Origin of the sequence: Xanthomonas bonasiae (assembly GCF_017163705.1) — a bacterium.
GTDB classification, from domain to species: Bacteria; Pseudomonadota; Gammaproteobacteria; order Xanthomonadales; family Xanthomonadaceae; genus Xanthomonas_A; species Xanthomonas_A bonasiae.
Window position 1 is genome coordinate 229506 of record NZ_JAFIWB010000001.1, and the last position, 57302, is coordinate 286807.

Genomic DNA, 57302 nt, shown 5'->3' on the forward strand with positions numbered 1-57302 from the left:
GGACTGGGATCCGCGCCTGACCACCGAACTGATCCTGCTGTTCCTGTACATCGGGGTGATGGGCCTGTACCTGGCGATCGAGGACCGCCGCAACGCCGCGCGCGCGGCCGGGCTGCTGGCCATCGTCGGCGTGGTGCTGCTGCCGGTGATCCGCTATTCGGTGGTGTGGTGGAACTCGCTGCACCAGGGCCAAACCATCAGCCTGTTCGGCCAGTCGAGCATGGACCCGAGCATGCTGCCGCCGCTGTGGCTGATGGTGGCGGCGACCAAGTTCTGGTTCGCCGGCTCGCTGCTGGCGCGCGCGCGCGCCGACAACCTGCGCCGCGAGGCCGGCAAGGACTGGGTGGCGAAACTGGCGGAGGCGCGCGGATGAATTACCTGCCCTACGTGATCGGCGCCTATGCGGTGTTCGTCGGCGTGCTGCTGGCCGACTTCGTGCTGGCGCGGCTGCAGCTGCGCGGCGCCCTGCGCGCGGCGCGACTGCGCGCGCAACGCAAGCAGCAGCCCAAGCCCGACCCGGCCACGCTGGACCTGAGCCGATGACCCCGCAACGCAAGCGCCGCCTGCTGCTGTTGATGGTGCTGGTGCTGGCCGCCGGCCTGACCACCACGCTGGTGGCGATGGCCCTGCAGCGCAATACCGCCTACCTGTACACCCCGGCCGAAGTGCTGGCCGGCAAGACCGCCGAGCACGCGCGTTTCCGCCTCGGCGGCATGGTCGAGAAAGGCTCGTTCCAGCGCGCGCCCGGCTCGTTGCTGGCGCGGTTCCGGGTCACCGACGGCGATGCGCAGCTGACCGTCAGCTACGACCGGATCCTGCCCGACCTGTTCCGCGAAGGCCAGGCGGTGGTGGCCACCGGCCGCATGCACGGCGGCGTGTTCGTGGCCGAGGACGTGCTGGCCAAGCACGACGAGACCTACATGCCCAAGGAACTGGAAGACAAGATGGGCAGCGCGCATCGCAAGCACGATGTGGCGGAGGCGGCGCGGTGACTGGAGTTTTCTGCGGGACTCGGGACTCGGGACCCGGGACTCGTAACAGCGAGACCGCGCGCGGCCTGAGCGTTCGCTTTTCCGTGTCCCGGGTCCCGGGTCCCGCGTCCCGGCGCACGCCTCATGCTCCCTGAACTCGGCCAAGTCCTGCTGATCCTGGCGCTGCTCGCCGCGCTGCTGCAGGCGGCGGTGCCGCTGGCCGGCGCGCAGCGCGGCGACGCACGCTGGATGGCGGTGGCGCGGCCGGCCGCGTTCGCGCAGCTGGCGCTGGTCGCCGGCGCCTTCGCGGTGCTGACCCACGCGTTCCTGGTGCAGGATTTCTCGGTGGCCTACGTGGCCGAGAATTCCAACTCGCTGCTGCCGCTGATCTACCGCTATTCGGCGGTATGGGGCGCGCACGAAGGCTCGCTGCTGCTGTGGACGCTGATCCTGGCGCTGTGGACCGGCGCGGTGGCGCTGTTCTCGCGCAGCCTGCCGGCGCCGGTGGTGGCGCGGGTGATCGGCACGCTGGCGCTGGTCAGCCTGGGGTTTCTGGCGTTCCTGCTATTCACCTCCAACCCCTTCGCGCGGCTGCTGCCCGCGCCGCTGGAAGGCCGCGACCTCAATCCGCTGCTGCAGGATCCGGGCCTGGTGATCCACCCGCCGCTGCTGTACGCGGGCTACGTCGGCTTCGCGGTGCCGTTCGCGTTCGCGATCGCCGCGCTGCTCGACGGCCATGTCGATGCGCGCTGGCTGCGCTGGACGCGGCCATGGACCAATGTGGCCTGGGGTTTCCTGACCATCGGCATCGCGCTGGGCAGCTGGTGGGCGTACTACGAGCTGGGCTGGGGCGGCTGGTGGTTCTGGGACCCGGTGGAGAACGCCAGCTTCATGCCGTGGCTGGCCGGCGCGGCGCTGCTGCATTCGCAGGCGGTGACCGAAAAGCGCGGCAGCTTCACCGCGTGGACGCTGCTGCTGGCGATCGCCGCGTTCTCGCTGTCGCTGCTGGGCACGTTCCTGGTGCGTTCGGGCGTGTTGACCAGCGTGCATTCGTTCGCCGCCGATCCCGGCCGCGGGTTGTTCATCCTGGTGTTCCTGAGCCTGGTGTGCGGCGGCGCGCTGCTGCTGTACGCGCTGCGCGGCGGGCGCATCGGCGCCAGCGCCGGCGACGAACGCCAGCGCTTCGCCGCGTCCTCGCGCGAGACCCTGCTGCTGGCCAACAACCTGCTGCTGACCTGCGCCTGCGCGATGGTGCTGCTGGGCACGCTGTATCCGCTGCTGGCCGACGCGCTGGGGCTGGGCAAGCTGTCGGTCGGCCCGCCCTACTTCGGCACCCTGTTCGTGGTGCTGATGGCGCCGCTGGTGGCGCTGCTGCCGTTCGGTCCGCTGACCCGCTGGCAGCGCGAACAGCCGTCGCGGCCGCTGGCGCTGCTGGCGCCGTGGGCCGGGCTGGCGCTGCTGGCCGGCGTGCTCGGCTTCTTCCTGGCGCCGCAGGGACCGTGGAAGACCGCCGCCGGCGTGGCCGGCGCGGCCTGGGTGCTGCTCGGCACCGCGCGTTTCGTGTGGAGCCGCTTCCAGCTCAAGGGCAGCCGCTTCACCGCCGAGATGCTGGGCATGACCCTGGCCCACGCCGGCATCGCCGTGTTCCTGACCGGCGCGCTGCTGGTGGAAGCGCTGGACCAGCAACGCGAGGTGGCGCTGGCGCCGGGGCAGAGCCTGCAGATGGGCCGCTACCGCTTCGAATTCCAGAGCCTGGACCAGATCCGCGGCCCCAACTACCTGTCCGAACGCGCGCACGTGCAGGTGCTGCGCGACGACCGCCCGCTGGCGCTGCTGCATCCGGAAAAACGCGTCTACGCCAGCGGCGGGCAGAGCCTGAGCGAGGCCGGCATCCATCCCGGCCTGTTCGGCGACGTCTATATCGCCCTGGGCGAACCGCTGGGCGGCAACGCCTGGGCGATGCGCCTGCATGTCAAACCGTTCGTTCGCTGGATCTGGCTCGGCGCGGCGCTGATGGCGCTGGGTGGCTTCGTCACCGCCGGCGACCGGCGCTTCCGTCGTTCCCCGGAGAAATCCTGATGTCCGCTCCCGCTCCACGCCGCCTGCCGCTCGCCGCCATCGTGCTCGGCGCCCTGTTCTTCCTCGGCCTGCTGGCGCTGATGTTCTACGCGGTGCAACGTTCCGGGGTGGCCGATCGCGATGCGCTGCCGTCGGCGCTGATCGGCAAGCCGGCGCCGGCGTTCGACCTGCCGGTACTGCACGATGGGTCGATCCGCGTGCGCAGCGCCGAACTGCGCGGCGCGCCGTATGTGCTCAACGTGTGGGGCAGCTGGTGCGCCACCTGCCGCGAGGAACACCCGGTGCTGACCCGCTTCGCGCTGACCAAGCGCGTGCGGGTGATCGGCTACGACTGGAAGGACACCCGCGAAGACGCGCTGCACTGGCTGGAGCAGTTGGGCAATCCGTTCTTCGTGGTGCTGTTCGATCCGGACGGGCGCACCGCGATCGACTGGGGCGTGGCCGCGGCGCCGGAGACTTTCCTGGTCGATGCGCGCGGCGTGGTGCGCTGGAAGCATTCCGGCGCATTGACCGACCAGATCGTGCAGGACGAACTGCTGCCGGCGCTGTTGCAGGCCGAACGCGACGCGCCGACCGCCAAGCAGGGCCGGGCCGCACCGTGACGCGTCGTTGGCTCGCGCTGCTGCTGGTGCTGCTGGCTTGCGCCGGGCATGCCGGCGCGCAGCCGGTGGCCGACCCGACACCGCTGGCGTACCGCTCGGCGGCCGAGGAAGCGCGCTTCCATGCGCTGACCGCCGAACTGCGCTGCGTGCAGTGCCAGAACCAGTCGCTGGCCGACTCGCATGCGCAGATCGCGCTGGACCTGCGCCGCGAAGTGCTGCAACTGATGCAGCAGGGACGTTCGGACGCGGAGATCAAGCGCTTCCTGGTCGATCGCTACGGCGAATTCGTGCTGTACCGGCCGCAGGTGGAAGCGCGCACCTGGCTGCTGTGGTTCGGGCCGTTGCTGCTGCTCGGCGCCGGTGCCCTGCTCGTGGTCTGGGTGGTGCGCCGCCGCGCGCCGGCCGGCGCTGCGCCGCCGGCGCAGGAGGAACAGGAATGGTGAGGCGATGCTGAGCTGGGGCATGCATGCCGCCGCCGCGGTGCTGGCCGCGCTCGTGTTCGGCGCGGTGCTGTGGCCGTTGCGGCGCAGCCGCGGCGGCGCGCCGCTGCTCGCCGTTGCGGCGCTGGCGCTGGGCGTGGCCGCCGCCGCGCTGTATGCGCTGGTCGGCACGCCGCGCGCGCTGCAGGCGCAGAACCGCGAAGCGCCGCGCAATCTGGAAGACGGCGTGGCGCAGTTGCAGGCGGCGCTGGCCAAGGATCCAGGTCGCGCCGAAGGCTGGGCGCTGCTGGCGCGCTCGCAGATGTCGCTGGGCCGCCCCAACGAGGCCGCCGCCGCGTTCGCACGCGCGGTGCAGCTGGCGCCGGACGAAGCGCAATGGCTGGTGCAGGCGGCCGAAGCGCGCGCGCTGGCCACGCCGCAGCGCCAGTTCGATGCGCAAGGCGTCGCCTGGCTGCGGCATGCCTTGCAGGTCGAACCGAACAACGAACGCGCGGCCTGGTTCCTGGGCATCGCGCAGCGCCAGCGCGGCCAGCATGCCGAGGCCGCCGCGACCTGGGAAGCACTGCTGCCACGCGTGGATGCCGCTACCGCCGCCGCGCTGCGCCCGCAGATCGACGCGGCGCGTGCCGATGCCGGGTTGCCGGCGCTGCCGGCCGCTGCGCCAACCGCAACGGCGACGGCCGCGGCAAGCGCAACGGCTGCGCCGAACCCCGCCGCCTCGTCTGCATCCGCCGCTGCCGGCACGCTCACCGTTGCGGTGTCGCTGGATCCGGACTTCGCCGCACGCGTGCGCCTGCGCGGCGACGCCAGCGTGTTCGTCATCGCGCGCGTGCCCGGCGGCCCGCCGATGCCGGTCGCGGTGCAGAAGCATGCGCTGCAGTCGCTGCCGCTGCGCGTGACCCTGAGCGACAGCGACAGCCCGATGCCGACGCAGAAGCTGTCGCAGCTCAAGCAAGTGCAGGTGCTGGCGCGGCTCTCGAACAGCGGCAACGCGATGCGCCAGGAAGGCGACCTGGAATCGGCGCCGGTGACGGTGACGCTGCCGACGGCGACACCGGTGGAGTTGGTGATCGGGACGCCATGATGCGGCGCGCCCGGGTTCTCCTGTAGGAGCGGCTTCAGCCGCGACACCGGCGCGAGGGACATGTCGGTTGCGGAAAATGCCTGTCGCGGCTGAAGCCGCTCCTACAGGAGCGCCGCTCGTTGCTGGCTTCGTCTACGCGTCTCCTTCGCCGGGCACGCGCACGCACGCCGCGTCCGCCGCGGCACGGCTAGAATCGGCGCATGACCGAATTCATTCCTCCCGGCAGCCGCTTCCTCGCCCTGCCCTCGCCGTTCCCGATGAAGCGCGGCGGCCAGCTGCGCGATGCGCGCGTCGCCTACGAAACCTGGGGCACGCTGGCGGCGGACCGCAGCAATGCGATCCTGATCGTCACCGGCCTGTCGCCCGACGCGCATGCCGCCGCGCATGCCGACGATCCCAGCCCCGGCTGGTGGGAAGCGATGCTCGGCGCCGGCAAGCCGATCGATACGCAGCGCTGGTTCGTGATCTGCGTGAATTCGCTGGGCAGCTGCAAGGGCTCGACCGGCCCGGCCTCGCCGGATCCGGACGACGCGCGACCGTATCGCCTGCGCTTCCCGGAACTGTCGATCGAGGACGTCGCCGATGCCGCCGCGCACGTGGTGCGCGCGCTGGGCATCGACCGGCTGGCGTGCCTGATCGGCAACTCGATGGGCGGCATGACCGCGCTGGCGCTGCTGCGCCGCCATCCCGGGCTGGCGCGCAGCCACATCAACATCTCCGGCAGCGCGCAGGCCTTGCCGTTCTCGATCGCGATCCGCTCGCTGCAGCGCGAGGCGATCCGCCTGGACCCGAACTGGAACGGCGGCGACTACGACGAGGCCACCTATCCCGAATCGGGCATGCGCATGGCGCGCAAGCTGGGCGTCATCACCTACCGTTCGGCGCTGGAATGGGATGGCCGCTTCGGCCGCGTGCGGCTGGATTCGGACCAGGCCGACGACGATCCGTTCGGCCTGGAATTCCAGGTCGAAAGCTACCTGGAAGGCCATGCGCGGCGCTTCGTGCGCCGCTTCGATCCGAACTGCTACCTGTACCTGAGCCGCTCGATGGACTGGTTCGACCTGGCCGAGTACGCCGGCGGCGACGTGCTGGCCGGACTGGCGACGATCCGCGTCGAACGCGCGCTGGCGATCGGCGCCAACACCGACATCCTGTTCCCGGTGCAGCAACAGCAGCAGATCGCCGACGGCCTGCGCGCCGGCGGCGCCGACGCGCAGTTCCTGGGCCTGGACTCGCCGCAGGGACACGACGCGTTCCTGGTCGATTTCGCGCGTTTCGGGCCTGCGGTGCGCGCGTTCCTGGCGCAATGCTGAGCCGCGACACGCGCGATGCCCGTGCGATGCGCTATCAAGGACGCCTGAGCGATTGGAACGACGCCAGCGGTTTCGGCTTTGTCGTTCCCAACGGCGGCGGCACGCGCGCCTTCGTGCATATCCAGGCGTTCGAGCGGCGCGGGGGTCGGCGGCCGCGCGACGGCGATGCGATCACCTACGAAACCGCGACCGATGCGCGTGGGCGCGTGTCCGCCGTGCGTATCCACGCGGTTCGCGCCACAGTGCCGGGCGCACGCCGCGGGGCGGCGCATACCGCGCCCTGGCTGCCGCGACGCTGGCTCGGTGCCGGCGCCTTGCTGGCCATCGTCGGCGCCGCAGCGAGCGGGCGAGTGCCGGGGTGGCTGGCGGCCTGCTACCTGGGCTGCAGCGCCGCCGCGCTGCTGTTGTATGGCATCGACAAATCGGCGGCACAGCGCGGCCATTGGCGGACCCCGGAGGCGACGCTGCAATTGCTGGCGCTGGCCGGCGGCTGGCCAGGCGCGCTGTTCGCGCAGGGCCAGTTTCGGCACAAATCGCGCAAGATCAGCTTTCAGTTCGTGTTCTGGGCCGCGGTGCTGCTCAACCTGTTCGCGCTGGCCTGGCTGCTGCTGGCTGCGGACGCGCAGGCGTTGCGCAATTCGCTGAGCGCGTGATCCGCGCCGCGGCGCGGCCCGTATGCGCCTGGCGCGGCGCATCCCTGTGCGCTGCGTTCGCCGCAGACGGCACCAATGGCTGACCCGGCACGCTACCGGTGCGGCTCAGTTCAGCGGCACGAGCCGCCCCTGCTGTAACCGATAGCGCGCGTGCGCTACGCCGTCGGGCAGCGCATCGTGACTGATCAGCAGCAGGCTGCGCTGGCCGAGCGCGGTGGTCAGGTCGCGCAGCAAGGCCTGCGCGGTGTCCACGTCCAGGCCTTCGGTGGGTTCGTCCAGCACCAGCAGCGGCGCGTTGCGCAGCAGCGCGCGGGCCAGGGCCAGGCGCCGCGCCTGGCCGGCGGACATGGTCGCGCCGTTTTCGCCCAGCCAGGCGTCCAGGCCGCCGACTTCGTGCAGCCACGCGTCCAGGCGCACGTCGGCGAGCGCGCGCTGCAAGGTGGCGTCGTCGGCATCGATCGCGCCCAGGCGCAGGTTGTCGCGCACGCTGCCGGCGAACACCGGCGCGCCCTGCGGCAGCCAGGCGATGCGCTGGTGCCATTGCGCCTGGGCCAGGTCGCGCAGGTCCGTGCCGGCATAACGGACGCGGCCCTGCTGCGGGTCCCACAGCCGCAGCAGCAGCGCCGACAAGGTGGTCTTGCCGCTGCCGCTGTCGCCGCAGATGGCGACGCGCTCGCCCGGCGCGATGCGCAGGTCGATACCGTCGAGCACGTGCCGGGTCTCGCCGGGCCAGGCGAAGACCACGGCGTCGAACTGCACGTCGCCGGCATCGGGCAGCGGTTGCGGCTGTGTGGCGTCGGCCACCGGCGCGCTCTGGCCGGCGATGGCCTGCAGCCGCTGCGCGGCGACGCGTCCGGACTGCAGCGCCTGCCAGGCCAGGCCGGCGCCGGCCCAGACCTCGAGCAGGGCCACGGTCAGGAAGATCAGCCCGGCCGCCTGCTCGGCGCCGATCAGCGCGGCACGCGCCGCGCCCAGCGCCAGCCACAGCATCGCCAGCAAGCCCAGCGCGGCGCACAGCGCGTGCAGCGCATTGCCGCCGATCAGGCGCTGCCGCTGCCGGCGGTCCTGCGCGCGCAGCTCGTGCGCGCTGGCGTCCACGCGCGCGATCCAGTCGGCCTGCGCGTCCAGCGCGGCCAGGTCGGCGGCGCCTTCCAGGCCTTCGTAGGCCAGCGTGCGCAGCGTCTCGCGCTGCTGCGCGCGGCGCTGCTCGCGGATGCGGCCGCCGCGCGCGACCACCCACGGCACGCCGGCGCCGATCGCCAGCGCCAGCACTGCCAGCACCAACGCCGCCGGCCAGTGGATCGCGGCTGCCGCGGCCACGCCGGCCACGCCGATGCCGAGCAAGGCGACCAGCGGCCCCAAGGCGCGTACCACCAGCCCGTCGACCTCGCCGATATCGGACATCAGGCGCGCCAGCAGTTCGCCGGTGCGGCTGGCGCCGAGCCTGGCCGGCGCCAGCGGCAACGCACGGCGGAAGAACCACACGCGCAGGTCGCGGGCGATGCGCAAGGTGGCGTCGTGGCCGACCAGCTTTTCGCCGTAGCGCGAGGCGATGCGGGCGAAGGTCAGCGCGCGGATGCCGGCCGAGGGCGAGAAGAAGTTGAAGCCGCTGCCCATGCCGGCCACGCCGGCCAGTGCCGCAGCGGTCAGGAAGCCGCCGGACAGGCCGAGCAGGCCGACCCCGGCCAGCATCGTGCACAGCAGCAGCAGCGCGGTCAGCAGCAGGCGGCCGAGATGGCGGCCGAACACGCTGCGCAGGTCGTCGTCGCGCGCGGGGCCGCTCATGGCGCGGCTCCGATCGCGTCGTCCACCGCCACCCGCGCCGGCAGCCGCAGCACGCTGTCGGCCCAGCGCATCGCCGCCTCGCTGTGGGTGGCGACGATCATGCTGCGGCCGTGGCTGAAGGCGGCCAGGCTGCGCAGCAGTTCGGCCTCGGTGTCCGGATCGAGGAAGGCGGTGGGTTCGTCGAGCAGCCACAGTTCCGGATCGCGCAGCAGCAACCGCGCCAGGCCGATGCGCCGCGCCTCGCCGCCGGACAGGCCGAAGCCGCGTTCGCCGATCACGGTCTCCAGGCCCAGCGGCAGGCGTGCGGCGAAACGCATGACCTGCGCCGCCTCGGCCGCCGACTGCAGTTGCGCGGCGCTGGCCTGCGGAGCGGCCAGGCGCAGGTTGTCGGCGATGCTGCCGTGGAACAGGTACGGGCGCTGCCCGGCGTAGCCGACGCGCAATCCGGGCCGCAGTTGCAGGCTGCCGGCGCGCGGCGGCAGCCAGCCGGCCAGCGCTTCGAGCAGCGTGCTCTTGCCGCTGCCGCTGGGTCCGACCAGGGCCAGGCGCTGGCCGGGCTGCAGGCTGAAGGACAGATCGCGCAGCGCATCGCAGCGTGCCCCCTGCGGGCGCAGCGTCAGGCGCTCGGCGTGCAGCAGAGGCTGTGCGGGAGCCGCCGGCGTCGCCACTGCTGTGGGAACGGCGGATAATGAGGGCCCTTCAGGCACTGTGCGCGTTGCAGGCACCGCGGGCGCCACAGGCGTCGCAGGTGCTGACGGTGCCGCAGGTGCTCCCGATGCTGCATGTACTACGGGCACTACCGGCGCTGCGGGCGACGCGGGCACTGCGACTCCACCAGGCGCCGCTGGCATCGTGGGAGCGGACAGCGCAGACGACGGCGGCGCCACCGATGCGAGCGCCGGCGCGGCAACCGCCGGCGACGACACAGACGGCGCCAGCGCTACCGGCGCATCCGGCAATTCACCAAGCAGGCGCTCCACCTCGGCCGCCGCGGCCAGCGCGTTGGCGCGGTCGTGATAGTGCGCGGCCAGGCGCCGCAGCGGCGCGTAGAACTCCGGCGCCAGCAGCAGGCAGAACACGCCCACGCCCAGGGTCGGCGCCGCCGCGTGCAGCGCGATCATGCCCAGGTAGCTCAGGCCCAGGTACATCGCCACCATCGCCACGCTGACCGAGGCGAAGAACTCGAGCACGGTCGAGGACAGGAAGGCGATGCGCAGCACTTTCAAGGTGCGCTCGCGCACGCCCTCGGCGGCGGCGGCGATGCCGCGCAGTTCGTCCTCGCCGCGGCCGTACAGGCGCAGCAGGCCCAGGCCCTTGAGCCGGTCGGCGAAATGCCCGCCCATCCGCGCCAGCTCGCGCAGCTGGCGGCGCCCGGCCGCTTCGGCGCCCCAGCCGACCAGCATCATGAAGATCGGCACCAGCGGCGCGGTGAACAGCAGCAGCAGGCCCACCACCCAGTCGCTCCAGCCGACCGCGAGCAGGATCAGCAGCGGCACCACGCTCACTTCCAGCCGCGCCGGCTGGTAGCCGGCGTAGTAGCCGTCCAGCGCGTCGCCGTGCGCCAGCAGCAATTCGCCCAGCTCGCCGTTACGCTGGCCGCGCAGCCACAGCGGGCCGCGCTGCAGCAGGCGCCGGTACACGCGCCGGCGCAGTTCGAACTTCGCCGCATCGGCGACCTCGCCGGCGGCGCGCTGCGCGCAGGCGCCGAGCAGCGCACGCACGGCCAGCACCAGCGCCAGGACGGCGAACGCGGGCAGCGCCTGCTGCAGCGCGCGATGCTCCACCAGCAAGGCCTGCAGCAACCAGGCGATGGCGCCGGCCTGCACGATCAGCAGCGCCCCGGACAGGCTGATCGCGGTCGCGGCCAGCCGTTGCCGCCCACGCGCCGCGCTGGCCAGCGACGCCAGCCAGCGCACGCGTTGCCGCCGCAGGTGCGGCGACTCGGCAGGCGGTGCGGCGGGCGACTCGGCGGGATCGGTCAAAACGGACTCGGCGCGGCGAACAGGCCGCCATTGTAAGGCGGCATCCCGGTCGGGACCGCCGCGTGCCGCCACGATGCCGATCGCGGCCGGCGAGGACATTGATCTGGATCAAGGCTTCGCGCGCGGCGGAAGCGGAACATCGCTCTCAACCTACCGCCACTCGGCCACCCAGATGCACATTTCCCACGAGGTAGCACAGCCATGATCGACACCACTGTCGTAGAGCTGTCGCGGCTGCAATTCGCCATGACCGCCATGTACCACTTCCTGTTCGTTCCGCTCACCCTCGGCCTGTCCTTCATGATCGCGATCATGGAGAGCGTGTTCGTCATGACCCGCAAGGAGGTCTGGCGGCGCATGGCGCTGTTCTGGGGCGTCCTGTTCGGCATCAACTTCGCGATGGGCGTGGCCACCGGCATCGTCATGGAGTTCCAGTTCGGCATGAACTGGTCCTACTACAGCCACTACGTCGGCGACATCTTCGGCGCGCCGCTGGCGATCGAAGGGCTGATGGCGTTCTTCCTGGAAGCCACCTTCATCGGCCTGTTCTTCTTCGGCTGGAACAAGCTGTCGCCGGTCAAGCACCTGATGGTGACCTGGCTGATGGCGCTGGGCACCAACCTGTCGGCGGTGTGGATCCTGATCGCCAACGGCTGGATGCAGAACCCGACCGGTGCGGTGTTCAACCCGGACACGATGCGCATGGAAGTGGTCGATTTCATGGCGGTGGTGTTCAACCCGGTGGCGCAGGCCAAGTTCGTGCACACGGTCAGCGCCGGCTACGTGACCGGCGCGGTGTTCGTGATGTCGATCAGCGCGCTGTTCCTGCTGCGCGGCACGCACCGCGACATCGCGCGGCGCTCGTTCGCGGTGGCCGCCGCGTTCGGTCTGGCGTCCTCGCTGTCGGTGGTGGTGCTCGGCGACGAGAGCGGCTACGCCGCCAACGAACACCAGAAGATGAAGCTGGCCGCGATCGAAGCGATGTGGGAGACCGAACAGGCCCCGGCCGACTTCACCGCCTTCGGCATCCCCAACCAGGCCACCGGCAAGAACGACTACGCGATCAAGGTGCCGTACCTGATGGGCCTGATCGCCACGCGCTCGCTGAACACGCCGGTCCCCGGCATCCTGGAACTGGTCAAGCGCGCCGAGCACCGCATCCGCGGCGGCCAGATCGCCTACGGCGCGCTGGAACGGCTCAAGGCCGACCGCAACGACGTGCAGGCGCGCGAAGTGTTCGATCGCCACTGGCAGGACCTGGGCCACGGCCTGCTGCTCAAGCGTTACCGCGACGACATCCTCAATGCCACGCCGGAAGAAATCTCCAAGGCCGCGCTCGACACCGTGCCGCGCGTACTGCCGCTGTTCTGGACGTTCCGGGTCATGGCCGGCCTGGGCTTCTACCTGATCGCCTTCTTCATCGCCGCGATGTGGTTCTCGTGCAAGCACAACTTCGAGGACAAGCGCTGGTTCCTGAAGCTGGCGCTGTGGACCCTGCCGGCGCCGTGGATCGCGATCGAATGCGGCTGGTTCGTCGCCGAATACGGCCGCCAGCCGTGGGCGGTGGAAGGCGTGCTGCCGACCTTCTATGCCGCCTCCGGCCTGGCCCTGCACGAGATCCTGATCACCCTGGCCGGCTTCGTGGCGATCTACACCGTGCTGCTGGTCATCGAGATCAAGCTGATGCTCAAGGCGATCCGCAAGGGCCCGGACAATCTGCCCGCGCTGCTGCAACCGACCCCGCGCCCCGCCGCGCCCCTTGCCGCCCCTGCGGCCGCCGGTCAACTCTGATCCCGGCAGGAGAATGACGATGGACTTCATTGCATTGGACTACACCACGCTGCGCGTGATCTGGTGGCTGCTGCTCGGCATCCTGCTGATCGGTTTCGCGGTGATGGACGGTTTCGACCTGGGCGTCGGCGCGCTGCTGCCGTTCGTGGCCAGGAACGACGCCGAACGCCGGCTGGTGGTCAACACCATCGGCCCGGTCTGGGAAGGCAACCAGGTCTGGCTGGTGCTCGGCGGCGGCGCGATCTTCGCCGCCTGGCCGCCGCTGTACGCGGTCAGCTTCTCCGGCTTCTACCTGGCCATGTTCGTGATCCTGTTCGCGCTGATCCTGCGCCCGGTCGGGTTCAAGTTCCGCGGCAAGCTGCCCAGCCAGCGCTGGCGCAACGGCTGGGACTGGGCGCTGTTCATCGGCGGCTTCATCCCGGCGCTGATCATGGGCGTGGCGGTGGGCAACGTGGTGCTGGGCGTGCCGTTCCACTTCGACGACACGTTGCGGGTGTTCTACACCGGCAGCTTCTTCGGCCTGCTGATGCCGTTCGCGCTGCTCGCCGGCCTGCTCAGCGTGAGCATGCTGGTGGCGCACGGCGCAGCGATGCTGGTGCTGAAGACCGATGGCCCGGTGGCCGATCGCGCGGCCCGCTACGGCAGCGTGGCGGCACTGGTCGCCTGCGCGCTGTTCGCCGCTGGCGGCGCCTGGGTCGCAATGGGCCTGCCCGGCTATGCGGTGACCTCGCAGGTGGTCACCGACGGCGCCACCAATCCGCTGCTGAAGACCGCGGTGCTCGGCGAGGTCGGCGGCTGGATGCACAACTACCAGTCGATGCCGCTGACCGCACTGGCGCCGGTGGCCGGCCTGCTCGGCCTGCTGCTGAGCGCAGTGCTGCTGCGCAAGCGGCGCGGCGGCCTGGCCTTCATCGCCTCCGGCGCGGCCATCGCCGGCATCATCCTCACCGTCGGCTTTGCGATCTTCCCGTTCCTGCTGCCCTCCTCCAGCCAGCCCGGCTCCAGCCTGACCGTGTGGGACGCCTCGAGCAGCCACCTGACCCTGTGGATCATGCTGCTGGCCACGGTGGTGTTCCTGCCGATCGTGCTCGGCTACACCACCTGGGTGTACCGGGTGCTGAAGGGCAAGGTCACCGCCGAATCGCTGGACGACAACCCCAACGCGTACTGAGCGCGTTCACCCCGATCGCATAGGAGTTTGCACCATGTGGTATTTCGCCTGGATTCTCGGTGTAGGCCTGGCCTCCACCGCCGCCATTCTCAACGGCATGTGGTTCGAGGCACGCGAGGGCGCCGCCCCCGACGCGGCCGACTGAAATTTTTTCGCAAAGGATCTTGCCGAATGCGGGTGACCCCCGTATCATGTGCGGCTCCTTCGGGGTGTAGCTCAGTCTGGTAGAGCGCTACGTTCGGGACGTAGAGGTCGCAGGTTCGAATCCTGTCTCCCCGACCAGTTTCAAGGTCACAAGAAGCCTGGAAAACCAACGTTTTCCGGGTTTTTTTGTGGCTGCGGCTTCGCCTCCCCGCGGCACGCGACCGGCTTGGCTCCGCGCACAAGCACCCTGCAGTTGCAGCGGACCCGACCGCGGCTCAGGCGCATCGCCGATGCCGGCGCCCGCTCAGGCGGCCCGGGGTGGGCCGCGCGATGCGCGGCGGCGCCAAGCTTCGGCAAGCGCGCCGCGACATCGCACGAGGAGCCGCCGTGCGCCTCCTGCGCGACGAGACCACATCCGATGCCTGGCAAGACCACGCATGCGCTGATCCCGGGTTCCCGACGCCAGCAACCACGTCACGCGCGCCCCTAGCCTGCAGGCATTCCAGCCTGTCGCCATGCCGCTGCGGCCGAGCCGTTTCCTGATGCTCCTACAGGAAAAATGCCTGCAGCATGTCGGCGCGAGCAGAACCCATGCATTGGCTAAACTCGCAAGCAAGAGCGACTGGCATAGGAGCCGGCATGGCCACTGGAAAAACATCAGGTAAGAAAGTCACGCGCGTTGCCACAGGCCTGATCGGCCACATGCTGGGTTTGGCATTCGCGGTCACGTCGGGGTCCGCAGACGCCGCCGACACCAAGCCTGCGCCGGATGCCGCGCAACGCAGGCTGCAGGACACTGCGTGGGTCCTGTACCAGGTCAATGATGTACACGGCAAGGCCATCGCGCCTTTCGCGGAGAGCGCAGATGGCAGCAGGTCTATCCTGCCGGTGCTGTTCCGCACCGACTATCTGGAATTTGCGACGGCCTGCGGCAGGCGGATGGCGCCATATCGCGAAGAGAGCGGACAGGTCATCATTGCGCAGGCGTATGCATCGCACGACGCATGCAAGGCAGACGCGGCACTTGCACCGTCGATTGCGCGTCTGCGCGGTGAATTTGCCATCTCGTTCGTTGCCATTGCCGGAACCGACAGACCAGCCCTTCGTCTCAAGGCGCCGTCAGGCGATGAGTTCTTGCTCTACGACAATGGGCAACTGCGCTTCACCGATCCGTCCGACGTTCTTCCGCAGCCGCGCGTTCTCTACCTTCAAGTCGGTCCAGACACGATGGGCTGTGGATACAACGGGCCCGATATTCCTGGCCGGCCGGAAAATGTCTGCGTCGTGGCGCGTGCGGTAAAACAGGGCGCCGACGGGGCATGGCACGCTGATTCGATGCCTTATCCAGTCATGCCAGCGATCCGGGGATTTGAGCCGCCCGCAGGAAGCCGAAGCATCGTACGCATCCTGCGTTACGAACTGGCCAATCCCGACATCCATGCATCACGCTATCGCGACGTACTCGATATGGTGATCGAACAGCATCCACCCAAAAACCTGCCGACGGAGTATCGCAATCCCCCCTATCACTGGATCCCATGAGTGGTCTTGCCGGTACACGCATACGCGCGCGCCGGCAAGGATTGATTTGCGTGCATGCAGCAAGCAATGGAGCGGTCCTCGCAATACCCTACTAAGCAAAAGCTGTGCTTTTTGCGCTGACGGCTGCCTGCGCCACCCCACTCAGGGAGCACCCGAACAACCGCCTGATCCTGCGAAAATCGAACTGGGGCCAACAGGAAGAGGACGATGCAGCCTTCTTCGGCGACGCAGAAGCTGGTGACCAGGTTTGCGACGGCGAGCAACCAATCAGCCGACGCCACCGTGCACCACGGCGGCGCTGACACCGCACCGTGTCCGCCACCCCACCGAGTGCCTGGCCCGCGCATCCGATCGTGCGGGCCCATGCGCGACGTTCTTCGGCATGGCCGCAAGCGCCCGCACACGACGCCCCATCGCAATATGCCTGTGCCTAGTGCCGCGTTCACGCGGCATCTAACGTCCCGGCGACGCGCTGACGCGCCCCGGGAACCCCGTGCGCTCAGCGCACCGGCAGACTGATGTAGCTCGCCTGCTGCGGCGTGTGCCAGATGCGCTGCGTGGCCTTCTGGTAATCGCCCGGCTTGGCGAAGTAGATGTTGGGCACGTAGGTCTGCGGGTTGCGGTCGTACAGCGGGAACAGGCTGGACTGCACCTGCACCATCACCCGGTGGCCGCGCTGGAAGGTGTGGTTGGCGGTGGGCAGGCCGAAGCTGTACGCCAGCGGCTGGTTCGGCGCGATCGGCTTGGGCGTCTCGAAGCTCTCGCGGTAGCGGCCGCGGAAGATCGCCATCGACACCGCCAGTTCGTAGCCGCCCAGCTTCGGATCGGAGGCCATTTCGTCCGGGTAGACGTCGATCAGCTTCACCACCCAGTCGCTGTCGCTGCCGCTGGTGGAGGCCTGCAGGTGCACTTCGGGCGCGCCGGCGATGCTCAGCGGCGCATCCAGCGGCGCGCTGACGAAGGTCAGCACGTCCGGACGGCCGTCGACGAAGCGCTGGTCGTGCACCAGCCAGGTGGTCCACATGTCGCGGTCGCCGAAATCGACCGGGCGCGGCACGAACGGCACCGGCTTGGCCGGGTCGGACACGTACTCTTCGTAATCGCCCTGCCCGGCCGTGGGCGCGTCGAACGACAGCGTGCCGCCGGCGCCCAGATACAGCGGCTTGCTGCGCGCCGCGCAGCCCTGCGCGCAACTGCGCGGCCAGGTCTGCAGGCGATCCCAGTGGTTCTCGCCGGTGTTGTAGATGAACACCGGCGGGGTGTCGGCCTTGGCCGCGCCGTCGACCAGGTACTGGTCGAAGAACGGCTTGAGCACGTCGCGGCGGAACTGCAGCGCGGTGTCGCCGTCGAACTTCAGCGCGCCCAGCGCCGAGCCGTCGTAGTTGACCTGGCTGTGCCGCCACGGCCCCATCACCAGGTAGTTCTTGTCATTGCCGGCATCGCGCGGCTCCATCGCCTCATAGCTGTGGATCGCGCCCCACATGTCCTCCTGGTCCCACAGACCCTGCAGCCACATCGTCGGCACCTTCAGCGGCGTGCGCGCCATCACCTTGTCCAGTGCCTGGCCCTGCCAGAACGCGTCGTAGGCCGGGTGCTCGGTGAGCTTGTGCCACCACGGCAACTGCTCCAGGCCCGCGGCCTTGGCGTAGTCGCCGGCCGAGCCGGCGCGCAGGAAGTTGCTGTAGTCGTCGTGGCCGTGGCGCGGGATGCCGCTGCCCTTGCCGCGCTGGGTCAGCTGGCCGGTGAAGTAGTCGAAGTTGACCTGGCGGAACGCGCCGTAGTTGAGCCAGTCGTCGCCCATCCAACCGTCGATCATCGGGCTTTCCGGCGCGGCCACCTTCAGCGCCGGGTGCGGATCGGTCAGCGCCATGACCACGGTGAAGCCTTCGTAGGACGAGCCGATCATGCCGACCTTGCCGTTGGACTCGTTCACGTTCTTGACCAGCCAGTCGATGGTGTCCCAGGCATCGGTGGCGTGGTCCACCTTGCTGCCGTTGAGCGGCCCGCGCAGCGGCCGGGTCATCACGTAGTCGCCCTGCGAACCGTACTTGCCGCGGATGTCCTGGAACACGCGGATGTAGCCGCCGTCGACGAACACCTCGTCGCCCTGCGGCAACAGGTCGCGCATATGCGGCGAGGCCATGCGGCTGGCGCGGCCGCTGGCGTCGTAGGGCGTGCGCGTCAGCAGCATCGGCGCGTGCTGCGCGCCCTTGGGCAGCACGATCACGGTGTGCAGCTTGACCCCGTCGCGCATCGGGATCATCACCTCGCGCTTGACGTAGTCGTTGGCCTCGGTCGGCGCGACGAAGGCCTTGCCGGTGATGTCGGGCGTCATCGGCGCGGTCTGCGCCTGGGCGGCGGCGGCCAGCGCGGCGGCAATCACGGTGACGAGCAAGCGGGCGGCGATGGGACGCATGGAACCTCCGGGCAGTGAGACGGCGACTGTAGGCGCAACCGCGGCCCGGGCGGAAGTGTCGGCGCGCCACAGACGGTCCGGCGTGTCCGCACGGGGGTCGCGGTGCGCATGCGTCAGGACACGGAAATGGCGGGATCCGGAGCAGGAACGGCCATGCGACCGCCAACGCTCCGGTCAGTTGCGGACATGCCTGGCGCCATCGGCGCAACTGCACCGGAAACCGCACGCGATAGCTTCCCTGCAGCGCGCACGGCAGGTACAACCATGCTTCTGCCCATCGTCGCGATCGCGCGCGGGGCGCCGGCGAGACCCACACGATGAGCGACTCCGAGCACGCGCTTGGCAATGCGGCACGCCGCGCGTTCCTGAAACAGGGCGGCGCCCTGGCCGCCATGCTGCCGTTGCTGGGCCTGCCCGCATTCGGCCGTACGCTGGCCGCGCCGCTGCGCCCGGCCCGCTCGCCGCTGGTGCCGCCGGCGCAGGCGCTGCGGATGCGCTACGCCAGCGCGGCCAACGAGGCCGACGTGTTGCGACAAGGCCTGCCGATCGGCAACGGCCGGCTCGGCGCCCTGGTCGGCGGCGCGCCCGACCGCGACTTCCTGTACCTCTCCGATGCCAGCCTGTGGACCGGCGGGCGCAACGACGCGCTCGACGCGCAGGGCCAGTTCCCCTACGAGAAGGACAGCTTCGGCAGCTTCGTGATGCTGGCCAGGCTGTATCTGGAACTGGACGGACACGCGCCGGCGCAGCTGCGCGATTACGAACGCGAACTGGACCTGAGCAACGGCTGCATGCGCGTGCGCTACGCGTTGGGCGCTGCGCAGTTCACCCGTACCGTGTTCGCCAGCCATCCCGACGACGCCATCGTGATCCAGCTCGAGCAGCGCGGCGGCGGCCGCCACAGCGGCCGGCTGCAACTGGTCAGCGCGCATGCGGCGCCGGTGCAGGGCGATGCCAGCGGACGGCTGGGATTCTCCGGTGCATTGGCCAACGGTCTGCGCCATGGTGCGAACGTGCAATTGATCGCGACCGACGGCATTGTGGAATTGCAAGGCGACACGCTGCACTTCCGCGACTGCAGCGCGCTGCGCATCATCGTGTGCGGCGGCAGCAACTACGTGCCCGACCTGGCCAGGAACTGCCGCGACCCGGACCTGGATCCACAGGCCCTGGCGCGGCAACATTGCGAGGCGGCGGCCAGGCTCGCGCCCGAGGCGCTGCTGTACACCCACGTGGCCGACTACAGCGCCCTGTTCGACGGCATGCAGGTGGATCTGGGCCGCTCCAGCCCGGCGCAACGCAAGCTCGAGCTGTGGGAGCGGTTGCAGGCCCGCGCCGCGGCCGACACGCCCGACCCCGAACTGGAAGCGCTGTACCTGCAGTTCGGCCGCTACCTGACCATCGCCGCCTCGCGCGACGCGCTGCCGATCAACCTGCAGGGGCTGTGGCTGGAGAACAACGATCCGCCGTGGATGAGCGATTACCACAGCGACGTCAATCTGCAGATGAACTATTGGCTGACCGACGCGGCCGGGCTGGCACCGTGCTTCGACGCCCTCGCCCGCTACTGCCTGGCGCAGCTGCCGGCATGGACGCAGATCACCCAGGCGCACTTCAACGACCCGCGCAACCGCTTCCGCAATACCTCCGGCAAGGTCGCCGGCTGGGCGGTGGCGTTCTCGACCAATCCGTTCGGCGGCAGCGGCTGGTACTGGCACCCGGGCGGCAACGCCTGGCTGTGCGACAGCCTGTGGCAGCACTACGAATACACCCAGGACCGCGCCTATCTGGCGCGGATCTATCCCTTGCTCAAGGGCGCCTGCGAGTTCTGGCAGGCGCGGCTGATCGAGCTGGAGGTGACCGGTGCCGATGGCCGCCCGCAGCGGCGCCTGGTCGACGACCACGATTGGTCGCCCGAGCACGGCCCGGAAGACGCGCGCGGCATCGCCTACGCGCAGGAGCTGGCCTGGAACCTGTTCGGCCAATACCGCCAGGCCAGCGCGCTGCTCGATCGCGATACGGCCTATGCCGCGACCGTCGCCGAGCTGCAGCGGCGCCTGTACCTGCCGGAAATCAGTCCGAGCAGCGGGCAACTGCAGGAATGGATGTCGCCCGACGACCTGGGCGAGGCGCACCACCGCCACCTGTCGCCGCTGATGGGCCTGTACCCCGGCCATCGCCTGCATCCGGACCTGGCCCCACCGGAACAGGTCGCCGCGGCACGCAAGCTGCTGGAAGCGCGCGGCATGCACAGCTTCGGCTGGGCCTGCGCCTGGCGTGCGCTGTGCTGGGCGCGGCTGGGCGAGGCCGAGCGCGCCTATGCGCTGGTCGCGACCAACCTCAAGCCGTCGATCGTGCACAGCAACGGCACCGCGCCGAACTTCTTCGACATCTACGACCTCAGCCAGCATGGCGACCCCACCCTGGGCGGCGTGTTCCAGATCGACGCCAACTTCGGCACGCCCGCCGCGATGCTGGAGATGCTGCTGTACTCGCGGCCCGGCCATATCGCGCTGTTGCCGGCGCTGCCGAAGGCCTGGGCCGAACACGGCCGGGTCACCGGCATCGGCGCGCGCGGCGGCTTCGTGGTGGACCTGGAATGGCGCGCCGGCAAGGCCACGCGGATCGCGCTGCGCAGCGTCGGCGGTACCCGCACCGAGATCGCGTTCAACGGCACGCGGCGCACGGTCGAGTTGGCGAAAGGCGGGCGTTTGCAGGTGTTGTGAACGTTTAGAGGATGACAGCATTTGTAGGAGCGGCTTCAGCCGCGACGGGCGTTACCGGTAAATCCCGTCGCGGCTGAAGCCGCTCCTACAGCAGCGCGCATTCCCGGTTCGGAGCGGGATGCATCAGTGCCGCACCTGCCCCTCGCCGCGCACCACGAAGCGCTCCACGGTCAGCGCTTCCAGGCCCATCGGGCCGTAGGCGTGCAGGCGCGTGGTGGAGATGCCGATCTCCGCGCCCAGGCCGAGTTCGCCGCCGTCGGAAAAGCGCGAGGAGGCGTTGACCATGACCACCGCCGCGCGCAAGGCCTGCACGAACGTCTCGGCGTTGGCCGCATCGGCGGTGGCGATGACTTCGGTGTGGTCCGAGCCATAGTGGCGGATGTGCGCGATCGCCGCGTCCAGGTCCGGCACCACCCGGATCGCCAGGATCAGGTCGAGGTATTCGGCGGCATAGTCGGCGTCGCTGGCCGCGTCGATGTCCGGCAACAGGTCGCGGCTGGCGTCGTCGCCGCGCAGGGCCACGCCGCGTTGCTGCAGCGCCTGCGCCGCCAGCGGTAGGAAGCGTGCGGCGACGTCGGCGTGCACCAGCAGCGTCTCCAGCGAATTGCAGGCGGCCGGGCGCGTGGTCTTGCCGTCCACCAGCAGCTTCACCGCCAGCGCCAGGTCCGCCGAGGCGTCCACGAACAGGTGGCATACGCCCTTGTAGTGCTTGATCACCGGCACCCGCGCGTGTTCGGCGACGAAACGGATCAGGCCCTCGCCGCCGCGCGGGATCGCCAGGTCGACGATGTCGTTGAGCTGCAGCAGTTCCAGCATGGTCTCGCGGCGCAGGTCCTCGACCAGGGTCAGCGCGTCCTCGCCGATCCCGGCCTCGCGCAGCGCGCGCCGCAGCGCGGCGGCGATCGCGGTGTTGGAATGGATCGCCTCCGAGCCGCCGCGCAGGATCACGCCGTTGCCGGCCTTGATGCACAGCGCCGCGGCGTCGGCGGTGACGTTCGGGCGCGCCTCGTAGATCATCGCGATCACGCCCAGCGGCACCCGCACCTTCTGCACGCGGATGCCGTTCGGGCGCACGTCGTCGCGGGTGACCTGGCCGACCGGATCGGGCAGCGCCGCCACTTCGCGCAACGCCGCGGCGACGCCGGCCAGGCGCTTGCCGTCCAGCGCCAGCCGGTCGAGCATCGCGCTGCCCACGTCCCTGGCCCGCGCCGCCTCCAGGTCGCGCGCATTGGCGGCGAGGATCGTCTCCGCATCCGCCTCCAGCGCCGCCGCCATCGCCTCCAGCAAGGCCTGCTTGGCCGCCGAGGACAACTGCGCCAACGCCTGCGCGGCATCGCGGCATTGCAGGGCTTGGGATCGGATCGTGCTCATTGATGGTTCCAGTGGTTAGGCGGGACTCGGGACTCGGGACTCGGGACTCGAAAAGGCTGCGCGAGCGGCGGGAATCGTCAAGCTGTCGGGCGAAACGCGTCGAAACATTTGCGCGATCGTTGCAACGACGCAACGCGATTCCCTTTCCGCGCGACGTCGCACCAGTCTCGCGCGCTTACACCGAGTCCCGAGTCCCGAGTCCCGAATCCCGGCTCTCGAATCCCGAGTCCCGAATCACCACCAGATCGTCGCGGTGAATCACATTCTCTCCATAGCTGTACCCCAGGATCGACTCGATGTCGCGCGAGTGGCGGCGGGCGATGCGGCGCACGTCGGTGGCCGAGTACTGGCTGACGCCGCGCGCCAGGCAGCGGTCGCCGCCGGTGTCGCGCAGGCGCACTTCGACCATGTCGCCGCGGCGGAAATCGCCTTCGGCGCCGGCCACGCCGCCGGGCAGCAGCGAGGCGCCCTTGTCGGCCAGCGCGGCGGCGGCGCCGGCGTCGACCAGGATCGCGCCGGGTTCGACCGGCACCTGGCGCAGCCAGTACTTGCGCGCGGCGATGCGGGTGCGCGCGGGATGGATGCGGGTGCCGCGCAGGCGGTCCTGGGCCAGGCCGCGCACCACCTCGGCGCTGCGGCCGTTGAACAGATAGGTCTCGATGCCAGCGGCGCCGGCCTTGGCCGCGGCCTCCAGCTTGGTGCGCATGCCGCCGGTGCCGACGCGGCTGCCGCTGCCGCCGGCCATCGCCAGCACCGCCGCGGTCAGCTCGGGGACGTCGTCCAGCGGCTGCGCGTGCGGGTCGCTGCGCGGATCGGCGGTGTACAGGCCGTCGATGTCGGTGGCGATGAACAGCGCGTCGGCATCGACCAGCGCGGCGACGATCGCGGCCAGGTTGTCGTTGTCGCCGAGCTTGAGTTCGTCCACCGACACGGTGTCGTTCTCGTTGACCACCGGCAGCGCACCCAGCCGCAACAGTTCGCCCAGGGTGGCGCGCGCGTTGAGGTAGCGGCGTCGGTTGCGCAGGTCGTCGTGGGTCAGCAGCACCTGCGCCACCGGGCGCTCGAAGAAGCGCTGCCACAGCGCGATCAGCTGCGCCTGGCCGAGCGCGGCCAGCGCCTGCCGCGCGGCGATCGCCGCGCCGGCCTCAGCCGCGCGTGGCAGGATCGCGCGGCCGGCGGCGACCGCGCCGGAGGACACGATCACCAGTTCGCGGCCGGCCGCCAGGTTGGCCGAGACGAACTGCGCCAGCCCCAGCGCATAGCGCGGCGACAGCCCGCCGCCGCCATCGGCGGCGAGCAGGCTGCTGCCGACCTTCAGCACCGCACGCCGCCACGGCGGCAGCGCCTGCTCGACGAACGCCGATGCGCCAGCGATCACGACGCTCATCGCGGCCGCGCCCGGCTCATTGCGCGTTCCATGCATGCACGCTCAGTTCGGACGCGCCCTCGATCGCCAGCGGATCCTCGGCGACGATCGCCCGCGCCTGCTCCAGGCTGGCGACGTTCTTCAGCAGATAGGCGCCGCCGCTGCCGTCGCCGAAACCGCCGGCCAGTTCCAGCAGCCCGCGCGCGCGCAACGCGGCGAGAAAATCGCGGTGCGGCTGGACCACCGACGGCGGAAAGTCCGGCTTGCGCATCGCCATCACCAGGTACAGCGTCATCCTGCTTCTCCTCGATCGACTACGTCACCATCGGGCCGGCGTGGCCGCCCGCCCTTCCCGCACCGCCTGCCAGCGGCCGCTACCGACACTAACGCACCACAGCCGTGCGTGTCGCCGCGAAGTAGCGCAGCAGGCGCCGCATCTTGTCCTGCGCCGCAGCGTCGCCGCCCTCCTCGTCCATCCAGCTGGCGTCGGCTTCGGGATGCGGGCCGGTCAGCAGCACCGTGCCGGCACCATAGCCGTAGCGAGCCATGGCCACGTCGCCGTTGCGGTAGTGGGCGATCGGCGCATAGCCCGACGCGGCCTTGCCGGTGAAATACGGACCGTCCTGATAGTAGAAGCGTTCCAGCGTCCCGTCCCAGCGCACATCGATCGTATGGTCGCCTTCGTCGTCGATGCCCGAACCCGGGCGCCCGACCTCCGATTGCAGCGCCACGTCCACCAACCCGATCCAGTCGCGGTCGGCGAGATAGGCGCCCATGCACAAGCCGAGGAAGCCCTTGCCGCTGCGCACGAACGCCCGGATCGCGCTGGCGCCGTCGTCGCCGATGGCGGCATAGGCGGCAGGAATGTCCTGCCCGCCGCCGGGTTGGATGTACAGGTCGAAGCCGCTCAGCGTACGCGCGTTCACCTTGAGCGGCTCGCGCTCGCCGACATAGGCGAGTTCGAGATCCAGGCCGCTTCCCTGCAACGACTTCACCACCATTTCCGAACAACCGCGGCAACCGGCCTTGCCCCGGTACACCGCCACCTTCAGCGCGTCGCCGGCTGCCGCCTGCGACGGCAGGGACAACGCCAGCAGCAGCGGCAACAGCAACGTCGCCAGCGCGGCCCAGCGATGGCGCTTGGGTGCCTGCGGCAGCGCGGTCGATCGGTCCATGCGTTCTCCTTCCGGTGCAACCCGTAAATCCGGCGTGGCAGCGTACGGCCTGGGCCGTGCCGGCCTCAGCCGGCCAGCGCGTCCCAGCGCGATTGCAATTCCGCCAGCCGCAGGTCGGCGGCGGCACCGGGCGAGACCCGCGCGGCCAGGCTGCCTTCCGGCGTGCGCCCCTGCCCTGCGCTGGCCGCCGACGCGGCGGCGGCCTGGTAGGCCTCGCGGAACGGCACGCCGGCCAGCGCCGCCTCGACCGCCACATCGGTGGCGTACATGCCCGAGTCGATCGCCGCGCGCAACTTGTCCTCGCGCCATTCCAGGTTGGCCAGCAACGCCGGCAGCAGCTCCAGCGCGGCCAGGCCGCGGCCGAAGCCGTGGAAGATCGCGCCCTTGCTGCTCTGCAGGTCGCGGTGGTAACCGGACGGCAGCGACAGCAGCTGCTCGATCTCGGTGCGCGCCGCGGCCACGCTGGCGTGGGTGGCGCGCATCAGTTCGATCACGTCGGGATTGCGCTTGTTGGGCATGATCGAACTGCCGGTGGTGTACTGCGCCGGCAAGGCGACGAAACCGAACTCGCCGCTGGTGAACAGCGACAGGTCCCAGGCCAACCGGCGCAGGTCCAGGGTCGCGCTGCCCAGCGCTTCCAGCGCGGCCATCTCGAACTTGCCGCGCGACAGCTGCGCGTAGATCGGGCTGACCTGCATGCGCGCGAAGCCGAGCGCGGCGGTGGTGTGCTCGCGGTCGAGTTTCAGATTGACGCCGTAGCCGGCGGCGGTGCCGAGCGGGTTGGCGTCGATCAGGCGCAGGGTGTCGTGGGCGCGGATCGCATCGTCGATGAAGGCCTCGGCCCAGCCGGCCCACCACATGCCCGCCGAGGACACGACGGCGCGCTGGATATGGGTGTAGCCCGGCAGCGGCAGCGCCTGCTCGGCCTGCGCGCGGTCCAGCGCGACCTTGGCGATCTCGCGGCTCAGCTGCGCCAGTTGCGCCAACCGTTCCTTCAGCCACAAGCGGGTGGCGACCAGGATCTGGTCGTTGCGGCTGCGCCCGGTGTGGATCTTGCGGCCGGCGTCGCCCAGGCGCTCGGTGAGCCGCGCCTCGATCGCCGAATGGCCGTCCTCGAAGCGCTCGTCGAGCACGAACGCGCCGCTGCGGAAATCCTCGGCCAGGATCGCCAGTTCGCGCTGCAGCCCGGCCAGTTCGTCGGCCGACAGGATGCCGATGCGCTGCAGGCCTTCGGCATGCGCGCCGCTGGCGGCGATGTCGTGCAGGAAGAACTCGCGGTCCAGGATCACGTCGTCGCCGGCCAGGAAGGCCTGGATCTTGGCATCGACGGCGACGCCGGGTTTTTGCCACAACAAATTGGTCATGAGGGGTCCTTTTGCCGGGACCCGGGACTCGGGACTCGGGACTCGGAGAAGCAAAAGCATCGGCTCTTGCCGTTCCGAGTCCCGAGTCCCGAGTCCCCAGTCCCGATGGTGTCACACGGGAATCGAGGTCAGCTCGTCCAGGCCCAGCGCCAGATTGAGATTCTGCATCGCCTGCGTCGCCGCGCCCTTGAGCAGGTTGTCCAGGGTCGCCACGACCACCAGGCGCTTGTTGCCCGGCGCCAGGGTGAAGCCGCCGATCTGCACGCCGTGCTTGCCGGCGATGCGGCTGACCCACGGCGCGTCGTCGAGCACCTCGATCAACGGCTCGCCGGCGTAGCGCTCGCGGTAGCGGCGCTGGATCGCGTCCAGCGCCAGCGGTTGCTGCAGCCACAGGTTCACGGTCATGGTGATGCCGCGGAAATGCGGCGCCACGTGCGGCATGAACTCCACCGGCACGCCCAGGTGCGTGGACACTTCGCGCTCGTGCATGTGGTCGGTCAGCGCGTATGGCATCAGGTTGTCGCGCAGCAGCTCGGGGTTGTTCTTGTCCGATGGCGTGGTGCCGGCGCCGGAATAGCCGGACACGCCGAAGCACTGCGGCGGCCCGGCCAGTTGGTCGAGCAGCGGCGCGATCGCCAGCTGCATCGCAGTGGCGTAGCAGCCGGGATTGCTGATCCGCTTCTGCCCGGCATAGCGGCCGCGGGTCAGTTCAGGCAGGCCGTAGTACCAACTGGGATCGAAGCGGTAGTCGGCCGACAGATCGACGACGATGGTCTCGGCCGCCGCCGCATCCAGCGCGGCGACATAGGGCGCGGCCTTGCCGTTGGGCAGCGCCAGCACCACCGCCGCGGCACCCTTGGCCGCGACCGCATCGGCGTCCAGATTTTCGTAGCGCAGCTCGCCCTGGTAGTCCGCGCTGTGCTCGGCCACGCGCTGGCCGGCCAGTTCGCGCGAGGACACGAAGGCCAGGTGCAGGTGCGGATGCGCGGCGACCAGCTTGATCAGTTCGGCGCCGGTGTGGCCGCGCGCGCCGACGATGCCGACGCCGTAGGTGTGGGAGGAAGTCATGTATGCGAGTCCAGGCGGAACTGCAGGTGGCGTTTCACCCCTGCCCATTCCGTATCGATGATGGAGAACACCACGGTATCGCGCGGCGTGCCGTCGGGGTGGCGCTTGTGGTTGCGCAGCACGCCGTCCTGCTTGGCGCCGAGGCGGGCGATGGCCGCGCGCGAGGTGTGGTTGAACCAGCTGGTTTCGAAACCGACGCTGATGCACTGCAAGGTCTCGAACGCGTATTGCAGCAGCATGCGCTTGACCTCGGTGTTGACCCCGCTGCGCTGCACGCGCGGCGCGTACCAGGTGTAGCCGATCAGCAACGTCGGAACCTCGGCGTCCAGGCCGTAGAAGCGGGTGCTGCCGACCACCTCGCCGGCGGCGTCGCGCACCGCGAACGGCAGCACGCGGCCCTGCGCCTGCGCGTCCAGGGCGGCGGCCACGTAGCCGTCGACCTTGTCCGGCGCCGGCACGCTGGTGTACCACAGCCGCTCCAGGCCGCTGCCGTGCACCGCCGCGCGCAAGGCGTCGGCATGCGCATGCCGCAACGGTTCCAACGATGCATGCCGGCCCTGCAGGGTCGGCACCTCGCGCCACAGCGCTGGCAGCAGGTCGAGGCTCATCGCGCTCAGCCCAGCAGGGTCGGCGTGCGCGTGGCGCAATGCGCCACGCAGTGCTGGATCTGCTCGAAGTTCTCCAGCCCGTACCAGAACACCTTCCACTTCTCCTGCTTGAAGCAGCCGTCGGATTCGGCGTAGTAGAAGATGTTGACCTGGTTGTTGTGGCGCGAGCGCCAGAACAGCTGCGGCGTTTCCTCGCGCATCACGTTCCACACCGCGCGGCCCAGGCCTTCGCCCTGCGCGTCGTCGAGCACCGCGAACTTGTCCAGGTAGGTGTAGCCGTCCTCGTTGGTCAGAATCACCGCGGCGCGGTAGTTCTCGCTGACGTAGGCGCGCAGCAGCCGGGTCTTGTCGAAATAGTCCGGCACCAGGGTGCGGCCGAAGCTGGATTCGATCAGCGACTTCAGCCGCTGCGTGTCCAGCTCGCCCCACGCGGTGGCGCGCAGCACCTTCTCGCCGCGCCGCACCAGCGTGCCCGAGCCCTTGTGGGTGAACAGCTCCTTGGCCAGGTCGGCCGGGCGCGTGATCGACACCGACGATTCCAGCGGCAGGCGGTCCAGCAGATCCTTGATCTGCTCGATCTTGACCCGCATGCCGCCGTTGATCCACGGCTGCTGCATCAGGTGCGCGTACTCGGTGGACAGGTTGATCGAATCGATCACCTTGCCCTCCTCGTCGAGCAGCCCGCCGGTGCCGGTGAGGAAGATGATCTTGTAAGGCTGCAGTTCCTGCACCAGTTCGTTGGCGGCGAAATCGGCGTTGATGTTGAGGATCTGGCCGCTCGGGGTTTCGCCCAGGCTGGTGATCACCGGGATCGAGCCGGCCTGCAGGCTGGCCTCGATCGGCGCCAGGTTCACCGCCTTGACCTCGCCGACCAGGCCGTAGGTGTCGCGATCCAGGTACTGTGCCTCGAACACCCCGCCGGTGATCGAGGTGGCGCGCGCGCCGTTCTGCTGCAGCGCTTCGACCAGCTTGAGGTTGGAGGCCTGGAACACCTTGCGCACGATCGCCAGCGCTTCCGGCGAGGTCACCCGCAGGCCGTTGACGGTCTGCTTCTCGATGCCGGCGGCCGACAGCTCCGCATCCAGCTGCGGGCCGGCGCCGTGCAGCACGATCGGGGTCAGCCCGACTTCCTGCAGGAACGACAGCGAGGAGGTCAGCGCCTCCAGATCGTCGCGCAGCACCGCGCCGCCGACCTTGACCACGGCGAAGCGCTTGGCGTCCAGCTGCGAAAAGCGCTTGAGGTACTGGCTGATCTCCTTGGCGCTGGCCATGCTCGAGAGCAGGCGGACGATGGTCTGGCGGGTTTGCTTGTTGGCGTGCATGGCGGTGATGGCGGTTCCGTGATCCGGGATGGAAGGGCCGTGGCCCCGGCGGCGCGTGCTCAGCGCACGCCGTTGATGATGCGGTCCACCGAGGTGGCGTAGCGCTGCAGCTGCTGCAGCGTTACGAACTCGTCGGCGGTGTGCGCCTGGGCGATGTCGCCCGGGCCATAGACCAACGCGGTGTAGCCGCCGGCCGAGAACAGCGAGGCCTCGGTCCAGAAGTCCACCGCATTGCCGATGGGCAGGTGCAGCGCATCGGCGACGTCGCGCGCGGCCAGGCGCTTGTCCTCGGCGCGGGCGATCTCTCCGGAAGGCAGGCTCGGCCCGCGGAAGGTCTCCTCGAAGTGCGCGGCGGCCGGATCGGCGAAACCGGCGAAGGTCGCCAGCAGCGCGTCCACGTCCATCGACGGCAGCGGCCGGAAACCGAACCGCAGCTCCGCGGCCGGCGCGATCATGTTGGCCTTGATCCCGCCCTCGACCCGGCCGATGTTGAAGCGCAGGCCGGTCAGGCCGCCGAAGCGCGCATGCGCCAGCGACTCGACATGGTCCAGGGCCTTGCCGCCCCAGCGCATCGCCTGGTGCAGCGCGCTGGCCGACGGATCCTGCTTGCCCGACGCATGTCCGGCGCGGCCGGCGAAGCGCATCAGCACCGAGCTGATGCCGCGATGCGCCAATACCGCTTCGCTCATCGTCGGCTCGGCCACCAGCACCGCCTCGTAGGGAATGCGGCGTTGCAGGAACGCGGCGATGCAGCGCGGATCGTTGGCTTCCTCGTCGCTGGAGAACAGGAACGCGGCATCGCCGTCGCCGGCATTGGCCGCCGCGACCAGCGCCGCGGCCGCGCCCTTGATGTCGCACACGCCCAGGCCGATCACCCGGTCGTCGGTCCGCCGCATCACGTGCGGGTCGGCGCTCCAGTGCGGCGAGTCCGGCACCGTGTCCAGGTGCACGTTGAACAGGTACTGGGGCGCGCCGCGCACCGCGTACAGGCTGACCGCCCCGGCGCCGTGGTCGATCACCTCGACCTGGAACCCGGGCAGCTGCGCGCGCAGGTAGTCGAAGATGCCGCCGGTGCCGATCGCGCGCGGCGGATTGCGGGTGTCGAAGGACACCAGCTGGTGCAGGTGCGCGAGGGTGGGTTCGAGCAGATCGGTCATGGCGGGTCAGGCAGCCGTGGCGCTGGTGCGGTAGAGGTCGGGATAGGCGATTTCCATCAGCGACTGCGGCCGCGCCGGCGCGGCGAAGCCGTGCCGGGCGTACAGCGCATGCGCGTCGGACGTGGCGAGCATGAAGCGGCGCAGGCCCTGCAGCTGCGGGTGGGCCATGATCGCCGCCACCAGCTGCTTGCCGTAGCCGCGGCCGCGGTACGCATCGAGCACGAACACGTCGGCCAGGTAGGCGAAGGTCGCCCCGTCGGTGATCACGCGCGCGAACGCCACCTGCCCTGCGCCCTCGACGTAGCCGCCGAAGCACAGCGAGCCGGCGATCGCCCGCTGCACCGTGTCCAGCGGGATGCCCAGGCACCAATAGGCCTGTTCGCTGAGGAAGCGATGGATCAGCGGCAGATCCAGTTCCTGCTTGTTGGTGCTGATGCGCAGTGCGTGCATGGGTTCCATCAAGACAGTTCCTTCTCCCACCGGGAGAAGGTGCCCCGAAGGGGCGGATGAGGGTACGGGCGAAGCCTGGTGAATCGAATTTCGCGCGAGCGGGTGAAGGTGCGGGGAAGCTTGCAGGTCGAAATGTTGCGAGGCTTCGCCCGCACCCTCACCCCAACCCCTCTCCCGAAGGGAGAGGGGCTCTACCCTCAGCGGTTGACCTGCGCGTACAGCGTGGAGCTCATCCCGAACAGCTTGATGAAGCCTTCCGCCTCGGCCACGCCCCAGTCCGCCGACTGCGCGTAGGTCGCGCCCTTGGCGTTGAGCAGGTGCGGCGACTTCACCGCCACCGCATCGACGCGGCCGCCGCGGGTTTCCAGCGTGACTTCGCCGTTGACCTTGGCCTGCGAGGAATCCAGGAACGCCTCCAGGTCGGTCTTCAACGGATCGTGGTAGAAGCCTTCGTAGACCAGCTCCACCCACTTGCGCGCCACCTCCGGCTTGAAGCGGTTCTGCTGCTTGGTCAGCACCGCGTCTTCCAGCGCGCGGTGCGCGGCCAGCAGCGCGATCAGGCCCGGCGCCTCGAACACGATGCGGCCCTTCAGCCCGATCACGGTGTCGCCGGTGTACATGCCGCGGCCCACGCCGTACGGAGCGAACAGCTTGTTGAGCTTGGCCAGCAGCTTGGCGCCTTCCAGCGGCTTGCCGTCCACCGCCACCGCTTCGCCATGCTCGAACTTCAAGGTCACCGTCAGCGGCTCGATCGGCCACGCGCTGCGCGGCGCGCACCAGCCGCGGGTGCCCTCGCCCGGCGCTTCCCAGCGGTCGATCTCGCCGCCGGACATGGTCACGCCCAGCAGGTTCTCGTTGATCGTGTAGGCCTTCTGCTTGGCGCGCACGCCGAAGCCGCGCTCCTCCAGATACTTCTGCTCGTAGGCGCGGGTCTGGGTGTGCTCCTTCTGGATCTCGCGGATCGGCGCAACGATCTCGTAGTCGCCCAGCGCCTTGACCGCCAGGTCGAAGCGCACCTGGTCGTTGCCCATGCCGGTGCAACCGTGCGCGATGATCTTGGTGCCCAGTTCGTCGGCGCGCTTGAGCGCGGCATCGACGATCAGATACCGGTCGGACACCAGCAACGGGTACTGGCCCTGATAGCCCTCGCCGGCCCACACGAACGGCTTGACGAAGCCGCTCCAGATCGCCGGGCCGCCATCGACGGTGACGTGGCTGGCCGCACCCAGCTCGGCGGCGCGCTTCTCGATGAAGTCGCGCTCCTCGTCGTCCACCCCGCCGGTATCGGCGAACACCGTGTGCACGGCGTAGCCCTTGGCCTGCAGATAGGGAATGCAGAAGCTGGTGTCCAGGCCGCCGGAGAAGGCCAGGACGATGTCCTTGGTGCCGGGAATGGGGAGTGGGGAATCGGGAATGGAAGAAGCAGTGCTCATGGTTGTTTCCTTATCACGCGTAAAAGTGGGGGCTAACGCTGTTGCTGTACCGATTCTCTATTCCCGCTTCCCTATTCCCGCTTGCGAAGCAAGCGCCGCCATGATCGCCTTCTGCACATGCAGCCGGTTCTCGGCCTCGTCGATGGCGATGCAGTTCGGCGAATCCATCACCGCGTCGGTGGCCTTGACGTTGCGGCGCAGCGGCAGGCAGTGCGAGAACACGCCGTTGTTGGTCAGCGCCATCTTGCGCTCGTCGACGATGAAGTGCTGGTACTGGTCGCGGATCGGTTTCTCCGGGCCCCAGTTGCCGAAGAACGGCAGCGCGCCCCAGCTCTTGGCGTAGACCACGTCGGCGCCGGCGTAGGCGCTGTCGATGTCGTGGCTGACCTGCAGCGAGCCGCCGCTCTCGGCCACGTTCTGCGCCGCCCAGTCCATGTAGCGCTGGTCCAGCACGTAGTCCGGGGTCGGGCACAGCAGGGTCACGTCCATCCCCAAGCGGGTGGCGATGGTCAGCGCCGAATTGGCCACCGCGGTGTTCAGCGGCTTGGGATGGTAGGTCCAGGTCAGCACGTACTTCTTGCCGCGCAGGTCCTGGGTGCCGAAATGCTCCTGCAGCGCCAGCGCGTGCGCCAGCTCCTGGCACGGGTGGGTGATGGTCTCCATGTTGATCACCGGCACCGGCGAGTATCTGGCGAAGCTCTTCAGCACCAGGTCCTCGCGGTCCTTGGACCAGTCCACGAACTTCGGGAACGCGCGTACCCCGATCAGGTCGACGTAGCGGCCCAGCACCCGCGCCACCTCGGCGATGTGCTCCTCGGTGTCGCCATCCATCACCGTGCCCAGGTCGAACTCGATCGGCCACGCGTCCTTGCCCGGCTGCAGCACCACCGCATGCCCGCCCAGCTGGAACGCGCCCAGCTCGAAGCTGGTGCGGGTGCGCATCGACGGGTTGAAGAACACCAGCGCGATCGACTTGCCCTTCAGCTCGCTGCCCAGCTTGTTGCGCTTGAACAGCGCGGCCTGGGTCAACAGCGCGTCCAGCTCGGCCCGGCTCCAGTCCTGGGTGTTCAAGAAGTGCTTCAGAGACATCGATCCATCCTTTGCTGCGTGGAGCCACCGCGGTGGTGGCGTGCGCGGGACGCGCTGTAGTTCTTTACGGGTGAAACCTTTCCGGGGTATGAAAACGAAAAAACCCAGCCTCGGGCTGGGTTTTTCAGAACGAACGGCACAGCGCTCCGGTTACCCAGCCAGGATGTGGGATTCCGGTCGACGCGCGCGCGACGTCATGCCCGAAGCCATGCGTGCGGCGCTGAGATCGTGCTGGGGCAGGTTCGCTTTCATCGGCGCGCATCCTCGCACGCGCACGCCGCAGGCGCAAGCGCGCGCGCTCATCGCGGCGGCACCACGACCGCGTCGGGCACGTACGGCGCCACCGACACGCGGATACGCAGCCGGTTGCCCGGATCCTCCGGCAGCCGCGAGCGGTACTTGGTGCCCTTGTAGACATAGTCCACGTCGTAGGCGATCGGACGCCGGAACTCGCGGCCGACCTCGACGGTGCGGCAGTTGCGCCCGCTCGACGCCGGCGCCGGCGCGGCGACGGCCGGCGCCGGTGCCTCTTCGTGGCGGCGGCTGAAGATGTCCTTGACCGAATCCATCAGCCGGTTCAGGCGGCTGTCGTCCTCCGGCTTGGCCGGCGCCGGGGTCGGGGCCGGCGTCTGCACCGGGTCGCATTGCTGTTCGGTGCGGGTGGCGCGCAGGGTCTGGTAGACCGGCTCCACGTTCAGCACCTGCGCGTAGTCGAGCTTGATGTTCTCGATCACCACCACGCGGTTGCGCGCCTCGCTGTCCTGCGCCCAGGCCGGCGCGGCGCATGCGAACAGGCCGACCAGCGGCAACAACAGGTACGGACGCATCGGCACCGGGCTTCGAAGGACAGATCGATCAGTGTAGGCATCGCAGCTTGCGTCGGGCTGAACGCAAGCCTACGGCCCCGTGGCCTGTCCCGGCCTGTCCCGGACAGCTCCATTTCCGGGCGCAGTTCGCACCGATTTCGTGCGTATGCCGACAAGAAAGCGCTAGGAAGACGACACCTGCGATGGCGCGGCGGCCGGCGCGCGCAAGCGCGATTCTTCGGGTCGGGCCAGGCAGGTCGCCAGCCGGCGCGGTGCGACTGGACCTGGCCATGTCCGTCGCACGGCGCGCCGCCGCCCGCTGGCGACCTGGCGGACACGACGCGGCCCAGCCCGGAAGGGATGAGACGCCCTGGGCCGCTGCCGGTAGAATCGCAAGGCTTCCCCACGCCCGATGCCGATGAGCCTGCGCCTGCACAACAACCTGACCCGCCGGGTCGATGTCTTCGAACCGCTCGATCCGGTCGCCGGTCCCACGCTGTATGTCTGCGGGCCCACCGTCTACAACTATGCGCATATCGGCAACGCGCGCGGCCCGGTGGTGTTCGACGTGCTGGCCGCCCTGCTGCGGCGCCGCTACGGCGCGCTGCGCTACGCGCGCAACATCACCGACGTGGACGACAAGATCAACGCCGCCGCGCAGGCGCAGGGCGTGCCGATCGCCACCATCACCGACCGCTTCGCCGCCATCTACCGGCAGGACATGGCCGCGCTGGGCGTGACCCCGCCGGACCTGGAACCGGAGGCCACCGCGCACATCCCGCAGATCGTGGCGATGATCGAGCGGCTGATCGGCAGCGGCCACGCCTATGCCGCCGAGGGCCACGTGCTGTTCGCGGTGGCCAGCTTCGCCGGCTACGGCAAGCTGTCGCGGCGCGACCCGGAGGAGATGCTGGCCGGCGCCCGCGTCGAGGTGGCGCCGTACAAGCGCGACCCGGGCGACTTCGTGCTGTGGAAGCCGTCCAGCGACGATCTGCCGGGCTGGGACTCGCCGTGGGGCCGCGGCCGCCCCGGCTGGCACATCGAATGCTCGGCGATGGCCGCCGCGCACCTGGGGCCGACCATCGACATCCATGCCGGCGGCGTGGACCTGCAGTTCCCGCACCACGAGAACGAGATCGCGCAGAGCGAATGCGCCCACGGCGGCGCCACCTTCGCCCGGTTCTGGTTGCACAACGGCATGCTCAACTTCAGCGGCGCGAAGATGAGCAAGTCGCTGGGCAACATCGAGACCGTGCACGACCTGATCGCCCGGCATCCGCCGGAAGCGCTGCGCTATGCGTTGCTGAGCGCGCACTACCGGCAGCCGCTGGATTGGTCCGATGCGCTGATCGAGCAGTGCAAGAACACCCTGGACCGGCTGTACGGCACCTTGCGCGCGCTGGACGCGGTCCAGGCCACCGCATCGATTCCGCAGGCGGTCGAGGCGGCGCTGGAAGACGACCTCAACACGCCGCAGGCGCTGGCCGAAGTGGCGCGGATCGCGACGGCGGCGCGGCAACTGCTCGCGCCGGCCGGCGGTCCCGACGCAGCGCGCGACGCACAGCTGCAAGCGCAATTGCAGCAGGCGAAGTCCGAGCTGCTGGGTGCCGGCCTGGCGCTGGGCCTGCTGCAGCAGACGCCCGAGGCCTGGTTCAACCGCGGCGTCGGCGACGGCGACGACGCGCGCATCCAGGCGCTGATCGACGAACGCAGTGCCGCCAAGAAGAACCGCGACTTCGCCCGCGCCGACGCGATCCGCCAGGCGCTGGCCGACGAAGGCGTGGTCCTGGAAGACACCGCGCAAGGCGTGCGTTGGAAGCGTGGCTGAGATTTTCCCTTCTCCCATCGGGACCACGGCCCCCTTTTCGGGGGAAGGTGGCGCGCAGCGCCGGATGAGGGTACGGGCGAAGCAACCGGCGTCGATTTTTCACGAGGCTGCGCCCGTCCCCTCACCCCAACCCCTCTCCCGGGGGGAGAGGGGCTTTACCGCTTGATCTTGGATTTGCGATGACCGATACCGATTTCCCGCTCGAACATGGCGCTCGAAGACACCGCGCAACGCTGAGTCCTCCCTTCTCCCATCGGGAGAAGGTGCCCCGAAGGGGCGGATGAGGGTACGGCAGCGCCGATAGGACGGCGGGCGAAGCGGCTGCCGTCGATTTCTCGCGAGGCTGCGCCCCTACCCTCACCCCAACCCCTCTCCCGGAGGGAGCGGGGCTTTACCGATTGATTCTGGATTTGCGATGACCGATACCGATTTCCCGCTCGAACCCACGCCCGCCGACGCGCAGGCCGCCATCGCCGAGGAATTCGGCTTCTTCGGCGACTGGTCCGAGCGCTACCAGTACCTGATCGACCTGGGCCGCAAGCTGCCGGCGTTCCCCGAGGAGTGGAAGACCGAGCAGCACCGCCTGCACGGCTGCCAGTCGATGGTGTGGATCGTGCCCGAGGGCGATGCGCAGCGGCTGGTGTTCCATGCGATCAGCGATTCGGCGATCGTCTCCGGCCTGATCTATCTGGCGCTGCGGGTCTACTCCGGGCGCAGCGCCGCGCAGATCCTGGCCACCGCGCCGGACTTCGTCGCCGCGATCGGCCTGGGCAAGCACCTGTCGCCGACCCGCAGCAACGGCCTGGCCGCGATCCTGGCATTCATCCAGGACAGCGCGCGCGCGCAGGCATGAGCGCCCCGCTCCCGCCCGCACAGAGCCTGCGTACGCTGCTGGCGCATCCCGGCTTCGCGCTGGTGCTGGCCTATCGCATCTGCGCGATGCTGTCCTACCAGATCGTCGCGGTCACGGTCGGCTGGCACATCTACGAGATCACCCGCAATCCGTTCTCGCTGGGGCTGATCGGACTCGCCGAGATCCTGCCGTTCTTCTGCATCGCGCCGTTCGCCGGCTACCTGGTCGATCACCTGCCGCGGCGCCGGCTGGGCATGCTCGCCAGCCTCGGCCTGGTCGCGACCGCGGGCGTGCTGACCGCGCTGACCCACGGCTGGCTGCCGGTGCAGGGCGTGTGGCCGATCTACGCGGCGATCGCGCTGACCGGCGCGGCGCGGGCGTTCCTGTCGCCGGTGTACAACGCGTTGTTCGCGCGCACGCTGCCGCGCGACGCGTATGCGCGCGGCGCCAGCATCGGCAGCGTGGTGTTCCAGACCGGCATGGTGATCGGCCCGGCGCTGGGCGGGGTGCTGGTCGGCTGGGGCGGCAAGGGCCTGTCCTATGGCGTGGCCATGGCGGTGGCCGGCGTGGCGATGCTGTCGCTGTTGCTGCTGCGCGTGGCCGAGCCGATCAACGACGGCCCGCGCGCGCCGATCTTCCGCAGCATCGCCGAGGGCGCGCAGTTCGTGTTCTCCAACCAGATCATGCTCGGCGCGATGGCGCTGGACATGTTCTCGGTGCTGCTCGGCGGCGCGGTGTCGATGCTGCCGGCCTTCATCCACGACATCCTGCATTACGGTCCGGAGGGCCTGGGCATCCTGCGCGGCGCGCCGGCGCTGGGTTCGGTGCTGGTCGGGCTGTGGCTGGCGCGGCGCCCGCTGCAGCGCAATGCCGGCCGCATCCTGCTGCTGGCGGTCACCGGCTTCGGCCTGTGCACGATCGCCTTCGGCCTGTCGCGGCATTTCTGGCTGTCGGCGGCGATCCTGCTGGTCTACGGCATGTGCGACGGGGTGTCGGTGATCGTGCGTTCGACCATCCTGCAGCTGGCCACGCCGGATGCGATGCGCGGGCGGGTGTCCTCGATCAACGGCATCTTCATCGGCTCGTCGAACGAATTGGGCGCGTTCTACGACGGGGTCATGGCGCGACTGATCACACTGGTGCCCGCGGTGGTACTGGGCGGATGCGTGACCTTGGTCGTGGCCGGCGTTACCGCCTGGAAAGCGCCGAAGCTGCGCAAACTGGACCTGCGCGAACTGCAGTGACGGCGCAGTAGCTGCCGCGTCGCGCTCAGCGCGCCGCGGCGGCGTCCAGGCGCTCGTCGGCGTTCCACGCCGCCGCGCAATCGGGCACGTTCGCCGGCTGGGTCAACCCGCCCTTGCCGGCCAGGAACCGGCAGGTCGCCGCGAACACCGCCGGCACCGCCTTGGAGCGGATCGGCGAGGCCAGCACGTGATTGCCGGCGCCGGGAAAATCCACAGCCTGGCGCAGCGCCGGCGGCGTGCCCAGTCGCGCGAACATCGCCTGCATCGCCGCCACCGACACCGTCGCGTCCTGATGCTGCGCGTCGCGATAGTAGTAGCCGAGGAACACCGGCACATGGATCCGCGCATAGGTCGCCGGCAGCATGCCGCCGCGGGTCAGCGCGGCCAGCGCGCGGTAGCCGTCGACATGGGTGGCGTCGGCCCAGTAGCCGCTGTCGACCGGGTAACGCATGACCGGATCGCCGCCGTTGCGCGACCACAGCAGCAGCTGCGCGCCCCACGGCCACAGCATCGGCTGCAGCTGCTCGCCGTGCTCGCGTACCAGCGGCGACCACAGCACCAGCGCCTGCACCTGTTGCGGGTGCGCGGCCACGGTCTGCAGCGCCAGCGCGCCGCCCATCGAATTGCCGATCACCACCACCCGCCGGCCAAGCACTCGCGCCACCGCCAACGCCTCGGCGGCGCCGCCGAGCAGGCGCGGCGCATCGATGCCGCGCAAGGCGTCGGCGGCGACCAGTCCGTGCCCCGGCAAGCGCGGCAGATACAGATTGCAGCCGAAGCTGCGCGCCAGGCGTTGGTGGGTCGGCGCGCCCTCGCCCTGGCTGGCGGTGAAGCCGTGCAGATAGACCATGGCGCAGTCGCGGCGTCCCGGGTGCGCCGGGTCGGCCCAGACGATGCGCGCCTGGTTGTCCGCGCGCAGGCCGGCAGTGGCCCGCTCGCGCGCGTCCAGCCAGGCCTGCAGCGCAAGCGGATCCTGCGGCACCGCCGGCAACGCGACCTGCGGCAGCGCCGGGCTGACCCGCGGCCCCACTGCCAGCACCGCCAGCAGCACCAGCAGGAGCAACAGCGGCCAGCGCGCATAGCGCCAGACGCGGGACGTACGTGGGCGTGGCGGCGGCGCCGCAACGGACACCGGTGCAGAGGTCATACGCGCATGTCCGCAGCCTGCCGCGGATGGCGCCGCGCCCGCGGCGACCACAGCGGCGTGGCTTGCGTAGCGCCCTCGGCGCCGGCAGCACGGACCCGCCACGTCGCGGAAGCGTGCACGACCACGACGGCCACATGCTGCGGCGGGCAGGAAAGGCGATTGGCGAGCATCGGCAGGCGGCGGCAGCGTGGCCGTCCGCCACGCGTCCAGTCTGCGGCGGCGGCATGACAGGCGCATTTAAACCCGGTCGCGGCCCGGCATGCGCGGCGAGGATGCAACGGCGCAACCTCGCCCTTTTCGGCTTGCGCCTGCGTCGCCGCAGGCAGGTCCAGCGCATTTGTCTACAACACGCGCAGAGCCCGCTCGCGCACGCCCGCCAGCGCTGCAGCGACGTCGATTTGCTTGCGTCCCAGGGGCGAACTACGCACGCCGTCTCACTCGCCTGCAGCAGGCGGCGCATGCGCGCGCCATGGCCGGATCGCAGCGCCGCGCTGCCGAAAGGTTCGCGAAAGCCATGCCTGGAACCGTTGCGCCCGGACCAGCGGCAGGGTCCTTGACGGAACGCCAGGTTCGCCGCTTGCCTGCATTTTCCCGTGCGAAGTTCATACGGAGAGAAGTGAAATGGAAGGTTCGCTTTTTCGCAGCGAGGTGCTGGACGCACCCAGCCAGGCATGGCTGGGGACAGTGCGATTGGCCACGCCGGTCTCGACCCAGGCATGGACGGTCGCCGCGCTGCTCATCGGCGCCGCGATCCTCGCCTGGCTGTTCGCCGGACACTACACGCAGCGCGTCCACGTCACCGGCCTGCTGGTGCCGCGCGCCGGCCTGATCAGCCTGACCGCCAACACCGTCGGCGTGGTCGACCACGTCGCCGCCGCCGAAGGCGATCGCGTCGTCGCCGGGCAGATCCTGGTGTCCCTGTCCGGCGAACACACCAGCAAGGCGCTGGGCAATACCGCGGCCGGCGTCAGTGCGCAGCTGCAGCGCCAAGCCGTCAGCCTGCGCCAGGACATCGGCGATGCGCTCACCCTGCGCGACAAGCAGGCCGAGGACAACCGCACCCAGCAGACCCTGCTGAAGGATCAGCTGACGCAGATCGACGCGCAGATCGCGATCGAGAAGAAACAGATGGCGCTGGTCCAGGACCTGGTGAACAAGTGGTCCGGGCTGGTGGCCGGCGGCTACATCCCCGCGCTGCAGGTCGAGCAGGAAAAATCGGCGCTGCTCGCCGACGAATCGCAATTGCGCTCGCTGCAGCAGCAGCGCGCCGGCACGCGCCAGCAACTGAGCGCGCTCGACGACCAGTTGACCCAGTTACCGCTGGCGGTCTCGGCCAAGCTCAACGAACTGCGCCGGCAACTGGCGCAAGTCGAACAGGCGCTGGCGCAGAACGAAGCGACCCGTGCCAGCGAACTGCGCGCGCCGGCCAGCGGCATCGTGTCCTCGCTGCTGGTGAAGCCCGGCGCGTCGGTGTCGCTCGGGCAGCCGCTGCTGGCCATCGTGCCCGACGGTTCGCGTTTGCAGGCGCAGCTGCTGGTGCCCAGCCAGGCGGTTGGTTTCGTGCATCCGGGGGTGGATGTCACCCTGCACTACCAGGCCTTCCCCTATCAGAAATTCGGCCTGCAGCATGGCGTGGTGCGCAGCGTTTCGCGCAGCGCGCTGATGCCCGGCGAGGTGACGCTGCTGCTCGGCGGCGGCGCGCCGCCATCGACCGACTCGCTGTACCTGGCGCACGTGGATCTCGCCAACCAGAACGTGCAGGCCTATGGACAGCAGCAGCCGTTGCGCCCGGGCATGGCGCTGGAGGCGGACATGCTGCTGGACCGGCGCCGCATCGTCGAATGGATCTTCGAACCGCTGTACGGCATGGGGCATCGCTGGAGCAGCGGTTCGTGAGCCGCCACGCCGAGGATCGCAGCGCGAACGACGACAGCCTGCATGCGGCTCGCGCGCAGGGCACGCCGCGGCTGCGTTTCTGGCGCACGCGCGGCTTGCCGAACGTGCTCCAGTCAGAAGCGGCCGAGTGCGGACTCGCCTGCCTGGCGATGATCGCCGGCTACCACGGCCACCATACCGACCTGGCCGCGCTGCGCCGGCGCTTCACCCTGTCGCTGAAAGGCATGACTGCGCGGCGCCTGATCGAAGTGGCGCACGCGCTGGGACTGCAAAGCCGGCCGCTGCGGCTGGAGATGGACGAACTGGGCCAGTTGCAGACGCCGTGCGTGCTGCATTGGGATCTCGACCATTTCGTGGTCCTGCACGAGGTCGGCAGGAGCAAGGTCACCCTGCACGATCCGGCCGTGGGCGTGCGCACCCTGCCGCTCGCCGAGGTCGCGCGGCATTTCACCGGCGTCGCCATCGAGTTTTCGAAAGGCCCCACGTTCCAGCGCCAGCGCGAGGCGCCGCCGGTCTCGCTGCGCTCGCTCGCCGGTTCGATCCGCGGCCTGGGCCGCGGGCTCGCGCAGATCTTCGGCCTGGCGCTGGTGCTGGAGCTGTTCGCCTTGCTCGCGCCGCTGTTCATGCAACTGGTGGTGGACCAGGTCATCGCCGACGGCGACCACGACCTGCTGACCTTCCTCGGGCTCAGCTTCGCCCTGCTGATCGTGCTGGAAACGCTGGTCTCCGCGTTGCGCAGCTGGACGGTGATGTGGCTCAGCACCCACTTCAACCTGGGCTGGACCGGCAACGTGTTCCAGCACCTGATGCGGCTGCCGCACGCCTACTTCGGCGCGCGCCACCTCGGCGACATTGTGTCGCGCTTCGGCGCGATCGACGCGATCCAGCAGACCCTGACCACGCGCTTCGTCGAGATCCTGCTCGACGGGCTCATGGCCGGCATCACCCTGGTCGTGCTGTTCGTCTACAGCCCGCTGCTGTCGGCCATCGTGCTGAGCGCCGTGGCCCTGTATGCGGGCCTGCGGCTGCTGTATTTCCGCATCTACCGCGAAGCCAACCTCAGCCAGATCACGGTGACCGCCAAACAGCACAGCCGCTTCCTGGAAGCGGTGCGCGGAGTGCAGACGATCCGCCTGCACAACCAGGAAGCCGAGCAGACCGGGCGTTACCTCAATGCGGCGGCCGACACGCTCAACACCTCGATCGCAGTGCAGCGCCTGGACATGCTGTTCACCGCGCTGCAGGGCCTGGCCACCGGCGCGCAACGGCTGGGCGTGCTGTGGCTGGGCGCGTGGCTGGGGCTGAAGGGCCAGTTCACCGTCGGCATGCTGACCGCGTTCGTCGCCTACGGCGACCAGTTCAGCAGCCGCGTCGCCAGCCTGATCGATTACGCGATCGAGCTGCGCATGCTGCGCCTGCAGGCCGAGCGCCTGGCCGACATCGTGCTGACCGCGCCGGAAGCCTACGCCAGCAGCGAACACGTCGGCCCGCTGCCGGAACCGGGCGTGGCGTTCAACAAGGTCGGCTTTCGCTATGCCGAAGGCGAGCCGTGGATCCTGCGCGAGTGCAGCTTCGCGGTGCGGCCGGGCGAATCGGTGGCCATCGTCGGTCCGTCCGGCTGCGGCAAGAGCACCTTGATCCGGCTGCTGCTCGGCCTGCTCGACCCGCAGCAGGGATCGATCGAGATCGGCGGCATCGATCTGCGCCGGCTCGGCAAGTCGCGCTATCGCGCGATGACCGCCAGCGTGATGCAGGACGATCACCTGTTCACCGGTTCGATCGCAGAAAACATCAGTCTGTTCGACGCCCTCGCCACGCCGCAGGACATCGAGGACGCAGCGCGCCTTGCCGGCGTGCACGAGGACATCGTGGCCATGCCCATGGGCTATCACAGTCTGGTCGGCGACATGGGTTCTTCCCTTTCCGGCGGACAGCAGCAGCGCCTGTTCCTGGCCCGCGCGCTGTATCGCCGGCCGCAGATCCTGGTGCTGGACGAAGCCACCAGCCACCTGGACGTCGCCATGGAACGGCGGCTCAACCACGCCATCAAGGCGCTGAACATCACCCGCATCGTCATCGCGCACCGGCCCGAGACCATCGCGCATGCGGACCGTGTCATCGAGTTGTGCGAAGGGGCCGCCGTGACGCGTCCGCTGCCGCGCCACGCGGCTCCCATCGCGGCGACGTCGTCCATCGGAGACGCGCCATGAGACCACGCCGGCTCCTGGCGGGCGTCGGCGACGACGCCGCGCCGCGGCCTCCGCCGGGAACGCGTGGCGCTCGCCCATCCCCGCTCCTTTCGCCCTCCACGAAACCATGAGGTAACGCCGTGTCGTCATCGGAAGCGTCATCCCTGAAGGTCGTCAACAACTTCGTCGACGTGCAGCATCTGCCGGAACTGGCCAGCGGTCGCGGCGGCTGGGCATACGGCGTCTACCCGGGCCTGCTCGGCGACGCGCATCCGTCCTGGCACATCCACCTGTGCGGCAGCCGCAACGCGCAGGACCGGGCCATCCACGACGACGTGCTCAACGCCACGCCGGGGCTGGAGTCGCTCAACGACGTGTGGCGGCACATCCGCGAAGAACTGGCGCCCGACTACGGCCTGGTCCGCGCCTACGCCAGCGGCCACACGCATGGACAGGACGGCGCCGCGCATCACTACGCCAAGCCGTCCGACCAGGAGCGGGTCGCCCTGCTCTACACCAGCACCGAATGGAAGGACGGCTGGGCCGGCGAAACCGTGTTCTACGATGCCGCGCGCGAATGCATCTCCATCCGTCCGCGTCCCGGCCGGCTGGTGCTGTTCGACGGGACCATCGTCCGTGCGTCGCGCGCCCCGGCCCGCGATTGCCCGACGCTGTGCACCACCCTCGCGTTCCACATGCGGCGCATCCGCCGCTAGACCAGCACAGCAAGAGACGACTTCCGATGCAGACCACCATGCCACGCAGCGCGCTCGTGGCGGCGCTCCTGGCCTTCGCCGTGGCGCCGCACGCGGCGAAGGCGGACGCTCTCGGCCGCAGCCGCGCCGACCCGGGCGAACCGTTGCGGATCCCGATCGCCGACGACAGCGGGCATCCATGGACGCTGCAAGGGCGCCTGTGCCGCCCCGAGGGCGTGCATCGCCCACGGCTGGTGGTGATCGCGCACGGCTCGCCGGCGAAAGCGTCGGAGCGGCCGGGCATGACGCTGGAGAGCTGCAGCGGCGAATCCGCGCAATGGTTCCTGCACCGGCACTACGCCGTCGCGCTGGTGCTGCGGCTGGGCTACGGCGCGACCGGCGGCCCCTGGACCGAAGGCTACGACGGCTGCGACCGCGCCGACTACGCCAAGGCCGGCCTGGAGACGGCGCGGCAGCTCAAGACGATCGTGGATTTCGTCACCGCCCTGCCCGGCCTCGACCCGGACCGCGCCATCGTCGTCGGCCAGTCCGCCGGCGGCTGGGGCACGCTGGCCTACGACAGCCTGCCGCATCCGAATGTCGCGGCCTTCGTCAACATGGCCGGCGGCCGCGGCGGCCACTTCCACGATCGGGCCAACAGCAATTGCGCGCCGGAAAAACTGGTCGAGGCGGCAGGCCGCTTCGGCACGACCGCAAGCACGCCGATGCTGTGGATCTACACCGGCAACGACAGCTTCTTCGACCCGGCGCTGGCCGCCGCGCTGCATCGCGCCTTCGTGCAGGCCGGCGGCCGCGCCGAACTGGTCGCGCCCGCCGCCTACGGCGACGACGGGCATCACCTGTTCTTCGGCCGCCGCGGCTCCGCGATCTGGGGACCGCCGGTCGATGCCTACCTCGAGACGCTGGACGCTGCGGCGTCCCCACGACCTCCCCGACCACCCGCGCAGAGCACACGATGACCATGCAATCGATCCGGGACATCATCCAGACCATCGGCCTGCACACCGCGGCCGAGAACATTCCGCTGATCACCAAGAAGGGCGGCGCGTACACCTGGCTGTTCGACCTGCGCCGGGTGTTCATGCAGCGCGAGGCGCTCGAGCAGATCGCCCACGCGTTCTGGGAGCGCAACGCCAGCCGCGAACCGTTCCAGCTCGGCGGCCTGGAGACGGCGGCGATCCCGCTGCTCACCGCGTTGCTGCTGACCGCGCCGAAAGAGCGCGGCGCGGTCAACGGCTTCATCATCCGCAAGGACCGCAAGACCACAGGCCTGGGCAATGCGATCGAAGGCGAGGTGCTGGACCTGCCGATCGTGCTGGTCGACGACTCGCTCAACTCCGGCAACAGCGCCGAAAAGGCGCGCGCGGTCATCGCCATGGCCGGCCACCCGCTGGGCGAGGTGTTCGTGGTGGTCGATTTCCTGTCCAGGGCCGGCATGCAGTGGCGCAAGACCCACGGCATCGCCGTGCAATCGCTGTTCACCCTGAAGGACTTCGACCTTCCGCCGGACCACAGCCCGCCGCACCCCACGCAGGCCTACCGCGAGCTGTGGCGAACGGCGACACCGGGCGGCTTCGCCTATCACGTGGTACCGAAGTCCGCGCCGCTGCTGGTCGGCGACACCATCTTCCGCGGCTGCGACGCGTCGAAGATGCAGGCGTTCTCCGCCGAGACCGGCGGGCTGCTGTGGGAATACCAGGTGACCGGCGCGGCCTATACCAAGAAAGGCATCTGGTCGTGCCCCGCCCATCACGACGGGCGCCTGTACTTCGGCGCCTACAACGGCACCGTCTATTGCCTGGACGCGCAGAGCGGCGAGGAGATCTGGACGCATCCGGACGGCGACTGGATCGGCGCCTCGCCGCTGCTGCTGCCGCAGCACAACCTGCTGTATGTCGGCATCGAGTACGTCCGCCCCTGGGCGCAGGGCAGCCTGGCCGCCTACGACATGGGCACGGGCGAGAAGGTCTGGGAACATCAGGTCGAGAAGCTGCAGCACGGCTCGCCAGGCTATTGGGAAGGCGGCGACCTGGTGATCTGGGGCAGCGCCGATCACGAGACGCTCGCGCTCGAGGCCAAGACCGGCCGCATCGTGTGGCGCTTCCCGACGCGGCGCTCGGTGAAATACGCGCCCGCCGTCGACGAACAGCGCCGGCTGACCGCCTTCGCCTCCTTCGACAAGTCGATCTACCTCCTCGACGTGGCCACCGGCGAGAAGCGCGGCGAATGGCAGACCGACGAGATCTGCTACACCACGCCGCTGTTCGCCGGCAACAAGCTGTTCTGCGGCTCCGGCGACCGGCATCTGTACGTCATCGACGTGGACACCATGCAGCTGCTCAAGAAGATCAATCTGCGCGCGCGGGTGTATGCCTCGCCCAAGCGCGTGGGCAATCGCGTCATCGTCGGCAGCAATGGCGGCCGCGTCGTGGAGATCGACATCGACACGCTGGAAACCAAGGGCGTGCTGCAACTGCCGGATGCGGTCACCAACGGCGTCGCGGTCTCGCCGGACGGCCGGCGCATCTTCGTCTCCACCTACATGAACCATCTCTACGCGTTCGAGCGTTTGCGCGAGGCCGGGGAAGGCGCGGCCGGCCAGGCGCTTGCCGCGTCGTCGTAGCGCGGCGCGCGCGGCAGGATCGATCCGGACGCGCGGCCAGGAACGGCGTGCCACCGGATCAGCCGAAGCGAGGACGGTTTTCCCCGCAAACATGTCAAAGGATCAACATGAGAACGCTCGATATCATCGAAATCGACATGGTCGCCGGCGGCACGCGCGCTTCGATCGGCGCGCACCCGTTGTCCACCTCGATCCATCACGCCAAAGCGCACAAGAAAGTGCACCACGCCAAGGCCAAGGCCCATCACCACCACGCGGCGATGCACAAGTCGGCCGCGATGCAGACGGTCGCCGAGTTCGACGCGCCGATCGAGGCCGAAGGCGGCGAAGGCGGCGAAGGTGGTGAGGGTGGTGAGGGTGGTGAGGGAGGTGAGGGAGGCGAAGGCGGTGAGGGTGGAGAGGGAGGCGAAGGCGGCGAAGGTGGCGAGGGTGGCGAAGGCGACGGCGGCGGCGGTTACGACGACGGCAACGATGCGGACGGCAACGGGCCGGCCGATACCAGCATAGGCAGCAGCCACCAGACCAGCGATGGCAGGACCGTTTCGATCACCTACCAGAACACGCAAGACGGTTCGAGCAGCGACAATCCGGTCACGTCCAAGATGGCCTCGGCGCTGAACTCGGTGCTCGACAGCGACACCGGCGTCGACAGCATCGACATCTCCGCGACGACCAACGGCAGCCACAACCCCAACTCTGCCCACTACACCGGTAACGCTGTCGATATCAACATCATCAACGACGTGCATGTCGGCACCAGCGGCACGGGCTTCGACAACGCGCAGGCGCTGGAGAACGCCGCGATGAACGATCCCAACGTCAGCTACGTGGAAGGTCCCGCCGGCAATTTCATCCGCTCCAGCCCCACCGCGGACTGGACCGCCGCCAGCCGAGAAAGCGGCGACACGACGCACGTGCATATCAGCGTCTTCAAGTAATTCGAACCTCACTTCCCTCTTCCGGGCCGCAGCCACTGCGGCCCGGAAGACACTCACCTATCGGAGATGCCCCATGAAGCCCCTCTGGCTGCCGCGCATGTGCATGGCCTCGCTTCTCGTCTTCGCCGTGCAAGGCGCGTCGCAGGCGATGCAACCGGCGCCCGGCAACAACGAAGCCGGACAAGCGCTGGCCTATGTCCTGAAGAACGATATCGTCCTGTCGAGGACGTTCGGCGCGTGCCCGAACCTGAAATTCACCCGCAGCGCGGCAAAGGGGACGCACGCGTTCCTGATCGAGGGCAGCTGCGATATCAAGGACAATCCCGAGGAGGATGCGGACTGTCCCGCCTACCAGGTCCACGCCACCGGGACGATCGACACGCCGTCGCATTGGACCGTCCGCCAGTTGGAGTTGAAGCTGGTGTGTTCCAGCGAGGGAGCGGCGGCGCAAAGCCACATGTGATCGTTCGGCACGCCGCTTGTCCGCTGCGGAAAGCGCGACTGCCGGAGTCCGCCATGGCACGTACCAGCCCTGCAGCTACCGGGTCGCGCCTGCCTGCGAGCGCAAGCGGCGCCTGGCGTTGTAAGGCCCTCCGGTTCCGGAACGCATCGGCATGCCGACCTACATGACTCATTTTCCACGCGTTCGAGCGTTTGCGTACAGCCGGGAAAAGCACGGCCGGCCGCGCGCTCCTCGCGTCGCCGTAGCGCAGTGCGCGCGGCAGGATCGATCCGGGCGTGCGGCCATGCGCCGCGCGGACGGATCAGCCGAAGCGAGGACGGCTCCTTCCCCGCAACATGTCAAAGGATCTACATGAGAACGCTCGATATCATCGAAATCGATATGGTCGCCGGCGGCACCCGCACTTCGATCGGCGCACATCCGCTATCCAGCTCGATCCATCACGCCAAGGCGCACAAGAAGACGCATCACGCCAAGGCCAAGACCCATCACCACCACGCGGCGATGCACAAGGCGGTGGGGATGCAGACCGTTGCCGAGTACGAGGCGCCGATCGAGGCCGAAGGCGGTGAAGGTGGCGAGGGCGGAGAAGGCGATGGCGGCGAGGGAGATGGCGGCGACGGCGACGGTGATGGTGACGGCGATGGCGACGGCGGCGATGGCAGCGACGGTGGCGAAGGCGACGGTGGCGCCGGCAGCAACGACAAGCCGGCCACGTCCGCAACGGCCAGCGGCACCACGGTGACCTATACCGCGGCGGACGGCTCCACCCAGGAAGTCACCGGTACCCATCCGAACCGCGACAACAATCCGCTCGACATCCGTTCCGGCAGCTTCGCCGACAACCACGGTTCGCTCGGCGACGATCGCGGCTTCGCGATCTTCTCCAATCCCCAGGCCGGACTCGACGCTGCGGTGGCCAACATGAACCGCATCAACGACAACAACAACGGCACCGCCACGCTCAGCCAGATCATCACCACATGGTCGCCGCCGAGCGAGAACCCGACCTCGGAAATGATCACCACGATCACCACCAATTCGGGCCTGAATCCGAACGACCAGTGGAGCTCGTTGAGCAGCGCCCAGCAAAACGCGTTCGTCACGGCCTACGGCCACCGCGAAGGCTGGCACGGCAACTAATTCACTCAGCAGTGAGGCCGGGATGCGCATCCCGGCCTCATTCACCACGACACGCCACGGAGATCCCCATGACACCCCGCTCCCTTTCGCTGTTCGGCCTGCTCGCCTTCGGCATGGCCATCGCGCAGGCCCACGCCGCCGGCAGCGACGCCGCCGCCTGCACGCACGCGTTGCAGCAGGCCTTCGCCGCCTCCGCCAGCGCGGCCACCCTGCCCGCTGCGTGCACACGCATCGGCCCGGTCGCGCTGGGCATGCGCAAGCAACAGGTCCTGGCCGCGCTCGGCCAGCCGGACATCACCCGCGCCGATGCCGCGCACCCGCAGACGCTCAGCATCGTCTACCTGTACCCACGCGAGCTCAACGCGCAACTGGCGCGCCATCCGCGTGCGGCCGGCACGCTCGCCTACAGCCAGTTGGCGGTGGGCTTCCGCGACGACCGGGTCACCAACCTGATCGCCTTCGCCGATCCGAAGGTTCCCTTGCCCTTCGACCTGCTCGGCCAGCCGGCCGGCACCCACATCGACCGCCTGCTGCAGGCGATCGGCGGCCAACCGCAATGGAACGCCAGCCGCGACTACGTACAGTTCGCGGCCATGCCGCTGGGCGTGGACGTGGATCCGGACACCTCGGCCATCGTCGGCTTGAACATCGCCGCCAGCAAGGCGGACCTGGACAGCTTCGGCCTGCCCGGCCTGCAACTGCGCAAGGACGCGAACAGCGGGCTGGTCAACGGCGTCCACTGAAGGTCGCCGTCGTCTCCTTGGCGCGGTGCCCGGCTTGCGCCGCAGCGCCGGTCGGCCGGCACGGGACCGGCCGCAGCGCGGGAGCTGCCCACGCGCCGTCGCCTACGCGCCAGGCGCAGCGGCCGCGCGTGCGCCGCGAACGCTAGCGCCACGCCCACCGCGGCTGCACCCGATCGCACGCTTGGCAGCAGACAGGCGGATCGGCGCGATCGCCAGAAAGCACAAGGCCCCGCGCGAGCAGGGCCTTGGGCGAACGCAGACGAAGGTTGAGCGAATCAGTCGCCCTGCTGCTTCTGCAGGTGTTCCCAGCGCTCCTGCGCATCGATGGTGCGCTCGGCGGTCAGGCGCGCCTCCAGGCGCTCCAGGCCGATCTCTTCGCCGGTATCCACGCAGTAACCGTAGTCGCCGGCATCCAGTCGCTTGAGCGTGCTGTCGATCTTGCCGATCAGCTTGCGGTAGCGGTCGCGGGTGCGCAGTTCCAGCGAGTTCTCGGTCTCGCGGGTGGCGCGCTCGGCTTCGTCGCCGATGTCGCGGACTTCGTCGCGCAGGTTCTCGATGGTCTGCTTGGATTCCTCGACCAGGTCGGCACGCCAGTTGAGCAGGCGCTGGCGGAAGTACTCCTGCTGCAGCGTGCTCATGTACTCCTCGTCGCCGGCCGGCTTGTAGCCCTTGGGCAGGATCGGACGACCGGTCGCTTCGTCGGTCTTGTACTCGACCACCTTGTACTTGGCCGGCTTGGCGGGGGTATTGGACTTGGCGGTCACCGCGACGGCGACCTTGCCGGTCGGCTTGGCGATCGGCGCCTTGGGGGTGGATTCGGATTTGGTGGGGGTTTTCGCGGAGGATTTCGAAACGGACACGGGATTCTTATGTGGCGGGGCCGAGGGCGCAGCGGGCTTGGCGGCGACCGGCTGGGAAACCGGTGCTGCGGCGGGCGTGGCGGCCTTGGCCGGGACAGACTTGGCCGGCGCCGGCTTGGCAGCCGGCTTCGGTACGGATTTGGACACCGCCGGGGCGACCGGGGCGGTGGCCTGCTTTGGCTTCACTGCGGGCGTGGCCTGCTTGGCTGCGGCTGCCGCCTGCTTGGCGACCGGCGCGGCGCTGGATTTGGCGGCGGCTTTCGCTGGCTTGGCAGCCGGCTTGGTCGGGGCCTTCTTGGCCGGCGCGGCGGCAACCGGCTTGGGCGCCGGCTTCTTCGCCACCGCCTTGGCTGGCTTGGCCGGGGCCTTCTTGGCCGGCGCGGGCTTGGCTGCCGGCTTGGCCACCGGTTTCTTCAGCGGCTTGGCAGCAGCGGACGCCGTCGCCTTCTTGGCAACGGGCTGGACGGGCTTCTTGGCGGCCTTGACGGCCTTCTTTGCAGGTTTTTTAGCAGCCACGAATCGCTCTTCCTTGGTTTCCCCGGGGCCCGGGAAAGCGGGCCTTTATAGCCTACCCTACCCCCAGCGGCAACCACACCGTCTACACGCCGGTGAACGGCAGGCCGGTGAGCGACGGCCCGTTGCGCAACTGGCATATCATGGCCGGGTGATCGCCCGCGCTCTCATCGCCTTGCTGCACCTGTACCAGCGCTTCATCAGCCCCCTGCTGGGCCCGCGCTGCCGCTTCGTGCCCAGTTGCTCGGCCTACGCGGTCACCGCCATCGCCCGCTACGGCGCGCTGCGCGGGGGCTGGATGGCCGCCCGCCGCGTCGGCCGCTGCCATCCCTTCCATCCCGGCGGGTTCGACCCGGTGCCCGATCCCGCGGCGCCGCCGGCCTGCCGCTGCCCAGGAAAACACTGAATGTCCTCCTCCACCCTCATCGTCAACGCCCGCCTGGTCAACGAAGGCCAGGAAACCCAGGGCGACCTGCGCATCGCCGACGGCCGCATCGCCGCGATCGCCCCGCACCTGGCCGCCCGCGAGGGCGAGACCGTGGTCGACGCCGCCGGGCGCTGGCTGCTGCCCGGCATGATCGACGACCAGGTGCACTTCCGCGAACCCGGCCTGACCCACAAGGGCGACATCGCCAGCGAGTCCGCGGCCGCGGTGGCCGGCGGCCTGACCAGCTTCATGGACATGCCCAACACCAACCCGCCGACCCTGGACGCGGCGGCGCTGCAGGCCAAGTACGACGCCGCCGCCGGCCGCGCCTGGGGCAACTACGGCTTCTACCTCGGCGCCAGCAACGACAATCTGGCCGCGATCCAGACCCTGGACCCGAAGACCGCACCCGGGATCAAGGTGTTCATGGGCGCCTCCACCGGCAACATGCTGGTCGACAACCCGCAGACCCTGGACGCGATCTTCCGCGACGCGCCGACCCCGATCATCACCCATTGCGAAGACACCCCGACCATCGACGCGACCCTGGCCGCGTTCAAGGAAAAGTACGGCGACGCATTGACCCCGGAGATGCATCCGGACATCCGCTCGCGCGAGGCCTGCCTCAAATCCTCGCAGCTGGCGGTGTCGCTGGCGAAGAAGCACGGCACCCGCCTGCACGTACTGCACATCTCCACCGCCGACGAACTGGCGCTGTTCGCGCCCGGCCCGATCCAGGGCAAGCGCATCACCGCCGAGACCTGCATCCACTTCCTGCGCTTCGACCGCGCCGACTACGCGGCGCTGGGCAACCTGATCAAGTGCAACCCGGCGATCAAGGACGCCAGCGACCGCGAAGCGCTGATCCGCGCGCTGGCCGAGGACGTGATCGACGTGCTCGCCACCGACCACGCGCCGCACACCTGGGAAGAGAAGAGCAAGCCGTATGCGCAGGCGCCCTCGGGCCTGCCGCTGGTGCAGTACGCGCTGGTCGCGGCGCTGGAGCTGGTGCACGAAGGCCGGCTCAGCGTGGCCCAGGTGGTGCACAAGTTCGCGCATGCGCCGGCGCTGCTGTTCGACGTGCACGAGCGCGGCTTCCTGCGCGAGGGCTATCACGCCGACCTGGTGCTGATCGACGATACGCCCTTCACCGTGCGCCGCGAGGACATCCTGTCCAAGTGCGGCTGGTCGCCGTTCGAAGGCCGCACGTTCCGCTCCAAGATCGCCGCGACCTGGGTCAACGGCGCACTGGCCTGGGACGGCGCGCGCCTGGTCGGCAGCCCGAACGGGCAGCGCCTGGCGTTCGACCGCTGATGCGGCGCGCACGCGTGCCGGGCGCCGCGCTGGCGCTCGGCCTGCTGGCGGCGGCGCTGGCGATCCCGTCGCTGCAGGCGCAGGCCGGGTCCGCCGCCAGCGCCGACACGCGCAGCGTGTTCCCCGCCAGCGCCTCGCAGGGCGCGCTGGTGATCGGCAAGGTGGCACCCGGCAGCCGCGTGCAGTACGCCGGGCGCACGCTGCGGGTCAGCGGCTACGGCAGCGTGGTGTTCGGCATCGGCCGCGACGAACGCGGCCCGTTGCGGATCCTGGTGCAGCGCGCCGACGGCGGCAGCGAGAGCATCGACATCGCGGTGACCCCGCGCGACTGGCCGCTCGAACGCGTCAACGGCGTGCCGCCGAAGACGGTCAACCCGCCGCCGGCGATCGCCGAGCGGATCAAGCGCGAGCAGGCGCAGGTCACCGCTGCGCGCGACCGCGACGACGACCGCACCGATTTCGCTACGCCCTTCATCTGGCCGGTGCAGGGCCGCATCAGCGGCCGCTTCGGCAATGCCCGCGTGTACAACGGGCAACCCGGCGCCGGCCACTCCGGCATGGACATCGCCGTGCCCACCGGCACCCCGGTCAAGGCGCCGGCCGCCGGCGTGGTCACCTTCGCCGCGCCGGACCTGTACCTGACCGGCGGCACCGTGCTGCTCGACCACGGCTACGGCGTCAGCTCCAACTTCCTGCACCTGTCGCGGATCGACGTGAAGGTCGGCGACCGCATCGCCCAGGGCCAGGTGCTCGGCGCGGTCGGCGCCACCGGGCGCGCGACCGGTCCGCATCTGCATTGGGGGATGAACTGGTTCGACGTGCGCATCGATCCACTGTTGGTGCTGGAGCGCACCAAGTAACAGCCTGGCGGTGGTGCGCCAGCAGCGGCATCGATCCGCTGCTGGCGCTGAAGCGCACGAAGCGACTGCTTTTTTGTGGGAGCGACTTCAGTCGCGACGGGCCTTACCGGTAGAGCCCGTCGCGACTGAAGTCGCTCCCACAAATGTCGAAGGCGCTCGCCCCGTTCTGTCGAAACAGCTTCAGTCGCGGTCGGCGCAGCGGTGAACCTTCCGGCTTCGGACATGGTCGCGGCTGAAGCCGCTCCTACAATGCACGCGGCAAGTGCCCGCGCACCTTGTAGGAGCGGCTTCAGCCGCGACAGGCAGCATCCGCCAACGCACTGTCGCAGCTGACGCAATTCCTGCTTAAGCAGCTTGCGCTACGCCGGCGCATCCTCGGCCTGCAACAGCCGCCCCAGCACCACGTGCGAAGGGCTGTTGGCCAGGTCCAGCGGCATCACCAGCTTGGGATTGGGATGTGGCAGCGGCGTCGGCGTGGCGTCGGCAGCCGCCTCCAGCAGCAGCGAACCGTCGTCCTCCGCCTGCGTGGTGACCGGCAGCGGCTCCAGGCCCAGCCCGGCGCGCACCGCATTGGCGCGCGCGGCCAGCTCGTCGTCGCCGACCGCGGTCAGCGACGCCGCCAGCATGCCCGCCGGCGCGCCTTCCACTGCGGCCAGGCGCTGCGCCACGTCGCCGAGCGCCTGCTGCCGCTGCGGATGCAACAGCTGCCACACCTCCTCCCACAGCGCCTTCCAGTCCATGTCCGGAAACGGCAGGTGGGTCGGCCCGCTGAGCACGATCTGCGGCGCCAGCCGTCCGCTCGGCTGCGCGTCGCATTCGGCCAGGGCGCGATACACCACCTCGCTGCACACCATGTGCGAGGGGTTGTCGCGGACCAGGTGGTCCAGCGCCTCGCGCACCACGATCCGCGCCAGCCAGTGCTGCGGCCACTTGCCGCGGATCGCCACCAGCACGCCCAGCGTGGCCAGGCTGTCCAGCGGATACGGAACGCCGAGCAGCGACTGCGCCTTGGCCAGCACGCTGGCGCGATCGGCATCGTCCAGCGCGACGCCGGCATAGCTGAGCGGGCGATAGGCGTCGATCAGCAGATAGTTGCCGGTATCGGCCAACCGCTGCTGCAGCGGATAGCGGCGCACGCCCTTGGCCGCGGCCTCGATCAGGTCGCCCTGGTCGGCCACGATCGCGGCATGGCTGTAGATGCTGTCGCCGCACCAGGCGATCAGTTCCGAGACCGGCCCCCGGCCCAATTGCAACAGGATGTCGGCGACGCGCAGTTGCGCGGGATCGATCGGGGAAACGGCGGGACGTGCGGTCATGGCGGCGACTCCTCGTGGGGGGACGTGATGGGGGACGCGCTGACCCGGTTGCGGCCGGCGGCCTTGCTGGCGTAGAGCGCGGCGTCGGCGCGCTGCAGCAGCGACTCGATGCTCTCGCCCGGCTGCCATTGGGCCACGCCGACGCTCAGCGTGCATGACAGCGTCTGCCCGCCACGCTGCAGCGGCTGTTCGTGCAGATGCCGGCGGATGTCCTCGGCCACGCGCTGCGCCGCGGCGAGCGTGGCGCCCGGGATCAGCACCAGCATTTCGTCGCCGCCCTGGCGGCCGAGCGTGTCGGTGCTGCGCAGGCGCGCGCGGGCGCAGGCGGCGACCCAGCGCAGGCAGTCGTCGCCGGCGGCATGGCCATGCACGTCGTTGATGCGCTTGAAGTGGTCGATGTCGATATAGGCCACGGCCAGCGGCTGCGCGGCGGCCGCGGCGTCCAGCATCGCCTGCGCCAGGCGCTGCTGCATCGCCGCGCGGGTCAGCATGCCGGTGAGGCCGTCCACCGTCGCCAGCCGGTTCACCCGGTCGCGGTCGCGGCGCAGTTCCAGCATCTGTTCGGCTAGGCCGATCGTCACCAGCAGGCACGAACTGGCCAGCGCCAGGCTGATGCCGTGCGCCACCCAGGGCGTGGCCTGGTCCAGGCGCAGCCATCCGCTCAGTTCCAGGCAGCGCAACACGCAGAACGTCAGCAGCGGCGCCCACGACGCCAGCAGGTGCCAGGCGTAGCGCTGCCCGCGCAAGGCGAGCAGCAGCGAGCACGGCAGCAGCAACATGGCGCCGACGATCAGCGTGAGGTTGCCGAGCAGGCTCAGCCACGCCGCCGTCGAGATCGCGCAGGCCGCGGCGATGCACAGCAAGAGCATGGCGCAGGCCTGCAGCACCCGGTCCAGCCGCGGCAGGTGCCGGTGCATTTCCAGCTGCCGGCGCTGGAAATTGATGATGAAGAAGCCGCCGAGCGCCGCCACGATCCGTATCGGCGCCGGCGAAGAAGCGAACAGGATGTCCAGGCCCGGCACCGCCCGCGCTTCGCCGCCGATGCCCAGCAGATACAGCAGCACGCACAGCACGTTGGCGGTGAAGTAGCCGTAGACCCGCTCGCGCAGGCGTGCCCACAGCGCGATCGCCAGGATCGCCAGCACCACGGTCGAGCCGATGATGAAGGCGCGCCAGCCGACGTAGTGCAGGTCGTCGCGGTGCACCTGCGCCAGCGGCGCGATCGACACCGGCATCGGGATCGCCGCCGCCGCATGCACCCGCAGCCACACCGAGGCGCCCTGCGGCAGGCCGTGCGGCAGCGCGATAACCAGCGCGCGGGTCGAATAGCGCAGGTCGGCATCGGCGCCGTACAGCGCGTGCCTGGTCGGCGCGGCCTGGCCCGGCACCCAGGCCTCGACCCGGGTCAGGTACGGCGCCTGCAGCACCAGTTGCGGATCGCCGTCCGCGCCGATCGCACGGTCGGCGCGGACGCGCCACCAGGTCGGCGTCTTCAGCGGCTCGTACAGGGCGCTGCCATGCGCACCGTCCTGCACTTGCGCCAGATGCGCGCCCGCCACCACCTCGGCGGCCGGCGGATCGGCCGGCAGGCGTTGCAGGTGCACGTGCTGCGCTAGCGCGCCTTCGGCCACGCACAGGCACAGCAACAGCAGCCAGCGCGAGCAACGGCACAAACGCGTCATACGTCGATCAGGGCCGGCCGGCGCGATGGGGACGGGCCATGTGTCCGGCGTGCAACCGCTGGCGTCTGGCGCCGCGACGGACGCGCCGCTCGCCAGCGACGCCCTCCCCCGCCTGGACGACGGCCACGACAGAGCGACGGAACGCGCTTGAGCGCGCCCGGTACGGCGGCATCGTGCGCTCGCTCATCGGCCTACATCCACTCGGTCTTCCTCGTCGCGTCCGCGCCAACACGGCGTGGCCCGTCCCGCACCGGACTGACGGCCCCCTGAAATCTGCGCCCGAGGATAGCGCAGCCGCCGCCATCGATCGTATCCAAATGCGGCTGCGGACCGAACCCGCGGCGCCATGCTGCTTTGCGGTATAACCGTGAGGCGGCCAGCGCAAAGGCGGCTGGCCCGGCGCCGGCAACGGCGCGCGATGCACAATCGCAGTCCCCGCGGTGGTTCGCCGCGGCGTTCGCTCTCCCTCCCCCCGTCCAGGAGATGTGCGCAATGACGATCGACAAGCTCAAACCCACCCTCGGCACCCTGCACCTGTGGGGCATCGCCGTGGGCCTGGTGATCTCCGGCGAGTACTTCGGCTGGAGCTACGGCTGGGGCGCCGCCGGCACGCTCGGCTTCCTGGTCACCACCGTGCTG

General features: G+C 69.7%; 50 protein-coding genes and 1 tRNA gene (2 of these 51 cut by a window edge). 31 read left to right on the plus strand and 20 right to left on the minus strand.

All coding sequences use genetic code 11. The features are described from left to right. The 9 genes from ccmC to JR064_RS01015 all read left to right on the plus strand — a co-directional run. Nucleotides 1–373, plus strand: the final stretch of a protein-coding gene (gene ccmC, locus JR064_RS00975) for a heme ABC transporter permease CcmC (protein WP_206228507.1). Its footprint begins 377 nt before the window's first position; the window shows 373 of its 750 coding nt (coding positions 378–750); its start codon lies beyond the left edge, outside the window; the stop codon is at nucleotides 371–373. Beyond that, nucleotides 370–543, plus strand: a complete 174-nt coding sequence (locus tag JR064_RS00980) for a heme exporter protein CcmD (RefSeq protein WP_003474125.1) — start codon at nucleotides 370–372, stop codon at nucleotides 541–543. The genes ccmC and JR064_RS00980 overlap by 4 nt, the downstream gene beginning before the upstream one ends. Then, complete coding sequence (gene ccmE / locus JR064_RS00985; protein WP_206228508.1) at nucleotides 540–992, plus strand: cytochrome c maturation protein CcmE; 453 nt, start codon at nucleotides 540–542, stop codon at nucleotides 990–992. The genes JR064_RS00980 and ccmE overlap by 4 nt, the downstream gene beginning before the upstream one ends. Before the next feature lie 123 nt (nucleotides 993–1115). Continuing rightward, on the plus strand, nucleotides 1116–3050 hold the full coding sequence (locus JR064_RS00990; protein WP_206228509.1) for a heme lyase CcmF/NrfE family subunit: 1935 nt from the start codon (nucleotides 1116–1118) through the stop codon (nucleotides 3048–3050). Next, the gene (locus JR064_RS00995; RefSeq protein WP_206228510.1) at nucleotides 3050–3652 is read left to right on the plus strand and encodes a DsbE family thiol:disulfide interchange protein; all 603 of its coding nucleotides are present in this window, start codon (nucleotides 3050–3052) and stop codon (nucleotides 3650–3652) included. The genes JR064_RS00990 and JR064_RS00995 overlap by 1 nt, the downstream gene beginning before the upstream one ends. Next, a complete protein-coding gene (locus JR064_RS01000) occupies nucleotides 3649–4095 on the plus strand; it encodes a cytochrome c-type biogenesis protein (RefSeq protein ID WP_191824613.1) in 447 nt (148 codons plus the stop codon). The genes JR064_RS00995 and JR064_RS01000 overlap by 4 nt, the downstream gene beginning before the upstream one ends. A gap of 4 nt (nucleotides 4096–4099) precedes the next feature. Next, nucleotides 4100–5176, plus strand: coding sequence for a c-type cytochrome biogenesis protein CcmI/CycH (locus JR064_RS01005; RefSeq protein WP_206228511.1), 1077 nt, complete (start codon nucleotides 4100–4102; stop codon nucleotides 5174–5176). Between the two features lie 200 nt (nucleotides 5177–5376). Beyond that, a complete protein-coding gene (metX, locus tag JR064_RS01010; protein ID WP_206228512.1) occupies nucleotides 5377–6489 on the plus strand; it encodes a homoserine O-acetyltransferase MetX in 1113 nt (370 codons plus the stop codon). Nucleotides 6490–6515: 26 nt separating this feature from the next. Next, nucleotides 6516–7142 carry a cold shock and DUF1294 domain-containing protein gene (locus JR064_RS01015; protein WP_206228513.1) on the plus strand — a complete coding sequence of 209 codons (627 nt, stop codon included), beginning with the start codon at nucleotides 6516–6518 and terminating at the stop codon, nucleotides 7140–7142. Nucleotides 7143–7247: 105 nt separating this feature from the next. On the opposite strand, the gene cydC is transcribed toward JR064_RS01015, so the two are convergent. Continuing rightward, complete coding sequence (cydC, locus tag JR064_RS01020; protein ID WP_206228514.1) at nucleotides 7248–8927, minus strand: thiol reductant ABC exporter subunit CydC; 1680 nt, start codon at nucleotides 8925–8927, stop codon at nucleotides 7248–7250. Further along, nucleotides 8924–10909: an ABC transporter ATP-binding protein/permease gene (locus tag JR064_RS01025; RefSeq protein ID WP_206228515.1), complete on the minus strand. Its 1986-nt coding sequence runs from the start codon at nucleotides 10907–10909 to the stop codon at nucleotides 8924–8926. Before JR064_RS01025 ends, cydC begins: the two co-directional genes overlap by 4 nt. Nucleotides 10910–11110: 201 nt before the next feature. Between JR064_RS01025 and JR064_RS01030 the strand changes: the two genes are divergently transcribed. From JR064_RS01030 to JR064_RS01050, 5 genes are all read left to right on the plus strand, one after another. Next, nucleotides 11111–12700 carry a cytochrome ubiquinol oxidase subunit I gene (locus JR064_RS01030; protein ID WP_206228516.1) on the plus strand — a complete coding sequence of 530 codons (1590 nt, stop codon included), beginning with the start codon at nucleotides 11111–11113 and terminating at the stop codon, nucleotides 12698–12700. A 19-nt stretch (nucleotides 12701–12719) separates the two neighbouring features. Further along, nucleotides 12720–13871, plus strand: a complete 1152-nt coding sequence (gene cydB / locus JR064_RS01035; RefSeq protein ID WP_206228517.1) for a cytochrome d ubiquinol oxidase subunit II — start codon at nucleotides 12720–12722, stop codon at nucleotides 13869–13871. A 34-nt stretch (nucleotides 13872–13905) separates the two neighbouring features. Next, entirely contained in the window at nucleotides 13906–14016 is a 111-nt protein-coding gene (cydX, locus tag JR064_RS01040; RefSeq protein WP_003470310.1) for a cytochrome bd-I oxidase subunit CydX, read from the plus strand. A gap of 60 nt (nucleotides 14017–14076) precedes the next feature. Further along, a tRNA-Pro gene (locus tag JR064_RS01045) sits at nucleotides 14077–14153 on the plus strand. A 501-nt stretch (nucleotides 14154–14654) separates the two neighbouring features. After that, nucleotides 14655–15557, plus strand: coding sequence for a hypothetical protein (locus tag JR064_RS01050; RefSeq protein ID WP_206228518.1), 903 nt, complete (start codon nucleotides 14655–14657; stop codon nucleotides 15555–15557). 499 nt (nucleotides 15558–16056) lie between these two features. On the opposite strand, the gene JR064_RS01055 is transcribed toward JR064_RS01050, so the two are convergent. After that, on the minus strand, nucleotides 16057–17973 hold the full coding sequence (locus JR064_RS01055) for a CocE/NonD family hydrolase (protein WP_206228519.1): 1917 nt from the start codon (nucleotides 17971–17973) through the stop codon (nucleotides 16057–16059). 317 nt (nucleotides 17974–18290) lie between these two features. Here JR064_RS01055 and JR064_RS01060 point away from each other — a divergent pair, with 317 nt between their 5' ends. Further along, nucleotides 18291–20699 (plus strand): glycosyl hydrolase family 95 catalytic domain-containing protein, encoded by a 2409-nt coding sequence (locus tag JR064_RS01060; protein ID WP_206228520.1) that lies wholly within the window; start codon nucleotides 18291–18293, stop codon nucleotides 20697–20699. A gap of 123 nt (nucleotides 20700–20822) precedes the next feature. Here JR064_RS01060 and JR064_RS01065 read toward each other — a convergent pair whose 3' ends face one another. The 13 genes from JR064_RS01065 to JR064_RS01125 form a co-directional block, all read right to left on the minus strand. After that, nucleotides 20823–22070 carry a glutamate-5-semialdehyde dehydrogenase gene (locus JR064_RS01065; RefSeq protein WP_206228521.1) on the minus strand — a complete coding sequence of 416 codons (1248 nt, stop codon included), beginning with the start codon at nucleotides 22068–22070 and terminating at the stop codon, nucleotides 20823–20825. 175 nt (nucleotides 22071–22245) lie between these two features. After that, nucleotides 22246–23457 (minus strand): glutamate 5-kinase, encoded by a 1212-nt coding sequence (gene proB, locus JR064_RS01070; protein ID WP_206228522.1) that lies wholly within the window; start codon nucleotides 23455–23457, stop codon nucleotides 22246–22248. A gap of 16 nt (nucleotides 23458–23473) precedes the next feature. Beyond that, nucleotides 23474–23731, minus strand: coding sequence for a YciI family protein (locus JR064_RS01075; protein ID WP_206228523.1), 258 nt, complete (start codon nucleotides 23729–23731; stop codon nucleotides 23474–23476). Nucleotides 23732–23819: 88 nt separating this feature from the next. Continuing rightward, nucleotides 23820–24611 carry a hypothetical protein gene (locus JR064_RS01080; protein WP_206228524.1) on the minus strand — a complete coding sequence of 264 codons (792 nt, stop codon included), beginning with the start codon at nucleotides 24609–24611 and terminating at the stop codon, nucleotides 23820–23822. Nucleotides 24612–24676: 65 nt separating this feature from the next. Further along, the gene (gene argH, locus JR064_RS01085) at nucleotides 24677–25975 is read right to left on the minus strand and encodes an argininosuccinate lyase (protein WP_179563949.1); all 1299 of its coding nucleotides are present in this window, start codon (nucleotides 25973–25975) and stop codon (nucleotides 24677–24679) included. A gap of 111 nt (nucleotides 25976–26086) precedes the next feature. Further along, entirely contained in the window at nucleotides 26087–27043 is a 957-nt protein-coding gene (gene argC, locus JR064_RS01090) for an N-acetyl-gamma-glutamyl-phosphate reductase (RefSeq protein WP_206228525.1), read from the minus strand. After that, nucleotides 27040–27651 (minus strand): GNAT family N-acetyltransferase, encoded by a 612-nt coding sequence (locus JR064_RS01095; RefSeq protein ID WP_206228526.1) that lies wholly within the window; start codon nucleotides 27649–27651, stop codon nucleotides 27040–27042. The genes argC and JR064_RS01095 overlap by 4 nt, the downstream gene beginning before the upstream one ends. 5 nt (nucleotides 27652–27656) lie before the next feature. Continuing rightward, a complete protein-coding gene (locus tag JR064_RS01100; protein WP_179563946.1) occupies nucleotides 27657–28973 on the minus strand; it encodes an acetylglutamate kinase in 1317 nt (438 codons plus the stop codon). Between the two features lie 59 nt (nucleotides 28974–29032). Continuing rightward, the gene (locus JR064_RS01105) at nucleotides 29033–30130 is read right to left on the minus strand and encodes an acetylornithine deacetylase (protein WP_206228527.1); all 1098 of its coding nucleotides are present in this window, start codon (nucleotides 30128–30130) and stop codon (nucleotides 29033–29035) included. A 6-nt stretch (nucleotides 30131–30136) separates the two neighbouring features. Continuing rightward, entirely contained in the window at nucleotides 30137–30589 is a 453-nt protein-coding gene (locus JR064_RS01110; RefSeq protein ID WP_206228528.1) for a GNAT family N-acetyltransferase, read from the minus strand. A gap of 188 nt (nucleotides 30590–30777) precedes the next feature. Beyond that, complete coding sequence (locus tag JR064_RS01115) at nucleotides 30778–32013, minus strand: argininosuccinate synthase (RefSeq protein ID WP_206228529.1); 1236 nt, start codon at nucleotides 32011–32013, stop codon at nucleotides 30778–30780. A gap of 57 nt (nucleotides 32014–32070) precedes the next feature. After that, nucleotides 32071–33102 carry an N-acetylornithine carbamoyltransferase gene (locus JR064_RS01120; protein ID WP_206228530.1) on the minus strand — a complete coding sequence of 344 codons (1032 nt, stop codon included), beginning with the start codon at nucleotides 33100–33102 and terminating at the stop codon, nucleotides 32071–32073. A 299-nt stretch (nucleotides 33103–33401) separates the two neighbouring features. Then, nucleotides 33402–33929 (minus strand): hypothetical protein, encoded by a 528-nt coding sequence (locus tag JR064_RS01125; protein WP_206228720.1) that lies wholly within the window; start codon nucleotides 33927–33929, stop codon nucleotides 33402–33404. Nucleotides 33930–34326: 397 nt separating this feature from the next. On the opposite strand from JR064_RS01125, the gene cysS reads away from it, so the two are divergent. From cysS to JR064_RS01140, 3 genes are all read left to right on the plus strand, one after another. Then, a complete protein-coding gene (gene cysS, locus JR064_RS01130; RefSeq protein ID WP_206228531.1) occupies nucleotides 34327–35736 on the plus strand; it encodes a cysteine--tRNA ligase in 1410 nt (469 codons plus the stop codon). Between the two features lie 415 nt (nucleotides 35737–36151). Beyond that, nucleotides 36152–36589 (plus strand): SufE family protein, encoded by a 438-nt coding sequence (locus JR064_RS01135; protein ID WP_179563940.1) that lies wholly within the window; start codon nucleotides 36152–36154, stop codon nucleotides 36587–36589. Next, on the plus strand, nucleotides 36586–37833 hold the full coding sequence (locus tag JR064_RS01140) for an MFS transporter (protein ID WP_191824637.1): 1248 nt from the start codon (nucleotides 36586–36588) through the stop codon (nucleotides 37831–37833). Before JR064_RS01135 ends, JR064_RS01140 begins: the two co-directional genes overlap by 4 nt. 25 nt (nucleotides 37834–37858) lie before the next feature. Here the strand turns inward: JR064_RS01140 and JR064_RS01145 are convergent, their stop codons facing one another. Further along, nucleotides 37859–38980, minus strand: a complete 1122-nt coding sequence (locus JR064_RS01145) for an alpha/beta hydrolase (RefSeq protein ID WP_206228532.1) — start codon at nucleotides 38978–38980, stop codon at nucleotides 37859–37861. Between the two features lie 621 nt (nucleotides 38981–39601). Here JR064_RS01145 and JR064_RS01150 point away from each other — a divergent pair. From JR064_RS01150 to JR064_RS01190, 9 genes are all read left to right on the plus strand, one after another. Further along, nucleotides 39602–40876 (plus strand): beta-barrel domain-containing protein, encoded by a 1275-nt coding sequence (locus JR064_RS01150; RefSeq protein WP_241092787.1) that lies wholly within the window; start codon nucleotides 39602–39604, stop codon nucleotides 40874–40876. 38 nt (nucleotides 40877–40914) lie between these two features. Continuing rightward, complete coding sequence (locus JR064_RS01155; protein ID WP_206228722.1) at nucleotides 40915–43086, plus strand: peptidase domain-containing ABC transporter; 2172 nt, start codon at nucleotides 40915–40917, stop codon at nucleotides 43084–43086. A gap of 119 nt (nucleotides 43087–43205) precedes the next feature. Next, on the plus strand, nucleotides 43206–43781 hold the full coding sequence (locus tag JR064_RS01160; protein WP_003470112.1) for a 2OG-Fe(II) oxygenase: 576 nt from the start codon (nucleotides 43206–43208) through the stop codon (nucleotides 43779–43781). 26 nt (nucleotides 43782–43807) lie between these two features. Beyond that, entirely contained in the window at nucleotides 43808–44740 is a 933-nt protein-coding gene (locus tag JR064_RS01165; protein WP_241092788.1) for an alpha/beta hydrolase family protein, read from the plus strand. A gap of 2 nt (nucleotides 44741–44742) precedes the next feature. Continuing rightward, nucleotides 44743–46404, plus strand: coding sequence for an outer membrane protein assembly factor BamB family protein (locus JR064_RS01170; protein WP_241092789.1), 1662 nt, complete (start codon nucleotides 44743–44745; stop codon nucleotides 46402–46404). Nucleotides 46405–46511: 107 nt separating this feature from the next. After that, nucleotides 46512–47342, plus strand: a complete 831-nt coding sequence (locus JR064_RS22995) for a hypothetical protein (protein WP_241092790.1) — start codon at nucleotides 46512–46514, stop codon at nucleotides 47340–47342. 73 nt (nucleotides 47343–47415) lie between these two features. Continuing rightward, nucleotides 47416–47805, plus strand: a complete 390-nt coding sequence (locus JR064_RS01180) for a hypothetical protein (protein ID WP_206228534.1) — start codon at nucleotides 47416–47418, stop codon at nucleotides 47803–47805. A 351-nt stretch (nucleotides 47806–48156) separates the two neighbouring features. Further along, a complete protein-coding gene (locus tag JR064_RS01185) occupies nucleotides 48157–48948 on the plus strand; it encodes a hypothetical protein (RefSeq protein ID WP_206228535.1) in 792 nt (263 codons plus the stop codon). Nucleotides 48949–49016: 68 nt separating this feature from the next. Continuing rightward, a complete protein-coding gene (locus tag JR064_RS01190) occupies nucleotides 49017–49691 on the plus strand; it encodes a secreted signal peptide protein (protein ID WP_206228536.1) in 675 nt (224 codons plus the stop codon). A 275-nt stretch (nucleotides 49692–49966) separates the two neighbouring features. Here JR064_RS01190 and dksA read toward each other — a convergent pair whose 3' ends face one another. After that, the gene (gene dksA / locus JR064_RS23275) at nucleotides 49967–51067 is read right to left on the minus strand and encodes an RNA polymerase-binding protein DksA (RefSeq protein WP_206228537.1); all 1101 of its coding nucleotides are present in this window, start codon (nucleotides 51065–51067) and stop codon (nucleotides 49967–49969) included. 130 nt (nucleotides 51068–51197) lie between these two features. On the opposite strand from dksA, the gene yidD reads away from it, so the two are divergent. The 3 genes from yidD to JR064_RS01210 are packed head-to-tail and all read left to right on the plus strand — an operon-like array spanning nucleotide 51198 to nucleotide 53665. Continuing rightward, nucleotides 51198–51470, plus strand: coding sequence for a membrane protein insertion efficiency factor YidD (yidD, locus tag JR064_RS01200; protein WP_179565541.1), 273 nt, complete (start codon nucleotides 51198–51200; stop codon nucleotides 51468–51470). Next, nucleotides 51471–52805 (plus strand): dihydroorotase, encoded by a 1335-nt coding sequence (locus JR064_RS01205; protein ID WP_206228538.1) that lies wholly within the window; start codon nucleotides 51471–51473, stop codon nucleotides 52803–52805. It begins immediately after the preceding gene. Continuing rightward, complete coding sequence (locus tag JR064_RS01210; RefSeq protein ID WP_206228539.1) at nucleotides 52805–53665, plus strand: M23 family metallopeptidase; 861 nt, start codon at nucleotides 52805–52807, stop codon at nucleotides 53663–53665. The genes JR064_RS01205 and JR064_RS01210 overlap by 1 nt, the downstream gene beginning before the upstream one ends. A 359-nt stretch (nucleotides 53666–54024) precedes the next feature. Here the strand turns inward: JR064_RS01210 and JR064_RS01215 are convergent, their stop codons facing one another. Next, entirely contained in the window at nucleotides 54025–54981 is a 957-nt protein-coding gene (locus JR064_RS01215) for a C40 family peptidase (protein WP_241092791.1), read from the minus strand. Further along, on the minus strand, nucleotides 54978–56663 hold the full coding sequence (locus tag JR064_RS01220) for a sensor domain-containing diguanylate cyclase (protein ID WP_206228540.1): 1686 nt from the start codon (nucleotides 56661–56663) through the stop codon (nucleotides 54978–54980). Before JR064_RS01220 ends, JR064_RS01215 begins: the two co-directional genes overlap by 4 nt. A 492-nt stretch (nucleotides 56664–57155) precedes the next feature. On the opposite strand from JR064_RS01220, the gene eat reads away from it, so the two are divergent. Next, nucleotides 57156–57302, plus strand: partial view of an ethanolamine permease gene (gene eat, locus JR064_RS01225; RefSeq protein WP_425510265.1) — the 5' end (the start) only. The gene runs 1221 nt beyond the window's last position; only the first 147 of its 1368 coding nucleotides appear in the window; it begins with the start codon at nucleotides 57156–57158; its stop codon lies beyond the right edge, outside the window.

Excerpts from the sequence above, each read along its gene's own strand:
- JR064_RS00980 (WP_003474125.1), top strand. The coding sequence starts at position 370 with ATGAATTACCTGCCCTACGTGATCGGCGCCTATGCGGTGTTCGTCGGC.
- ccmE (WP_206228508.1), top strand. The coding sequence starts at position 540 with ATGACCCCGCAACGCAAGCGCCGCCTGCTGCTGTTGATGGTGCTGGTG.
- JR064_RS00990 (WP_206228509.1), top strand. The coding sequence starts at position 1,116 with ATGCTCCCTGAACTCGGCCAAGTCCTGCTGATCCTGGCGCTGCTCGCC.
- JR064_RS00995 (WP_206228510.1), top strand. The coding sequence starts at position 3,050 with ATGTCCGCTCCCGCTCCACGCCGCCTGCCGCTCGCCGCCATCGTGCTC.
- JR064_RS01005 (WP_206228511.1), top strand. The coding sequence starts at position 4,100 with ATGCTGAGCTGGGGCATGCATGCCGCCGCCGCGGTGCTGGCCGCGCTC.
- metX (WP_206228512.1), top strand. The coding sequence starts at position 5,377 with ATGACCGAATTCATTCCTCCCGGCAGCCGCTTCCTCGCCCTGCCCTCG.
- JR064_RS01015 (WP_206228513.1), top strand. The coding sequence starts at position 6,516 with ATGCGCTATCAAGGACGCCTGAGCGATTGGAACGACGCCAGCGGTTTC.
- cydC (WP_206228514.1), bottom strand. The coding sequence starts at position 8,927 with ATGAGCGGCCCCGCGCGCGACGACGACCTGCGCAGCGTGTTCGGCCGC.
- JR064_RS01030 (WP_206228516.1), top strand. The coding sequence starts at position 11,111 with ATGATCGACACCACTGTCGTAGAGCTGTCGCGGCTGCAATTCGCCATG.
- cydB (WP_206228517.1), top strand. The coding sequence starts at position 12,720 with ATGGACTTCATTGCATTGGACTACACCACGCTGCGCGTGATCTGGTGG.
- cydX (WP_003470310.1), top strand. The coding sequence starts at position 13,906 with ATGTGGTATTTCGCCTGGATTCTCGGTGTAGGCCTGGCCTCCACCGCC.
- JR064_RS01050 (WP_206228518.1), top strand. The coding sequence starts at position 14,655 with ATGGCCACTGGAAAAACATCAGGTAAGAAAGTCACGCGCGTTGCCACA.
- JR064_RS01055 (WP_206228519.1), bottom strand. The coding sequence starts at position 17,973 with ATGCGTCCCATCGCCGCCCGCTTGCTCGTCACCGTGATTGCCGCCGCG.
- JR064_RS01060 (WP_206228520.1), top strand. The coding sequence starts at position 18,291 with ATGAGCGACTCCGAGCACGCGCTTGGCAATGCGGCACGCCGCGCGTTC.
- JR064_RS01065 (WP_206228521.1), bottom strand. The coding sequence starts at position 22,070 with ATGAGCACGATCCGATCCCAAGCCCTGCAATGCCGCGATGCCGCGCAG.
- proB (WP_206228522.1), bottom strand. The coding sequence starts at position 23,457 with ATGAGCGTCGTGATCGCTGGCGCATCGGCGTTCGTCGAGCAGGCGCTG.
- JR064_RS01075 (WP_206228523.1), bottom strand. The coding sequence starts at position 23,731 with ATGACGCTGTACCTGGTGATGGCGATGCGCAAGCCGGACTTTCCGCCG.
- JR064_RS01080 (WP_206228524.1), bottom strand. The coding sequence starts at position 24,611 with ATGGACCGATCGACCGCGCTGCCGCAGGCACCCAAGCGCCATCGCTGG.
- argH (WP_179563949.1), bottom strand. The coding sequence starts at position 25,975 with ATGACCAATTTGTTGTGGCAAAAACCCGGCGTCGCCGTCGATGCCAAG.
- argC (WP_206228525.1), bottom strand. The coding sequence starts at position 27,043 with ATGACTTCCTCCCACACCTACGGCGTCGGCATCGTCGGCGCGCGCGGC.
- JR064_RS01095 (WP_206228526.1), bottom strand. The coding sequence starts at position 27,651 with ATGAGCCTCGACCTGCTGCCAGCGCTGTGGCGCGAGGTGCCGACCCTG.
- JR064_RS01100 (WP_179563946.1), bottom strand. The coding sequence starts at position 28,973 with ATGCACGCCAACAAGCAAACCCGCCAGACCATCGTCCGCCTGCTCTCG.
- JR064_RS01105 (WP_206228527.1), bottom strand. The coding sequence starts at position 30,130 with ATGACCGATCTGCTCGAACCCACCCTCGCGCACCTGCACCAGCTGGTG.
- JR064_RS01110 (WP_206228528.1), bottom strand. The coding sequence starts at position 30,589 with ATGGAACCCATGCACGCACTGCGCATCAGCACCAACAAGCAGGAACTG.
- JR064_RS01115 (WP_206228529.1), bottom strand. The coding sequence starts at position 32,013 with ATGAGCACTGCTTCTTCCATTCCCGATTCCCCACTCCCCATTCCCGGC.
- JR064_RS01120 (WP_206228530.1), bottom strand. The coding sequence starts at position 33,102 with ATGTCTCTGAAGCACTTCTTGAACACCCAGGACTGGAGCCGGGCCGAG.
- JR064_RS01125 (WP_206228720.1), bottom strand. The coding sequence starts at position 33,929 with ATGCGTCCGTACCTGTTGTTGCCGCTGGTCGGCCTGTTCGCATGCGCC.
- cysS (WP_206228531.1), top strand. The coding sequence starts at position 34,327 with ATGAGCCTGCGCCTGCACAACAACCTGACCCGCCGGGTCGATGTCTTC.
- JR064_RS01135 (WP_179563940.1), top strand. The coding sequence starts at position 36,152 with ATGACCGATACCGATTTCCCGCTCGAACCCACGCCCGCCGACGCGCAG.
- JR064_RS01140 (WP_191824637.1), top strand. The coding sequence starts at position 36,586 with ATGAGCGCCCCGCTCCCGCCCGCACAGAGCCTGCGTACGCTGCTGGCG.
- JR064_RS01145 (WP_206228532.1), bottom strand. The coding sequence starts at position 38,980 with ATGACCTCTGCACCGGTGTCCGTTGCGGCGCCGCCGCCACGCCCACGT.
- JR064_RS01150 (WP_241092787.1), top strand. The coding sequence starts at position 39,602 with ATGGAAGGTTCGCTTTTTCGCAGCGAGGTGCTGGACGCACCCAGCCAG.
- JR064_RS01165 (WP_241092788.1), top strand. The coding sequence starts at position 43,808 with ATGCAGACCACCATGCCACGCAGCGCGCTCGTGGCGGCGCTCCTGGCC.
- JR064_RS01170 (WP_241092789.1), top strand. The coding sequence starts at position 44,743 with ATGCAATCGATCCGGGACATCATCCAGACCATCGGCCTGCACACCGCG.
- JR064_RS22995 (WP_241092790.1), top strand. The coding sequence starts at position 46,512 with ATGAGAACGCTCGATATCATCGAAATCGACATGGTCGCCGGCGGCACG.
- JR064_RS01180 (WP_206228534.1), top strand. The coding sequence starts at position 47,416 with ATGAAGCCCCTCTGGCTGCCGCGCATGTGCATGGCCTCGCTTCTCGTC.
- JR064_RS01185 (WP_206228535.1), top strand. The coding sequence starts at position 48,157 with ATGAGAACGCTCGATATCATCGAAATCGATATGGTCGCCGGCGGCACC.
- JR064_RS01190 (WP_206228536.1), top strand. The coding sequence starts at position 49,017 with ATGACACCCCGCTCCCTTTCGCTGTTCGGCCTGCTCGCCTTCGGCATG.
- JR064_RS01205 (WP_206228538.1), top strand. The coding sequence starts at position 51,471 with ATGTCCTCCTCCACCCTCATCGTCAACGCCCGCCTGGTCAACGAAGGC.
- JR064_RS01210 (WP_206228539.1), top strand. The coding sequence starts at position 52,805 with ATGCGGCGCGCACGCGTGCCGGGCGCCGCGCTGGCGCTCGGCCTGCTG.
- JR064_RS01215 (WP_241092791.1), bottom strand. The coding sequence starts at position 54,981 with ATGACCGCACGTCCCGCCGTTTCCCCGATCGATCCCGCGCAACTGCGC.
- JR064_RS01220 (WP_206228540.1), bottom strand. The coding sequence starts at position 56,663 with ATGACGCGTTTGTGCCGTTGCTCGCGCTGGCTGCTGTTGCTGTGCCTG.